Here is a 44677-nt window from a genome sequence, read left to right on the forward strand (position 1 = left end):
CCGGAAGCTAAGCCTTACAGCGCCGATGGTACTGCAGGGGGGACCCTGTGGGAGAGTAGGACGCCGCCGAACAAATCTTGGGAAAACCCCGCACCTATGGTGCGGGGTTTTTCGTTTTTCGGGCTCGTCTACGCTCGTACCCATGCGCTATGACCTCGTCATCTTCGACAACGACGGCGTCCTCGTCGACAGCGAGCCCATCTCCAACCGGCTGCTGGCCGCCTACCTCACCGAGCTCGGACACCCGACGACGTACGAGGACTCCATCCGCGACTACATGGGGTCCGCGATGCATCGAGTCCACGACCTCGTCCAGGAGCGCACGGGACGGCTGCTGCCGGCCGACTTCGACGACGTCTTCCACGGACGGGTCTTCGCCGCCTTCGAACGGGAGTTGAAGCCCGTGGCGGGGGTCGTGGACGTACTGGAGAAACTGTCCGCCGACGGGACCCCGTACTGCGTGGCGTCGTCCGGGAGTCATGAGCGTATCCGGGTGGGTCACCGCACGACGGGGCTGACCCGGTGGTTCGACGACGGGCGGATCTTCAGTTCCCAGGACGTCGGACGAGGGAAGCCGGCGCCGGATCTGTTTCTCCACGCCGCCGAGCGGATGGGGGTCGCGCCGGGCAACTGCGTTGTCGTGGAGGACAGTCCACTGGGTGTGCAGGCCGCCGTCGCCGCCGGGATGGACGTGTTCGGATTCACCGCGATGACGCCCGCGGCCAAGCTCGTGGGTGCCACACAACTCTTCTCCACCATGGGGGAGTTGGCCGACCTGCTGGTATGACCCGGGCCACCGGCCCGGCGCTGACATTTGTCATGCCGAGCTGCGGACGATCGTTCCTACCGGCGGACCCGCCCCGGCGGCGAAGCTGAGGGTATGACGACGAACACGGTTTCCCAGGGTGAGAGCAAGAAGCAGAACTTCCTGCCGCTGATCATCGACGTCGCGGTGCCGATCGGTTCCTACTACCTGTTCAAGGACGGGTTCGGGACGAGCACGCTGATGGCCCTCGGCCTCAGCAGCGTCGTGCCGGCCGTGCGGACCGTATGGGGCGTGGTCAAGGAGCGGACGCTCAACGCCTTCGCCGCGCTCATCCTCTTCGTGAACGTCGCCGGGCTGCTTCTCAGCTTCGTCGCCGGTGACCCGCGGCTGATGCTCGCCAAGGACAGTGGGATCAGCAGCGTGATCGGAATCGGGATCCTGGCCTCCGTGGTCATGGGGAAGCCGATGATGACGGCGGGCATGAAGCCCTGGCTGGTGAAGGGCGTTGCGGCCAGGGAGTCCGCCTGGGCGCGGCTGCAGGACCGGTCCTCCGCCTTCCGGCGGGCAGAGCGGGTGTTCTCGGTCGTGTGGGGCGTGGTGCTGCTCGCGGAGTGCGTGGTGCGGGTCGTGGGCGCCTACACGCTGCCGGTCGACACGATGGTCTGGATGGGCTCGGTCGTCCTCGCGGTCGCGATGACGCTCGGGTTCGTCCTCAGCGGTGCTCTCGCCGCCCGTCCGATGGCGCAGCTGCTGATCGCCGAGGTGAAGGCCCAGAGCGCTGACGAGCCCGCCCTGGCGCTCGCTTCCGCCCGGTAAAGCTGAACAAAATTCGTCTTCGACGGGATCTACCCACCGGTAGCCCGGGGTCCTACTCTCGCCGCCATGACAGATGTGCTGCGGCGCGGTAGGGCCTCGCTGGCGTTCGGCTTCTTCGCCCAGGGCGCCACCTTCGCCCTGCTGGTGACCCGTATCCCGGCCATCCAGGACCGGTACGGCGTCTCCGACGCGCTGCTCCCCGTCTTCCTCGCCGCCGTGCCGATCCTCGCCGGCGTCGGCAGCGTGACCACCGAGCAGCTGGTCAAGCGCGTGCGGCCCAGCAGGCTGCTGCGCTGGTCGCAGCCCGTCGTGCTGCTCACCCTCCTCGGCGTGGGTCTCGGCGGGAACATGGCCGCGCTGGCCGTGGCCCTGGCGGCGTTCGGGCTTTCCGTGGGCGCCCTGGACGCCTCGATGAACATGCTCGGGGTGAGCCTTCAGCGGACGTACGGGCGCAGCATCATGCTCGGTTTCCATGCCGCGTACAGCCTCGGCGGGATCGTCGGCGCCTCGCTCGCCTGGGTGGGCGCGCACGGACATCTGGCGCTGTGGGTGTCGTACCTGCCGGTGGTCGCGGTGCTGCTGCCGGCCACGCTCATCGGCAGCCGGTGGTACGTCGACGGGAGCGGGCCGGAGCCGGACGCGAAGGGCGCCGAGTCCGGCCCGCTGGCCTTCCGGCTGCTGCTGCCGCTCTGCCTGGTGATGACGTTCGCGTACATCGGGGACTCGACCGTCTCCAACTGGAGCGCCAAGTATCTGCAGGACACGCTGGGCAGCTCGGAGCAGCTGGCGACGGTCCCGTACAACGTCTACATGGTCACCACGCTGCTCGGGCGGTCCATCGGTGACTTCGGGGTGCGGCGGTTCGGGGCCGTGGCGGTCGTACGGCTCGGCGCGCTGGTGGCGGCGCTCGGGTTCGCGGTGGTGGCGGGGGCGCCCGGGGCGTGGGTCGGGATGCTGGGATTCACCCTGCTGGGCCTGGGGCTGTGCGTTCTCGTACCGCAGACCTTCGCGGCCGCCGGGCGGCTGTTCCCCGGGGCTTCGGACACGGCCGTCGCACGCCTCAATATCTTCAACTACGTGGGCTTTCTGATCGGTTCGCCCTTGGTGGGTGCGCTCGGGGACGCCTGGAGCTACCGGGGGGCCATGCTGGTGCCGATGGCGTTGGTGCTGGTGACACTGGTGTACGCCCGCTCGTTCGCGCCGGGAGCGGACCGATACGGTGACGGGCATGAGCGGCCGCGCACAGCTGATGTGGGACGAGGCAGTAACGGGCTATGACTTCGGTCCGGACCATCCGATGGACCCGGTCCGCCTGGCGCTGACCAGGAAACTCGTCGACGCGTTCGGGCTCGACCGGGCGGTCGAGGTGGTCGCGGCGAAGCCCGCGGGCGACTCGACGCTGCGGCTCGTGCACCGGGAGGACTACGTGGAGGCCGTCAAGGCCGCGTCCGCGCACCCGGCGTCGGCGGACGGATCGTACGGACTCGGGACCGTGGACGATCCGGCCTTCGCCGGGATGCACGAGGTGTCCGCGCTGATCGCCGGGCAGTCGGTCGGGGCGGCGGAGGCCGTGTGGCGCGGGGACGTCCTGCACGCCGTGAACTTCGCCGGCGGGCTGCACCATGCGATGCCGGGCGGTGCCTCCGGGTTCTGCATCTACAACGACGCCTCCCTCGCCATCGCCCGGCTGCTGGAGCTGGGCGCCGAGCGGATCGCCTATGTGGACGTGGACGTGCACCACGGGGACGGCGTGCAGGCGGCGTTCTGGGACGATCCGCGGGTCCTGACCATCTCGCTGCACGAGCATCCGCGCACTCTGTTCCCGCAGACCGGGTGGCCGGAGGAGACGGGCGCGCCGGACGCGGCGGGCAGCGCGGTGAACGTGGCGCTGCCCGCCGGCACCGGGGACGCGGGCTGGGTGCGTGCCTTCCACGCCGTGGTGCCGGAGCTGGTCGCCGACTTCCGTCCGCAGGTGCTGGTCTCCCAGCACGGTGCCGACACCCACTTCGAGGACCCGCTCGCCCATCTCGCCGTGTCGCTGGACGCGCAGCGTGCCGTGCAGGTGGCGTGTCACGACCTGGCGCACGAGTACGCCGACGGCCGCTGGGTGGCGCTGGGCGGCGGCGGATACGCGGTCGTGGAGGTGGTACCGCGGTCGTGGACGCACCTGGTCGCGATCGCGGCGGGGCGGCCGATCGAGCCGGTGACCGTGATCCCCGAGAGCTGGCGGCAGGAAGTGTTCGCGCGGACCCGGCAGTTGGCGCCGGGGCGGATGACGGACGGCCGGTGGCCCGTGTCGTACGCGGACTGGGACGCGGGATACGACCCGGCCGACCGGCTCGACCAGGCGGTGCTGGCGGCGCGGAAGGCGGTGTTCCCGCTGCGCGGGCTGCTGGCGTAGCCGGCTGCCGGGTGCCCGGCATGTGCGGCGAAGTGGCGTACCTGGACGCACGGTTACGCCGACTGTGGGGTGTTTCCCCTATTCCGGGCGCAGGGCGGGGGCGATTGGGCCAGCATCGCTGTCGTGTTGAGCACCGGTGCACTGCGTGCACATCTGCTGGCCGCCCGGCTGGCCGGGCCTGTGGCCACCTCGCGCGAGGAGAGCCTGCGCAGCTATCGGCTGTTCGCCGCCCGCGACCCTCGCGTGCTGATCGGCCTCGATCCCGAATGGACATGGGGTCATCGGGATCTGATCGAGCTGATGGCGGACAAGTGCGGGGGCTCGGCCGATCCCCAGCGGATCTCCGGGCACGATGTGATCGACCCGCAGCGCACGCTGGAGGGTCTCGAGGCCTTCGCCCAGCGGATCGGCCAGGCTGCGCAGGACGGGGCGACGGTCCTTCTCGGCACCGGTCACCCGCACCGGTTGCTCGGCTTCTACGCCGAACTCGCGGACGCCTTGTCGACGGCGGGATGTACTGTCCTCACCCCGGCGCAGGGTCGTCGTGTCGACATAACGACCCGGTTCGGTCTACGCACGTACGACCTTGATTACGTACGGGGAGTGGGTTTCGTAAGGAACCCGGAGCCCGGAGGGGCCGGTTGTGAGCCCGGCGCACACACGCATTCGCCGCTGCCGGTGCGCACCGTGCTGGCCGCGGCCGCCGAGTCCGGCGGGCCGCTGCCGCAACTCGTCATCGGGGATCATGGCTGGGTCTGCGGAGCAGGTCAACTGGGCTTCGACGCGATCGGCCTGGCCGACACAGACGATCCCGCTCTCTTCGTTGGTGAGGCCGAGGGGCGCGTGTCAGTCGTCGTTCCCCTCGATGACGCTGTGCGGTCTCATTACTACCGACCGCTTACTCGCTATGTACTCAATCGAGCGTGTCTGTCACAGTAGGCCGCCGATGGCATCCCCTCTTCCCCACTTGCATCATCCGCACCTACATTGGGGAGTGAGCACGCAGCGACGAAGAGTCACCGGAAGGGGAAGCCGGCGGCCGTCGAGTGCGGAAGGTTCAGGTGTGTCATGGCTGCAGCTGACGAGAGGCCTCTGAACGAGGTTCAGTTCCTGACCGTGGCGGAAGTCGCCTCGGTGATGCGAGTGTCGAAGATGACCGTGTACCGGCTGGTGCACAGCGGTCATCTGCCGGCGATCCGGGTGGGGAGGTCCTTCCGGGTACCGGAGCAAGCGGTCCACGAGTACCTCCGCGAGAGCTATGTGGGGGTGGAGACGGCCTGACGGCTGCCCGATGGGGTCGGCCCGGCGAGGTCTCCGTACGGCCTCCCGGGTCACCTCGATTACGAGCTCAGCGCTCGGGCGGGTAGGCTAGGCCCCTCGTAGGTCGTGTGGGCCCATGGCGCCCAGCACCGAGTGAAGAAGTGAGCGAGGGTAGTCGTGGGCTCTGTTATCAAGAAGCGGCGTAAGCGGATGGCCAAGAAGAAGCACCGCAAGCTGCTCAAGCGCACCCGCGTACAGCGTCGCAACAAGAAGTAAGGAGCGGCCCCCGCGAGGGCGCCCTTGCTGCTGTGCGCCGGTGCGCGCGTCGGCCCCCCACTGCTGGTGGGGGGCCTTTGTCTTGCCTGGGGGGCGGCTTCCGCCGGAGCGCGGTGGGGGTCGTCTCCGGTCCGCCCGGCCGCGGCGATCCGTGCGGACGTCCGTCAGTCGTATGACTTGTTCTGATCGCACGTTCGTGCGTGTCGTCACTTCGTGCATCGGGTGGTCATCACAGCGCAACATCAACAGGCTAAGTTGGCGGAATACGGGGAACGCGGCAGGCTGTCGGGCAGAAGCGTGCCCCAGTGGACGCGACGGGAAGAGAGGCGCTGAACTTGGGCAAGGTCGTGCTTGTGACCGGGGTGGCCCGCCGACTCGGTGGCCGGTTCGTACGACGGATCCAGCGTGACCCGGAGGTCGACCGCGTCATCGCGGTGGACGCGGTCCCGCCTGAGCACCATCTGGGTAGTGCCGACTTCATTCGGGCCGATATCCGCCAGCCCACCATCGCCCGGGTGCTCGCCGAGTACTCCGTCGACACGGTCGTCCACATGGACGTGACCGGCACCCCGCTGGGCAGCGGCAGCCGGGCCACGGTCAAGGAGACCAACGTCATCGGCACCATGCAGCTGCTCGGGGCCTGCCAGAAGTCCCCGACGGTCAAGCGGCTGGTCGTGAAGTCCAGTACGAACGTGTACGGATCCGCGCCCCGCGACCCGGCCGTCTTCACCGAGACGACCCCGCCCAAGTCGCTGCCCAGCGGTGGCTTCGCCAAGGACACCGTCGAGGTCGAGGGGTATGTACGGGGCTTCGCCCGGCGCAGGCCCGATGTCGCGGTCTGTGTGCTGCGCTTCGCCAACATCCTGGGCCCGAACGCCGACTCGCCCCTCGCGTCGTACTTCTCGCTGCCCGTGCTGCCGACCGTCCTCGGCTACGACCCGCGGCTGCAGTTCGTGCACGAGGACGATGTGATCGAGGTGTTGAGGATCGGCTCGCACGAGCCGCAGCGGGGCACCCTCAACAGCGGCACGTTCAATGTGGCCGGGGACGGGGTGCTGCTGCTGTCGCAGTGTGCACGTCGCCTGGGGCGGCCCACCGCCCCGCTGCTGCTGCCCGCGGTCACCTGGGTAGGCTCCGCGATGCGTACTCTGGGTATGACGGACTTTTCTCCCGAGCAGATCCGGCTACTCACCCACGGGCGGGTGGTGGAGACGGAACAGATGCGTGTGACGCTCGGATACGAGCCGAAGTACACGACCGCGCAGACGTTCGCGGACTTCGCGCGCAGCCGCGGCCCCGGACTCCTGCCGCCGGAGGCCCTCGCGGGGGCCATCGACAGGATCGCCGCGCTGCCCGTCCTGGGCGGTGGGCACCCCCCGACGCAGAGCGCCAACTGAGGAGCGCATCAACAATGGCGGATGCCAAGGTCATTCCGTTCGACGACGACCGGTCCCGCGGGGCTGCCGCGCAGCGGCCGCAGCGGCGCCGGGGCGCGGGGAGCCGGAGGGGGAGCGAGCCCGCGGTGGTCCGTGAGGTGCAGCCCCTGTCGGACAGGGCGATCCCGCAGGATGATGTTCCCGTGACGCGCGAGGAAGAGCCGCCCGCAGTCGCCCAGGAAGGGAGCCTGGAGCGACGCATCGCCGGGGCTCTGGCCTTTCTGCGCCGCCGCCTGACCGGCGACTACGAGGTGGACGACTTCGGTTACGACGAGGAGCTCACCGACCAGGTCCTGATGTCGCTGCTGCGGCCGATGTACGAGAAGTACTTCCGGGTCGAGGTGAAGGGCGTCGAGAACATCCCGGACAAGGGCGGGGCGCTGATCGTCGCCAACCACTCGGGCACCCTGCCCCTGGACGGCCTGATGCTGCAGGTCGCCGTGCACGACAACCATCCGGCGGGCCGGCATCTGCGGCTTCTCGCGGCGGACTTGGTCTTCGTACTGCCGGTGATCAACGAACTGGCCCGCAAGGCCGGTCACACCCTGGCCTGTGCGGAGGACGCCGAGCGACTGCTCGAGCGCGGCGAGGTGGTCGGTGTGATGCCGGAGGGCTTCAAGGGCATCGGCAAGCCGTTCAGCGAGCGCTACAAGCTGCAGCGCTTCGGCCGTGGCGGCTTCGTCTCCACGGCGCTGCGCACCGGGACGCCGATCATTCCGTGCTCGATCGTCGGGGCGGAGGAGATCTACCCGATGATCGGCAACGCGAAGACCCTGGCCCGGGTGCTGGGCTTCCCGTACTTCCCGATCACTCCGACGTTCCCGTGGCTCGGTCCACTGGGGGCGATCCCGCTGCCGACGAAGTGGACGATCCAGTTCGGCGAGCCGATCCCCACGGACGGCTATCCGACGGAGGCCGCGGAGGACCCGATGCTGATGTTCAACCTGACGGACCAGGTCAGGGAGCAGATCCAGCACACGCTGTACAAGCTGCTGGTGCAGCGGCGTTCGGTGTTCTTCTGACCGCGGGATTCTCCCGCGTCTGGCACCTTCCCGCTGCTGCGGATACGACGACGGGGGCGCCCCTGCGACCAGGGGCGCCCCCGTTCTCGTCGGAGCCGCCGTGGCCCTACTTGTTCTTCTCGCTGTTGAGGCCCAGTCCCGGCAGCAACCCGCGAAGCAGCGGCGGCAGTGTCACATTTGTTTCGGACGGGCTCTTGCTCGACGACGGCGAACCGCTGCCGCTGTCCTTCGGCGGATCCAGCAGACCGCCCGTGTTGCCGCCGAGCAGCCCGTCGCTGCTGCTCTTGGACGAGGACGGCTGGGGCTTGCCGCTGTCGTCGCTGCTGGTCGCGGAGCCGCCGGTGGTGCTGGGGGCGGGTCCGTCCGAGCCGGTCGAGTCGGTGGCGCTCGGAGCGGAGCTCCGGTGCCGGCCGGTGCCGTCCGAGGACGGGGGATTCGGCAGGAGCGACTGCAGCGGGGCAACCTCCTGGTCCATGGCTTCGAAGACCGACGTCACCTGCTGACTGACGTCGCCGAGCTGGACGGGCAGCCGGTCGCGCAGGGCGCCCCAGGCCTCGCGGTGGGACTGGGTGAAGGCGGAGAGCGCCTGGATGGGGGCGAGCGAGCCGTTGCGCTCGTACACCTCGTGCAGCAGGCGGTGGCCTTCGGACGCGTCGTGCTGCATGCCGGACAGCGTGCGGCGGATCTCGCCGAGGGACTCGTGGTCGAGCCGGCCGCCACGGCCGCGCTCCATCAGCCGGCGGGCCTCGTTCAGCCGGTTGGAGGCCTGGTCGAGGTAGAGCCGCCCGCGGTCGTCGTCCCCCTCGGTCATGCCGAGTTTGACGTCCTCGATGCCGCGTTTGAGGCCGTAGAGCGAGTCACCGGGCAGTGCGTCGTTACTGGCAGCGGCCACTCCACCGAAGGAGGCCGCCGCCACGCCGACGCTGAGTCCGCCCGCGGCGAGGCCCTTGGTGAGCCGCGTCCGGGGACGCAACTTCCCCAGCGGGCTTGCCCGGTGCGCCCCCCGGGCCCGGTGGGAGTGCGCTCCTGTCTCCCGCCGTCCTTCCGCGGAAGCCGCGCCCCTCTTCCGACCGGGCACCGAAGGGTCCGCCGCCTCGCCTCCGGGAGCCGTGCCCTCCCGCAGCATGGCCTCCATCGCGGCCACAAGCCGCGCGCGGTGGACGACCTTCACCTCGGGATCGAGCGTCGGCCTCGGCAGCTCGTCGAGACGGATCGCGAGGCCCAACAGGTGGGCCTGCTCCGTCCGTTCCGCATCAGCCGGGGCCGGAGCCGATCCTCCGGACTGCTCGGCCGCCGTGCCCCGGTCGTCGGACTGGAACTCCAGGGCCTGGGCGAAGGCGTTCGCCCGCCGGTGCGCCGATACGTTCGCGATCACTGGCGGCACCTCCTCTCATCATGACGGTCGACTCCCCAGGGGATCCTGAGGGTTGCACGCCCTGTCCGCATCCACACGAACGAGTGGAGGGGGACGGTCAGGGGGTGACCACAGGGAGCCTGTATCCCGCACAACGAGCGGCCCGGCACTTGGGTTACGGACGATAGATGATCGGACCGCGAATCCAACATGCCCGCACGGAAAGTGAGTTGAAGGTGGCGGAACGTGTGCGGCCGGGCACGGTGGACATGGGTGGCGCCTGTGCCCGGCGGGGACGGAGGAGCGGCTCGATGTGGTCGGCGGGGTTCAGCGGGCGTCTTCGGGCAGGAGCCGGGCGAGGGTGCGGACGGCCCGGTACTGGAGGGTCTTGATCGCGCCCTCGTTCTTGCCCATCACGCGGGCGGTCTCGGCGACGGAGAGGCCCTGGAGGAAGCGGAGTGTCACGCACTCCTGCTGCTGGGGGTTGAGTCGCCGCACGGCGTCGAGCAGGGCAGCGTTCGAGAGGGATTCGAGGACGGCGTCCTCGGGTGACCGCTCGACCTCGTTGGCGTCGAGCATCTCCCCGGTGGTGACCTCGAGGCGGAACCGGCTCGACTTGAAGTGGTCCGCCACCAGGTTGCGGGCGATGGTGACGAGCCAGGCACCGAAGTCGCGCCCCTGCCAGGTGAAGGTGCCGATCCGGCGCAGGGCACGCAGAAAGGTCTCACTGGTGAGGTCCTCGGCGGTCGCTCTGCCGCCCACCCGGTAGTAGATGTAGCGATAGACGGTGTCGCTGTACTGGTCGTACAGGCGCCCGAACGCATCGGCCTCGCCGGCCTGGGCGCGCTCCACGAGGTCCATCATGCGTGCGCTGTCACTGTCCGCAGCCGGTCGGCGTGCGGTGGTGGCCGCCGAGCCGGAGCGGCCCCGTCGGCTGCCGACCGCGGCGCTGCCGTCGGCCAGTGCGTAGCACGGACCGATCGGCGCGGCGGTGGCGAAGGCGGGGACGGCATACGCGGTGGGGACGAAGCCGCGCAACAGGTCGAGGACCGTTGCGCGCAGCGTAGCCAGGCCCGAGGCGTCAACCCCGACGTGTGGGTACACGGGACTCCCAGAGGCAGAGCTTCCATCACGTGCAGTGCGGGACCGTTCACCCGTCGTAGCGACGGAGGGGTACCGGTTTGCGTCTGAGGAGAATAACGCTTAGTACAGGCAGCACTACACCCAGTTGCTCAAATCATCGATTACGTCGCTTCTGTAACCGATTGGTGCTCGCTCAAGTACCGCAGAGTGACCGATTGTTGACCGGTTCGGTCCGACTTCCGGCTCAGTACGGGGCGTGTTGTGGCCGGGTCGGTATGAGGGGGAGTGGTGGGGCCGGCGCGGGGGTAAGACGGTCGGAATGCGATCGCTTTCGGAGCGGCGTACAGAGGTGAACGCCACCGCCGGGGTGACGGTGGGGCCCGGCCCGGCGGCGGGGACGACCGCCAGTCACGCACAGTCACCAGGCATGGGTAGCGGCACCCGCCCATGACCCGTCGCCGTGAGATCGGCCGACGGCCGGCGCTCACTCCAACCAGTGAAACGTGCGACAGGTGAGCGAAGCCCTGGTCTCCGGCCCGTCCGGCCGCGAACGGGGACGCGGTGCCGAACCCGCCCCGCCGGACGGCCGGGCCGGTGGCATCCGGCCTGCCCTGGCGTCGGCCGGCGGCACCCCGCCCGTCCTGGTCGCGGACCGCCGGGACGGTGGCGCCCGGCCGCCCCGGTTTCAGCGGTCGCCGGGTGGGCGTCCGGGACCGTTGCCGGGCAGGCCCGGGCCGTGGTGGCCGTGGGTGCCCTTTCCGGCGTCGGTCGTGGAGGCGTTCAGCGGCGGCGGCGGTGCAGCGCGATGGCCGCTGCCGTGCCGCCCGCCACCGCGCCGAAGCCGGCCGCCGCCGGGAGGCCGACCTTCGCAGCCTTGCGGGCCGTGCGGTAGTCGCGCAGGCGCCAGTCGTAGGTGCGGGCGTGTTTGCGGAGCTTGGTGTCGGGGTTGATCGCGTACGGGTGGCCCACCAGCGAGAGCATCGGGATGTCGTTGTGCGAGTCGCTGTACGCGGCGCAGCGCGAGAGGTCCAGCCCCTCCGCCACCGCGAGCGCGCGCACCGCTTCGGCCTTCGCCGGTCCGTGCAGCGGCTCGCCGACCAGCCTGCCCGTGTAGACGCCGTCGACCGATTCCGCGACCGTGCCGAGAGCACCGGTCAGGCCGAGGCGGCGAGCGATCACCGTCGCGATCTCCACCGGGGCGGCCGTGACCAGCCACACCTTCTGGCCCGCGTCCAGGTGCGCCTGCGCCAGCGCCCGCGTACCCGGCCAGATCCGCTCGGCCATGTACTCGTCGTAGATCTCCTCGCCGATCGACATCAGTTCGGCGACGCGGTGGCCCTTGACGATCGAGAGGGCGGAGTCGCGGGCGTCCTGCATGTGCTCGGGGTCCTCGACCCCGGCCAGCCGGAACCACGCCTGCTGCCAGGCGAACTTCGCCAGGTCACGCGTCTCGAAGAACTTCCGCTTGTACAGGCCCCGCCCGAAGTGGAACAACGCGGCGCCCTGCATCACGGTGTTGTCCAGGTCGAAGAACGCCGCGGCCTTGTCGTCGCCGAGGACCGGGAAGTCCGGTTCCCGGTCCTCGGCGACGTCCTTGTCCTGTGCGGCGACGTCCTGCGAGGACTTGCGCGCGGCCTCCGCCGAGGCCTCGCCTGCCAAAACGCTCCTCGCCGTGGCGGAGCGCCTACGGGGAGTGAGCCATCCGAGAGCGGCCATGACGCGAGCATAGCCAGTCTGTTCAGTGGTTCCGGAGTCGTGAGGTTTGGAGGCTGTGAACTCTCCACGACCGTGTCGTTAAAGGATCGGTTGCATCGGCGTGGCGTCGAGGCGCCGGCCGGGTGCGTCGGGTTGTGGTGCTCCGGCTCCCTCTTCGTCCCGGCGGGGCGAGAATGGCCGACATGAGTCCCATCTTTCGGCGCAAGACCGATCAGGAACCCGGTGACCGGCTCGTCACTCTCATCCGCAAGCCGGGGTGCCATCTGTGCGACGACGCACAGACCGTCATCGAGAAGGTGTGCGGCGAGCTCGGCGTGCCCTGGGAGCAGAAGGACATCACTCAGGACGAGGAGCTCAACCGCCAGTACTGGGAGCAGATTCCGGTGGTGCTGATCGACGGCGCGCAGCACACCTTCTGGCGTGTGAACGAGGAGCGGCTGCGCAAGGCCCTGACCTAGGGCCGCCGGTGCCCGCGTGACCTGACCGACCAGTCCAACTGGCCGGGAAAGTCGCTTAGGATCGTCGGCGACTGGTCTCGGGGGGCGTGGATCGTAGAGGAGAGTGGGCGGTTTTGCCCCCAGAAGAAAAGGAACAGCGGCGCCCTCGCAGCGGTTCCCCATCCATGCGGCGGGGGTGCGTGACCCCGGTCACGTTGGCCGGGCAAATCGGACACAATCTTTGTGCACGCGTTCACAAAGACATAGCCTGCATTCGACGGGGCGGTCCAGGGACGTGTGACCGCCTGCAGCCCCGCTCTACCCGCAGGAGCACCGTGGCAACTGGCCGAACTCACCGACCGGCGACCCGCAGCCGAGGGATTCCCGAGGCCACCGTCGCCCGGCTTCCGCTGTACCTCCGAGCCCTGACCGCACTGTCGGAGCGCTCGGTACCCACGGTCTCCTCCGAGGAGCTGGCCGCGGCCGCGGGGGTCAACTCCGCGAAGCTGCGCAAGGACTTCTCCTACCTCGGTTCCTACGGGACCCGGGGCGTGGGTTACGACGTCGAGTATCTCGTGTACCAGATCTCCCGTGAGCTGGGGCTGACCCAGGACTGGCCGGTTGTGATCGTCGGTATCGGTAATCTCGGCGCGGCGCTGGCCAATTACGGCGGGTTCGCCTCCCGGGGCTTCCGGGTCGCCGCGCTCATCGACGCCGACCCGTCGATGGCCGGAAAGCCGGTCGCCGGCATCCCGGTGCAGCACACCGACGACCTGGAAAAGATCATCGAGGAGAACGGCGTCTCCATCGGCGTCATCGCCACCCCCGCGGGGGCCGCCCAGCAGGTCTGCGACCGTCTGGTGGCCGCGGGTGTGACCTCCATCCTGAACTTCGCGCCGACCGTGCTGTCCGTCCCGGACGGCGTCGACGTGCGCAAGGTCGATCTCTCCATCGAGCTGCAGATCCTCGCCTTCCACGAGCAGCGCAAGGCCGGCGAGGAGGCCCTTCCCGACGGCCTGTCGGCCACGGCCGCGGACTCCGCCGACCAGGGACCCGACGGGGACTTTCCCGCCGTGATGCCGGCATGAGTCTCCTCGTCGTCGGGCTGAGCCACCGCAGCGCTCCGGTCAGCGTCCTCGAGCGGGCCGCGCTGGCCTCGGACGCCCAGGCCAAGCTGCTCCAGGACACGGTCGCCGCCGAGCCGGCGGACGAGGCCGCGGTGCTCGCCACTTGCAACCGCATCGAGCTGTACGCCGACGTGGACAAGTTCCACGCCGGTGTCGCCGAGCTGTCCACCCTGCTCGCCCAGCACAGCGGGGTCGGTCTCGACGAGCTGACCCCCCACCTCTACGTGCACTACGAAGACCGGGCCGTCCACCACCTGTTCTCGGTGGCCTGCGGGCTGGACTCGATGGTTGTCGGCGAGGGCCAGATCCTCGGCCAGATCAAGGACTCCCTGGCCACCTCGCAGGAGCTGCACACCGCCGGACGGCTGCTGAACGACCTGTTCCAGCAGTCGCTGCGGGTCGGCAAGCGCGCCCACTCGGAGACCGGGATCGACCGCGCCGGTCAGTCGCTGGTGACCTTCGGCCTGGAGCAGCTCTCGTCCGGTGCGCCGGTCGAGACCTGGGCCGCGGGCAAGCGCGCCCTCGTGATCGGCGCGGGCTCGATGTCCTCGCTGGCCGCCGCGACCCTCGCACGCGCCGGGGTCGCCGAGATCGTGATCGCCAACCGCACGCTGGAGCGTGCCGAGCGTCTGGCGAAGATCCTGACGGAGGGCGACGACACGGACGTGTCGGCACGTGCGGTAGCGATGGACACGGTGCCGGACGAACTGACACGTGCCGATGTCGTGGTCTCCTGCACCGGCGCGACGGGTCTGGTCCTGACGGCCCAGGCGGTCGCTGAGGCGCTCGAGGGACGCGTGGACGGCCCCTCAGACCCTCTCGCCCCTGCCACCCCGGCACAGGGCGCCCAGGCCGCGCGTACGGCCGGGGCGTCGATGCCCGGCCAGGCCGCCGCACGGGACGAACTCACCCCCACCAGCCTGGGCACCGAGGACGGCTGCCCGCTCGACCTGTCCGCCGTGCAGGGCACTGCCGGCTTCTCGGTGCTCGGCGAGGCCGCCGTCGCCGGGATGCGAGCCGCCGAGCTGGAGCAGCACGCGGCCTGGGTCGACAAGGGCGACAAGGAGCGCAGCGGCCGTCCGGCCGGCAGCGCCGTGCTCGACCCGGAGACCGAGGCCGAGGTCATCACCGCGCTGGCCGCGACCGCGGCCACCGTCGGCCGGATCCCCGAGCGCCGCCGCCCCGAACCCGTCGTGCCGGCCCCCCGCCCCGCGCCCGTGCTGTCCATCCTCGACCTCGCGATGCCGCGGGACGTCGACGCGGCCGTGCACCGGCTGCCCGGGGTACGGCTGGTCGACATCGAGTCCCTGGCCGACGCCTCCGCCGACGCGCCGATGGCCGCCGACGTCGATCAGGTGCGGCGGATCGTCTCCGACGAGGTCACCGCGTTCGGCGCCGCCCAGCGCGCGGCGCACATCACGCCGACCGTGGTCGCGCTGCGCTCGATGGCCGCCGACGTGGTGGCGAACGAGATCGCGCGCCTGGAGGGGCGGCTGCCGGGCCTGGACGACAAGCACCGGGCCGAGATCACCCAGACCGTGCGGCGTGTCGTCGACAAGCTGCTGCACGCGCCGACCGTACGGGTCAAGCAGCTGGCCGCCGAGCCCGGCGGCGCCGGATACGCGGACGCGCTGCGCACCCTGTTCGACCTGGCCCCCGAGACGGTCGCCTCCGTCTCCCGGGCCGAGGACGCCGACAGCACCGAGAACACCGAGAACGCCAAGAACCGAGGGCGAGCATGAGTGAGCCACGTGAGCCGCAGGCGCACGCCACACACCGAGACGGGGCACTGAGGCTCGGGACCAGGCGCAGCAAACTCGCCATGGCCCAGTCCGGACAGGTCGCGGAGGCCGTGCGCCGGGTCACCGGACGGCCGGTGGAGCTCGTGGAGATCACGACGTACGGCGACACCTCCCGTGAGCACCTCGCTCAGATCGGCGGCACCGGTGTGTTCGTGACCGCGCTGCGCGACGCCCTGATCAGGGGCGAGGTCGACCTCGCGGTGCACTCCCTCAAGGACCTGCCGACCACGCAGCCGCAGGAGCTGGCGCTGGCCGCGGTGCCCGTACGCGAGGACCCGCGTGACGTGGTGGTGGCGCGCGACGCCCTGAAGTTCACGGACCTGCCCCGCGGCGCGCGCATCGGCACCGGTTCGCCGCGCCGTATGGCGCAGCTCAACGCGTACGCGCGCGGCCACGGCCTCGACATCGAGACGGTCCCGATCCGCGGCAACATCGACACGCGGATCGGATACGTCCGCAGCGGCGAGCTGGACGCCGTGGTCCTCGCCGCGGCCGGACTGAACCGCATCGGCCGGATCGACGAAGCGACCGACTTCTTGTCGGTCGACACGGTTTTGCCCGCCCCCGGCCAGGGGGCACTGGCGATCGAGTGCACCGCGGACAACGCGGACCTGATCGCGGCGCTCGCCGAGCTCGACGACCCGTTCACCCGGGCCGCCGTGACCGCCGAGCGGTCCCTGCTCGCCGCCCTGGAGGCCGGTTGCAGCGCCCCTGTGGGCGCGCTGGCCGACCTGTTGGCCGACGGGCAGATTGTCCAAGAAATGCGCCTGCGCGGCGTCGTCGGTACCCCCGACGGCCGGGCGCTGGTGCAGCTGTCCACCACCGGTCCCGTGCCCGAGACGCACGACCAGGCAATGGCGCTCGGTCGCGAACTCGCCGCCGAGATGCTCGCCAAGGGCGCGGCCGGTCTGATGGGGGAGCGAGCACATTGAGCCCCACCACCCTTCCCGCCGGCCTTGAACACGGGTACGTCACCTTCCTCGGTGCCGGACCCGGGGATCCGGGACTTCTCACCCTGCGCGCCGTGGAGGCGCTGGCGAACGCGGACGTGCTCGTCGGCGAGCACGAGGCGCTCGACGTCGTGCGCACGCATGCCAGAGCAGGCGTCGCCGTCGTGAACACGGACCCGGACCCCGCCACGGGTTCGTATCCGGGCACGGGCACGCCTCAGCTAGCGGTCGTTGACGGCGAGTCAACAGCCGCTGGTATCCCCGCGTTCAGGGATGCGGCACATCTTGTCATGGAGGCTGCGCGGGGCGGCAGGCGGGTCGTCCGTGCGGTGACCGGGGACCCCGGGATGGACGCGTACGCCACCGGAGAGATGCTGGCGTGCGCCGCCGCGGGCGTCCCATTCGAGGTCGTGCCCGGCGTCGCGACCGCCGTCGGCGTGCCCGCGTACGCGGGTGTGCCGCTGCGGGACGCGCAGGGCACCGACGTACGGTTCGTGGACGCGCGGACCGCCACGGACCGCTGCTGGACCGAGATCGGCGCCTCCGACGGCACCGTCGTGGTCTCCACGACGCTGGACTCGGTGGCCACCGCCGCGGGTGAGCTGGTGGCCGCGGGCCGTAAGCCGGACACGCCGCTGACGGTGACCGTCGCCGGTACGACGACCCGGCAGCGCACCTGGACCGCGACGCTCGGCTCGATCGCGCAGACGCTCAAGCAGGCGAAGGTCCTGCCGTCCCCCGAGGGCGGGCGTCCGGTGATAGCCGTGGTCGGTGAGCGTTCCTCCGCCGCCCAGCGCGACCAGCTGTCGTGGTTCGAGAACAAGCCACTGTTCGGCTGGAAGGTCCTCGTCCCGCGTACGAAGGAGCAGGCGGTCTCGCTCTCCGACCAGCTGCGGTCGTACGGGGCCGTGCCGCACGAGGTGCCGACGATCGCCGTCGAGCCGCCGCGCACGCCCCAGCAGATGGAGCGTGCGGTCAAGGGTCTGGTGACGGGCCGGTACGAGTGGATCGCGTTCACGTCGGTCAACGCGGTGAAGGCGGTCCGCGAGAAGTTCGAGGAGTACGGCCTCGACGCGCGCGCCTTCGCGGGCATCAAGGTGGCCGCGGTCGGCGAGCAGACGGCGAAGGCGCTGGTGGCCTTCGGCGTGAAGCCGGACCTGATCCCGAGCGGCGAGCAGTCCGCGGCCGGGCTGCTGGAGGACTGGCCGCCGTACGACCCGGTGTTCGACCCGATCGACCGTGTGTTCCTCCCGCGCGCCGACATCGCCACGGAGACCCTGGTGGCCGGGCTGATCGAGCTGGGCTGGGAGGTCGACGACGTCACCGCGTACCGGACGGTCCGCGCCTCGCCGCCGCCGGCCGAGACCCGCGAGGCGATCAAGGGCGGCGGCTTCGACGCGGTCCTGTTCACGTCTTCCTCGACGGTCCGGAACCTGGTGGGCATCGCGGGCAAGCCGCACAACGTGACGGTGATCGCCTGTATCGGCCCCGCCACGGCGAAGACGGCGGAGGAACACGGTCTGCGCGTGGACGTCATGGCTCCGGAGCCGTCCGTACACGCGCTGGCGGAGTCGCTCGCGGACTTCGGCCTGAGGCGGCGCAGCGCCGCCCACGAGGCCGGGGATCCGGTGACGCGGCCGAGCGAGCGGCGGCCGGGGGCGCGGCGGCGTCGTACGACGACCTGAGCCACTGCCGGGCCGAAAGCGACCGGACGCGAAAGAACCCCTCCGACCGTGACCTGCGGTCGGAGGGGTTCTTCGCGCTGGACCGGCGATCAGTCCTCGCAGCCGGGTGCCGGGCCGGCGCAGTTCGTGTCGTCATCGCTCTGCACGGTGCTGCCGACGAGGGCCAGGGCACCCGGAAACTGCGGGAGTTCCGCTCGATGGCTCGTGCCTCCGATACGTCCGCACCGGTCGACACCACGTCGGCAAAAGGACCCCTGGGCCGGGCGTAGCGTAGAGAGCATGACGAAGTACGGATCCTTCCCCGGTTCCCGTCCCCGGCGGCTGCGTGCCACACCCACCATGCGTCGTATGGTCGCCGAGACGCGGCTGCACCCGGCCGACTTCATCCTCCCGGCGTTCGTGCGGGAGGGCGTGAGTGAGCCGGTGCCGGTCGGGTCCATGCCCGGCGTCGTGCAGCACACCCGGGACAGCCTGAAGAAGGCCGCCGCGGAGGCGGTGGAGGCCGGGATCTCCGGGATCATGCTGTTCGGCGTGCCCGAGGAGTCGAGGAAGGACGCCGTCGGGACGACGGGCACCGACCCGGACGGGATTCTGCAGGTCGCCCTGCGCGATGTCCGGGCCGAGGTCGGCGACGACCTGCTCGTCATGTCCGACCTGTGCCTGGACGAGTTCACCGACCACGGGCACTGCGGTGTGCTCGACGCCGAGGGGCGCGTGGACAACGACGCCACCCTGGAGCGGTACGCCGAGATGGCGCAGGTGCAGGCCGACGCCGGTGCCCATGTGGTCGGGCCCAGCGGCATGATGGACGGCCAGATCGGCGTCATCCGGGACGCACTCGACCAGATCGGGCGCGAGGACGTCGCGATCCTCGCCTACACCGCCAAGTACTCCTCCGCCTTCTACGGGCCGTTCCGGGAGGCCGTCGCCTCGTCCCTGGAGGGCGACCGCAAGACGTACCAGCAGGACCCCGCCAACTGGCGCGAGTCCCTGCGGGAACTCGCCCTCGACCTGGAGGAGGGCGCCGACATGGTGATGGTCAAGCCGGCCGGGCCCTACCTCGACATCCTGGCGAGGGTCGCGGACGCGGTCGACGTGCCGGTGGCCGCGTACCAGATCTCCGGTGAGTACGCGATGATCGAGGCCGCGGCCGAGAAGGGCTGGATCGACCGCGACCGGGCGATCATCGAGTCCCTGACCGGCATCAAGCGGGCCGGTGCCCGCAACATCCTGACCTACTGGGCCACCGAGGTCGCCCGCACCCTGCGCTGACGCCCGCCGGTCAGTACGTCAGGGCCGCCTCCCGGTTCGAGAGCCAGTACGTGACCGTCACCTTGTCGTCGACGTGCACGCCCTCGCCCGGGAGCGCCGGGTGGGCGGTGTGGCCGTCGGGAAGGGCGACCGTGAGGGTCTTCACCGTGCGGCCGTGTCCGCCGGTGCCGTCCGCGGCCGACAGGAGCACGCCCGCGTAGGCCGATGCGCCGGGAGAGAGCGTGACGGCGGAGCGCGGTCGCGTCTCCCGTGCGGGCGGCGCCGAGGAGTCCGCTCCGCCGAAGCGGGCCTTCGGGTAGCCGGTCAGCGTGCAGTTCGTGGCGCCCGTGTGGGTGACCGTCAGAAGCAGATGGTCCGTGGGGCGGGAGACCGGGGCCGCCGTCGTCCTGGTGTGGCCGCCCGAGCAGGGGGCCGCCGTGCCGGGGCCCCCGGCGCCGCGGACCGGGCCGTCGGAGAGGGTCGACTCCGAGGACGGTCCCTCGTCCCGTACGCCCTCCCCGTTCTGGCAGGCCGTGAGTCCCAGGGCGGCGAACACGGCCGTGGCGGCGAGCAGACGAGTTCGGGAGGCACGGGCGGTACCGGTGGTGCGAGCAGACATGGGTCGGCCCTTCGACGTCAGGAACTGGGGGGTGGCGCGGCCGCTCGACCGGTCACCGGGAGCGGAAGCCTCGCTACCGGACAGCTTGACCGCTGCGGGAGCCCGGCCGCCACATCCGCCGCGGTTTTCGGGACGCCCGGATCACGATGTGCGCCCTGACGAGGGGAAACGCCGTCCGCCGGGAAACCGGGACGGGACGCGGGAGGCGTCCCGAGCCTCCGTCCCCGGTGGTCCGGGCACTTCCAACTCGCCACAGGAGTTAGGTTGTTGACCACACCTTTGGTTGCCCCTTCAATGACCGAGTCCTACGCCGACCACCAGGGAGACGTCCATGCCCGGCGATGCCCTCAGCCGTGACCCGGCCGAGCTGCGTAAGCGGATCGACACCACCAAGGCCCACCCGGCACGCGTCTACGACGTCTTCCTCGGGGGCAAGGACAACTACCCGGTGGACCGCGCGGCGGCCGCCGCCGCACTCGCCGCCAACCCGCGCGGCTACCTCGACGTCCGGCACAACCGTGACTTCCTGCGCCGCGCGGTGACCCGGCTCGCCGAGCAGGACGGCGTCCGGCAGTTCCTCGACATCGGCACCGGCCTGCCGACCGCGCAGAACGTCCACCAGATCGCCCAGCGGATCACCCCCGACTCCCGGGTCGTCTACGTGGACAACGACCCGGTCGTCCTCGCGCACGCCCGCGCCCTGCTCACCAGCGGGCCCGAGGGCCGTACGGACTACATCGACGCCGACCTCGCCGCACCCGCCGAGATCCTCGAACAGGCCGCGAAGACCCTGGACTTCGACCAGCCCGTCGCGCTGGTGCTGGTGGCGGTCCTGCACTTCGTCGAGGACGAGCAGGCCTACCCGATCGTGCGCGAACTGGTGGAGGCGCTGCCCTCCGGCAGCCGGCTCGTGCTCAGCCACCTCACCGAGGACCTCAACCCGGAGAACATCCGCGCGGTCCAGCGCACCTACACCGAGCGCGGCTTCACCTTCGTCCTGCGCTCCAAGGACGAGGTCGAGCGGTTCTTCACCGAGACCCCCGGCGTCACCCTGGACGAGCCGGGCGTCGTCCCGGTCCATCACTGGCACCAGGACGGCGCGGCGCCCCTGCCCGAGCATGTCGACCCGGCCCAGCTCGCCACCCTCGACGACATCGAGAAGGTCCGCTACCGCGACATCAGCGACGTCACCGACGCGGACATCAACGTGTACGCGGCCACCGCCCGGAAGGCCTAGCCGGGCCGGGCCCCGCTCACCCCTCCGTGCCGAACCACCTCTCGGCGAGCGCGTCCAGGTGTGGTTCGGCCGGAGACGGAAGCTCGTGCAGGTACAGCGGCATGTCGCTGTACACGTGCAGCAGCGTGTACGCGAGCAGCTGCCGGGGGTCGTACGGGGTACGGGGCGCGTCCGTAGGCCGCGTAGAAACGGCGGAACTGGCGCGGGTCGGCACGGGTGACGAACAGGCCCACGCTCGCGAAGTCGTAGGCCGGATCACCGATCATCGCCGGCTCGAAGTCGAACAGCTCGGTCAGCCTGCGGCCGTCGCGCATGTCGATGGTCAGGTGCTCGCGCATGAACTCGGTGTGCAGCAGCGCGAGTCCGGTGGTGGCGGGCAGCGGGACGGAGTCCAGGAACTCGGGGATCCGGTCGAGCCAGGGCTCGGTCACCCCGTTGGCCCGGTGGTGCTCGAGCGTCCCGGCGCGCCGGCGACGCAGGAACGAGGCCCAGTCCGTCGGTCCCACGACATCCGTCAGCGGCTTGAAGTCCATCGCGTGCAGCGAGGCCAGCGTCCGGGCCGACTCCGACACGATCCGGTCCTGCTCCACCGCCGTGAGCCTCGGCCAGGCCTCGGCGACACTCAGCCCGGGCAGCCGGGACATCAGCACGAACCGCCAGCCGTTGCCGTACTCGTCGGTTGCGTGCAACCGGGGTGTGGGAAGCGACAGTTGCCCCCAGAGGTGGGACAGTACCCGTGCCTCTCGGATGGCTTTCGTCGTCTCGAAGCGCGGATACAGCTTCAGGACCAGGTCGCCCCCGACCGCGTACACGGGCAGGGAACCTTCGTCGAAGCGCCGCACCGGCAGTCCGGCGAGCCCCAGTCGGTCGAGCAGGTCCAGGGCGGCCCGGCGCAGCACCGCCTCGTCCGAGAGCATCGCGTCCAACTCGTCGATCGTGTCCACGCCCGGCAGCATGGGCCGCAGGCTAGGGCCCAGTGACGGTCGTCCGCAGGGCGGAACAGGGTTGTTGTGTGAGGCAGTTGTGTCCCGGAAGTGCCTGAAAGAGCTGTTTTCGAGCGGTGTACCCAAGGGGCCCCGGGCCGCGCGGGCGGACTGACGGCTTCCGGGGGTCCTTCGACGTCGAGGGGATCGCCGCGACGCACCGCGGCCGCCGGGACGCCGTGCTCGACGGCCTCCCGGCAGGCCTGACCGGAACGCTTCGTCGCCTACAGCCCGGAGGGGGTGCGGCGGGGCAGGCGGCTCAGTCCCACCAGAAGGACCAGATCCGCCGGCCTACGATCTCGTGCGCTGCGTATTCCTGGAGCGTCTCGTGATGTCCCTGGGCGATGTTGTCCGGGCAGAAGGCGAAGTGCTCGGCGGCCACCGCCTCGGCTTCGGCCTGCGTGGTCGGCGGAGCGGCGACGGACAGGACGAGCTGGTCGAAGGTGAGCGCGACGACCCGTATGCCGAAGCGGTCCTCCCAGGAGCGGAGCACGGAACAGATGCGAGCCGTGTCGTTCTCGTGGTTCAGGGGCCCGCTCCAGCCGATCGCCGCGGGTATGTCGGCCGAGCGACGGGCCGGAACCAGGGCGAGGCGCGCCTCCTTGAACCAGGAACCCTCGTCCAGAAGGGAGTCCGCGACCTCCGCCGCGCGTGCGTCGGGGTCGGCCTCCAGCCGGGGCGCGGCGGCGAGACCGGGCCACTCCGGGCCGAAGGGGGCGAGCATCTCGTCGAATTCGCCGTCGGTGTCGTCGTCGCCCCAGAAGTCGGCCAGCACCTCCTCGGCGTCATGATCCCCGGGGTACGACATCTCGCCCGGCATCAACTCCCATTCCTCGGGACCGCCCTGGGTGCCGCCGACGTCGACGAGCACCGGGAGGAGCCCCGCCCGCGCCCCGGGTGAGCCCAGCCGGGCCCAGTTGCCGGAGGACGCGGTGCGTCCGGCATGCCACAGCAGCGGCTCGTGCCACGGACCCTCGTCCGTGGCGTTGATCAGTCTCCCGGGCGGGAGTTCAAGCCCGAGCGCGCGCCCGCTCGGATCGGCCGCCAGTTGGGGCAGCGGATTGGGAAGTGTCGCCATGCCAGTGACTGTAGGGCCAGCCTCTGACAACGCCCCTAGCGGGCCGCGTAGTCGGTGAACGCTGCCCAGGCCTCAGGGGAGACGGTGAAGATGGGCCCGGCGGGGTTCTTGGAGTCGCGGATGTGAACGGTGTGCGGGCAGGCGGCGACTTCTACGCACTGGCCGCTTTCGCTGCCGCTGTAGCTGGACTTCTGCCAGGTGTAGGCGACTTCAAGGCATTCGCCGCCTTCGCTGCCGCTGTAGGTGGACTTGAACCACTGAAGCGTGGTGCTCATTGCTCTCCTAGCAGTCGGTCCAGCAGGCGCTTCGACTCCTGGGGGGTGAGGGCCTGTGCTCGCAGCATCGCATACTTGCGCGCCAGGATGGACACCTCGCCCGGGTCTGAGACCCACTGGCTGCCGCGCTGCCCCTCGATGTAGGCCAGGTGCTGGTGGTCGGGGGTTTCCAGGAGAACGAAGGGGCCGTCGAGCCCCGCATGCGATGGACTGACCAGTGGCAGGAACTGCATGGACAGGCCGGGAAGTTCAGCGTATTCACGCAGGTGTCGAAGTTGCTCGCGGTGCACCTCTGGGCCACCGATCGCCAGGCGCAACACCGGTTCCCAGACGACGAAGCTCACCGTCGGCGGAACCTTGCGATGTAGTACGTCCCGGCGGCCCACGCGGGCTGAGGTCCTGGTCACGATCTCATCCTCGTCATACGCAGGGACACGTTCGCGCAGAACTGCACGTGCGTACGCCTCGGTCTGCAGAAGTCCGGGCAGGGCCTGGTTGGCGTACAGGGAGAGAGTGATGGCCTCCCGCTCGTGTTCTACGTACAGCTCGGCCCACATCGGAAACTGGTCGATCTCCGGCAGGTTCTCCACACCGACCGATAACAGCCCTTTCGTCCCCAGGAGTTCATCCAGCAACGCCGCCAGGTCCGGCTTCAGCGGACGCCTCCCCTGTTCGATCGAGGCGATCGTCTCCTCGTCGAGCATCAGCCGTTCCCCGAGGGCCCGTTGCGTCAGGCCCGCCGCACGGCGTGCGGTGCCCAGCTGGACCCCCAGCATCTTCATGGCCGAGAGGTTCTTCTTCCGTGGAAGCTTCCTGGAGTTCATGCTGGACCAACTCCCCACGCCCGCCCGTACGCGACCCCGAACGAACCCGTACAAAAAATCTGTACGGGCTCACTCAGTGATCCACGGTAGTCACTCTCCGCGACACTCGTCCTGTGAACGAGACGATCCAACTCCCGCCCCTGCGCGAGAGGTTCTTCCGGCGCGAACGCCGAGCCGTCCCCGCCGCCCGGCGGTTCGCCCAGGAGACGCTGGCGGGCTGGGGCCTCGCCGAAGCGGGGCGCAGCGAGGACGTGCTGCTGTGCGTGAGCGAGCTGGCGACCAACGCGCTGCTGCACGGGGTGCCGCCCGGCCGCCACTTCCGCCTCTTCCTGCGGTACGACGGTGCCTTGCTGCGGGTGGAGGTGCACGACAGGGGGGGTGGCGTCCCGCACCTCGTCGACAAGGCCGACGACGGTGACGAGGGCGGGCGCGGGCTGCTGCTGGTCTCCGCGCTCGCCGACAAGTGGGGTGTCGGCGAGCGGGAGCTCGGCAAGGTGGTGTGGTGCGAGTTCGCTTCCGCACCACCTGGGGACCTCACCAGGTGAGGGCGTCGGTCGCGCTGGACTGCCAGTAGGTCGCGGTCAGCTTGCTGTCGTGGCACACGCCTTTGGCGGGCAGCTTCACGGTGGCCGTGGGGCCCGCGTCGCTGCGCGGGTGCGCCCCTGGAAGATGACGGTCAGTTGGTGGCCCGTGGTTCCGTTCTCTCCGCTGCCGTCGGCGGCGGAGAGACGCACGCCCGCGTAGCCGGACCCGCGTCACGCAACGGGATCAGAGCCGCTCGGGCGTCCTGATGCCCAGCAGCGTCATGCCCGCGTGCAGGGTGCGGGCCGTGACGTCGCACAGGAAGAGTCGGTTCTCCACCTGCTCCGGCGTCTCGGCCTTCAGGACCGGGCACTTGTCGTAGAAGGACGTGTACAGCGACGCCAACTGGTACAGGTACGCGGTCATCTTGTGTGGGGCGTACTCCCGCGCGGCCTCGGCCACGTTCTCCGCGAACTGGTCGGCGTGCAGGCCCAGGGCGCGCTCGGCCTCGGTCAGTTCGAGCTCGGGGTGCGCGGCCGGGCGTACCTCGCCGGCCTTCCGCAGGATCGACTGGATACGGGCGTAGGCGTATTGGAGGTAGACGGACGTGTCGCCGTTCAGCGACACCATCTGGTCGAGGTCGAACTTGTAGTCACGGCTCGCCGACGTCGACAGGTCCGCGTACTTCACCGCGCCGATACCCACCTGGGCCCCGCGCTCGGCGATCTCCTCCTCGGACAGGTCCTGTGCCTTCTCCCGAACGACCGCGGAGGCGCGGTCGATCGCCTCGTCCAGCAGGTCGACCAGGCGGACCGTCTCGCCCTCGCGGGTCTTGAACGGCTTGCCGTCCTTACCGAGGACCGTGCCGAAGGCGAGCTGGTACGCCTTCACGTCGTCGCTCAGCCAGCCGGCCCGCCGTGCGGTCTCGAAGACCATCTTGAAGTGCAGCGACTGACGGGCGTCCACGACGTAGATGATCGAGTTCGCCTTCAGGTTGAAGACACGGTCGCGGATCGCGGACAGGTCCGTGGCCGCGTAGCCGTAGCCGCCGTCCGACTTCTGGACGATGAGCGGGACCGGATTGCCGTCAGGGCCCTTGACGTCGTCGAAGAAGACGCACAGCGCACCCTCGGAGCGGACCGCGACACCGGAGTCCTCCAGGAGGCGGCACGTCTCCGCGAGCATGTCGTTGTAGCCCGACTCGCCGACGATGTCGGGGTCCCGGATCTCCATGTCCAGCTTCTCGAAGACCGAGAAGAAGTAGATCTTCGACTCGTCGACGAACTTCTGCCACATGGCGACGGTGTGCGGGTCCCCGGCCTGGAGGTCGACCACCCGGCGGCGGGCACGCGTCTTGAACTCCTCGTCGGAGTCGAAGAGCCTGCGGGCCGCCTTGTAGAGCCGGTCGAGGTTCGACATCGCCTCTTCGCCGGTGACCTCGGCGGCCCTGTGGTCCAGCTCGTGCGGGTGCTCGTCCAGGTACTGGATGAGCATGCCGAACTGGGTGCCCCAGTCGCCGATGTGATGGCGGCGGATCACCGTCTCACCGGTGAACTCCAGGAGCTTGAGCACGGAGTCGCCGATCACCGCCGAGCGCAGATGGCCGACGTGCATCTCCTTGGCCACGTTCGGCTGGGCGTAGTCGATGACCGTGGTGCCCGGGTTCTCCGCGTACGGCACGCCGAGGCGGCCCTCGGTGTCGGCGGCGCGGGCGGCGAGGTTCTCGGTGATCGCCTTGTCGGTGACCGTGATGTTGAGGAAGCCGGGGCCGGAGACCTCGACGTCCTTGATCACGTCACCGGTGACGACCTTGTCCACGACCTGGGTCGCCAGCTCGCGCGGGTTCGCCTTCGCCTTCTTCGCGAGCGCCAGGATCCCGTTGGCCTGGAAGTCCGCCCGGTCGCTTCGTCGCAGCAGCGGGTCCGCGTCGGCGGCCTCAGGCAGGGTGGCCGAGAGGGCGTTCGCGAGGCGCTGGTGGACGGAAGCGGTGAGGGACGTGACCGAGGCCATGGATGTGGGTGCCGTTCTCCTCGTGCGAATAGTTCAGACGCAGCCAGTATCCCATGCGGGGTAAAGCGATTTTTCCGTTCGCCGACTGAACTGCGACCCGCGTCCCCTCGTCCCTGAGGGTGCGGCACGGGCGTGAAAAGGCGTTTTCGCGGATGTGGCTCTGCCTGGGACAATGGAGAGGTCAGCCGTCTGACCGTGCCGGCTGCTTCGAGAAAGAAGGACGTGCCGATCGTGGCTCAGAGCACCGAGACCACCGACTGGGTCTCCCGTTTCGCGGATGAGGTCATCGAGGAGTCGGAGCGTCGGGCCCCGGGCAAACCGGTCGTCGTCGCGTCCGGGCTGTCGCCTTCGGGCCCCATCCACCTGGGGAATCTCCGGGAGGTCATGACGCCGCACCTCGTCGCCGACGAGATCCGGCGGCGCGGGTACACGGTGCGCCACGTGCTGTCCTGGGACGACTACGACCGGTACCGGAAGGTCCCGTTCGGCGTACCGGGCGTGGACGACTCCTGGGCCGAGCACATCGGCAAGCCGCTGACCTCCGTGCCGGCCCCGAAGGGCTCCGCTCACCCGAACTGGGCCGAGCACTTCAAGGCCACGATGGTCGAGTCGCTGGCCGAGCTGGGCGTCGAGTACGACGGGATCAGCCAGACGGAGCAGTACACCTCGGGCACCTACCGCGAGCAGGTCCTGTTCGCGATGAAGCACCGCGCGGAGATCGACGCGGTCCTCGCCCAGTACCGGACCAAGCCGAAGGCCGCCGCGAAGAAGCAGCAGCAGAAGCCCGTCGACGAGGCCGAGCTGGAGGCCGAGGAGGGCTCCGGCGCCGCCGCCGAGGACGACGGCAGCTCCGGCTCCGCCGGGTACTTCCCGTACAAGCCCTACTGCGGCCGGTGCGGCAAGGACTTCACCACCGTGACGGCGTACGACGACGACACCACCGAGTTGACGTACACCTGCTCGGCCTGTGGGTTCGCCGAGACGGTGCGGCTGAGCGAGTTCAACCGCGGCAAGCTGGTCTGGAAGGTCGACTGGCCGATGCGGTGGGCCTACGAGGGCGTCGTCTTCGAGCCCTCCGGTGTCGACCACTCCTCCCCGGGCTCCAGCTTCCAGGTCGGCGGGCAGATCGTCGGGATCTTCGGCGGCAAGCAGCCCATCGGTCCCATGTACGCCTTCGTGGGCATCAGCGGCATGGCCAAGATGTCCAGCAGCAAGGGCGGGGTCCCCACCCCGGCCGACGCGTTGCAGATCATGGAACCGCAGCTGCTGCGCTGGCTCTACGCCCGTCGCAGGCCCAACCAGTCCTTCAAGATCGCCTTCGACCAGGAGATCCAGCGGCTCTACGACGAGTGGGACAAGCTGGCCGGCAAGGTCGCCGACGACTCGGCGCTGCCAGGCGACGTCGCCGGGTACACGCGGGCGACCGGCACGGCCGCAGGCCCGCTGCCCGCCACCCAGCGCCCGCTGCCCTACCGCACGCTGGCGTCCGTCGCCGACATCACCGCCGGCCACCAGGACCAGGCACTGCGCATCCTGTCCGACCTCGACCCGGCCAACCCGCTGACCTCGCTCGACGTGGTCCGGCCGCGGTACGACAAGGCCGAGGCCTGGATCAACACGCAGGTGCCCGAGGACCAGCGCACCATCGTCCGCGGCGAGCCGGACACCGACCTGCTGAAGTCCCTCGACGAGCAGGCGCAGCAGTCGCTGCGGCTGCTGCTCGACGGTCTGGAGGAGCACTGGTCGCTGGACGGGCTCACCCACCTCGTCTACGGCGTGCCCAAGGTGCAGGCCGGGTTCTCGCCCGACGCCACCCCCAAGGAGCTGCCGCCGGAGATCAAGACCGCCCAGCGGTCGTTCTTCGCGCTCCTGTACCACCTGCTCGTCGGCCGTGACACCGGCCCGCGGCTGCCCACCCTGCTGCTCGCGGTGGGGCAGGACCGGGTGCGCACGCTGCTCGGCGCGTAGTACCAGGTACGCGGAGGGGCGCCCGGTGAACACCGGGCGCCCCTCCGCGTCTTCACGCTGTGCGATGCCGCCGGGTCAGGCGATGTGGTCCTCCTCCAGCTCCGCGGTGAAGCGGTTGGAGAAGCGGTTCACCATGCGCTTGGCGGCGGCGTCGGTGAGGGAGATGCCGTACGTGGCCTCGACGCTGTCACCGAACTCGCGCGGTGTGGGCAGACTGCCGTTGATGGACTGACGGAAGACCGAGTAGTAGTCCTCCTCGTCGGGTTCCGTGCCGCCCCCCTCGCCGAGCTGGCGGGTGCGGTTCGGGCCCGCCGGGATCGGGAAGCTGCCCGTCTCCTCACCGGAGGATTCCTCGGGCTGCTCCGGGTTCGGGGCCTGGTACGGCTCCGGGGCCGGGCCCTGGTACTGCTGCGCGTTCTGGGCCTGGTACTGCTCCGACTGCTGGTTCTCGTACCACTGCCACTGGTCTTCCTCAGGACCGTAGGAAGGCTCCGGCTCGTACGTCGGGTCGTAGGTGCCCTGGTACTGGATCTCCTGCTGGGCGTTGAACCACGGGCTCTGGTCGCCCTCCGGTGCGGAACCCGGCTGCCCGGGGGCCGCGTCGGCCTCGAGCTGGGGGCGCTGCCCGGCGGGAGGCGCCGCCTTCTGCGGGACGGAAGCCGCCGCGGCGGCGCCGGTGCCCCCGGCCGCTTCCAGCTGCGGCGCCGGAGGTATCAGGGCCGGTTCTATGCCGGCCGCGGCCAGGCCGGCCGGGGCGGTGTCCACCAGGGGGACGCCGTACTTCGCCAGCCTCAGGGGCATCAGCGACTCCACCGGGGCCTTGCGGCGCCAGGCGCGGCCGAAACGGGAACGCAGGCGGGCCTGATAGACGAGACGTTCCTGCTCAAGCTTGATGACCTGGTCGTAGGAGCGCAGCTCCCACAGCTTCATGCGGCGCCAGAGCAGGAAGGTGGGTATGGGGGAGAGCAGCCAGCGGGTCATGCGGACGCCCTCCATGTGCTTGTCCGCAGTGATGTCTGCGATCCGGCCGATGGCGTGGCGGGCCGCCTCCACGGCGACCACGAACAGCACCGGGATGACCGCGTGCATGCCCACGCCCAGCGGGTCCGGCCAGGCCGCCGCGCCGTTGAACGCGATCGTCGCCGCCGTCAGCAGCCACGCCGTCTGGCGCAGGAGGGGGAAGGGTATGCGGATCCAGGTCAGCAGCAGATCCAGCGCCAGCAGGACGCAGATACCCGCGTCGATGCCGATCGGGAACACATAACTGAAGTCGCCGAACCCCTTCTTGATGGCCAGCGCGCGGACGGCCGCGTACGAACCCGCGAAGCCGATCCCGGCGATGATGACGGCACCGGAGACGACCACGCTGACGAGAATCCGGTGTGTCCGTGTCAGCTGCAGTGGCGCGGCCACCTGTACTCCCCTCCCATAGCGTGTGGTTGCGCGCAACAGGGTGGCACACGTGCGGGGCCGACGGGTGACCGGAGTGGGACGAGCCCGGTCCGCGCGGGACCGGGCTCCGGCAACTGTCCTGGTGGCGCCAAGGATTCAGCGGCAGACGAGTTCGTACTTAACGATCCGGTCAGCCCTTCGTGGCGGCCGAAGCCGACGGGGAGGCGCTCTTGGACGCACCCGGCGACGCCGGCTTCGACGGCGAGGCGTTCTTGGACGCTCCCTGCGACGGGGAGATGTCCGCCTTGCCGCCGTCCTTGTTCGCCGCCGTCACCGCGGCCACGGCCTCCTTGGCCGCGCTCTCGGCCGCCTTCGCCAGGTCGTCGGCGTCCGGCGTCTTGTCGCCCGCCAGGCCCGCTCCGTTGTAGTCGAGGGTGACGACGACGTTCTCCACGCGCGCCACGACCGTCTGCTGCTTGAAGGATCCTTCCTTCTTCTTCAGGTCGTAGCGCACCGCGGTGGTCTCGTCGCCCACCCCGGCGACCGGCTGCGCCTTGGTGTTCTTCGCGCCCTCGACGGACTGGGCGTCGTGCACCTGCTTGGTGAAGTAGTCCTTGGCGAGCTTGTCGCCCTCGCCGCGCGTGGCGTTCGACTCGAAGCGCAGCAGGGAGACGTTGAGCCAGCGGAACTGGGAGCCCTTGACGCCGTTGTTCTCCAGGCTGCTCCAGGAGCAGCTGGAACGCGACGCCGAGTCGTCCGTCGTGCCCTTCTTGCCGGACTTGGCCCCCTTGGGTACCAAGTCGCCCAGGGTCTTCTGGGACAGGACGCCGCAGGGCTCGGGCAGCGTAGAGTACGCGGCCGGCTGGACGGCGTTCGCCGAGGCGCTCTGCGAGGGCCGCGCGCTCGAGGTCTGCTGCTGCTTGGCGTCGCCGCCGGAGGCGGAACCGGAGTCCGAGGAGGAGCAGCCGGCGGCGACGAGCACCGCCGGAACGGCGGCCGCGCAGACGAGGAGTCGGCGAAGGCGGGGGCCCCGGCGGTTCGGCCGGCCCTTGCCCTGATCGTGCTGATCTCTCCCCCACTGCCCAAACGGCGTGGGAGGTGCCCCCTTGTCTCGCTGTGCAGGTCGGTGCATGGTTCCTTCACTCATGACGCTCGTGGATCGTGCGGTCGGATCGGGTCCGAGGGGCCACGGTACGCGGTGGGAACGCATGCGGTGCGAGGTTCGGCATCCTTCACGGGGCCGGCCCGGGGGCTCGTCAGCCGAGCGAACCGGCCAGCTGCTGAGCCAGTTTCCTGGCCTTGTCCTGCATGTCCTTGCTGTCCGGGGCCTGTGTGGTGGTGGCCGGCTGCTCGTCGTACTCGATGGTCACAATCACGTTGGACGTGCGGAACACCACAGTCACGGTGCGCTGCTCGGCGGTGCTCAGCTGGTCGTCGAGGAACGCCTCGTCGCCGAGGCCGTCGAGCGTGCGCGGCTCCAGGCCGGTCGGGGTATCGGTGGCGGACGGGCTCGCGGAGTCCGAGGCGGAGTCCGAGCCGGAAGCCGACGCGGAGGGCGAGGGGGGCGCGCTCGCCGTCGTGGTGCCACTGGCCGAGGAGGACGCGCCGGTCGCGGAAGCGGAAGGCGGCTCGGGAAGGTTCGCGGCCTTCTCCTTGGTGGCGTACACCTCTTGGGCCCGGCTGTCGTCGGAGACCGTGTTGTCGTACGACACCACGCGCTCGAGGTCGACGAACAGGTGGTCCGTGGCGCCGGGCGACTCGGCCTTCCAGCGGCAGCCGGAGCGCCGGTCGTTGTTGTACGTGGCCGCGGCCTCGCCCGCGTAGGCCCTGTCGCGCTGCTCCTGGTCCGCTATCTGCTTGATGCCGGGCAGCAGCGAGTCGAGGGTGTCGTGGCTCACCGCGCCGCAGGCGTCGGAGAGCGTGCGGTACTTGCCGGGCTGGGCGGCCGGAGCGCTCGTGGTGGCGCTGCCGGCCTTGGAGTCCTCCGCCGAGCCGCCGCTGCCGGAACTGCCGGTGCAGGCGGCCAGCAGAGCCGCGAGGAGTACGACGGCGCCCGGTACGTACGCCTTCCGCTGCACGGTGAGGCTCCTCTCGACGGTTCCACGGGGCCTGTGTCCGCTGGTTATTCGGTTGCCGCGTGAGGCTGGCCCCTGGAGACAATGTCTATCGCACGCACGGCCGTGGACGCCGGTCCGTTGTCCCTTACGTCGACCTTGACGCCGGTTTTGCGATTAACGACTTGTGGCACGTTTCCGGGGGAATGAGGAAGAAATGTCGTACATAGAAGTGCCGGGGGCCCAGGTCCCGATCCGGCTGTGGACGGACCCCGCGACGGTCGAGGGGGCCGCGATGCAGCAGCTGCAGAACGTGGCGACGCTGCCGTGGATCAAGGGCCTCGCGGTCATGCCGGACGTCCATTACGGCAAGGGCGCGACGGTCGGCTCGGTCATCGCCATGCGGGACGCGGTGTGTCCGGCGGCGGTGGGCGTGGACATCGGCTGTGGGATGTCGGCGGTGAAGACATCCCTGACGGCGAACGACCTTCCGGGCGACCTGTCGCGGCTGCGCTCGAAGATCGAGCAGGCGATCCCGGTCGGCCGGGGGATGCACGACGAGCCCGTCGACCCCGGGCGGTTCCACGGTATGACCACCTCCGGGTGGGACGACTTCTGGGGCCGGTTCGGCGGGGTCGCCGAGGCGGTGAAGTTCCGCGAGGAGCGCGCCACCAAGCAGATGGGCACGCTCGGTTCGGGCAACCACTTCGTCGAGGTGTGCACGGACACGACCGGTGCCGTGTGGCTGATGCTCCACTCCGGTTCCCGCAACATCGGCAAGGAACTGGCCGAGCACCACATCGGCGTGGCCCAGAAGCTCCCGCACAACCAGGACCTCGTCGACCGCGACCTCGCCGTCTTTGTGGCGGACACCCCGCAGATGGCGGCGTACCGCAACGACCTGTACTGGGCGCAGGAGTACGCGAAGTACAACCGCTCGCTGATGATGGCGCTCCTGAAGGACGTGGTCCGCAAGGAGTTCAAGAAGGCGAAGCCGACCTTCGAGCAGGAGATCTCCTGCCACCACAACTACGTGGCGGAGGAGCGGTACGAGGGCATGGACCTGCTCGTGACCCGCAAGGGCGCGATCCGGGCGGGCTCCGGTGACTTCGGGATCATCCCGGGGTCGATGGGCACGGGCTCCTACATCGTGAAGGGCCTCGGCAACGAGAAGTCGTTCAACTCGGCGTCGCACGGCGCGGGTCGGAGCATGAGCCGCAACGCGGCCAAGCGCCGCTTCACGGCGCAGGACCTGGAGGAGCAGACGCGGGGCGTGGAGTGCCGTAAGGATTCCGGAGTCGTGGACGAGATCCCCGGCGCCTACAAGCCCATCGAGCAGGTCATCGAGCAGCAGAGCGACCTGGTGCAGGTCGTGGCGAAGCTGAAGCAGGTCGTCTGCGTGAAGGGCTGACGCGGCGAGGTGCTGGCGCACGGGGCCCCCGGCAGATGCCGGGGGCCTTGCTCGCGCCGGCCCCCGCGGCCGTCCGCCCGTTGATTCACTTCGCGTGCCTCACCGCGTAGATCATCACGAACGCCACGATGTGGATGCCGAAGAGGAAGTACGCGAGGTAGTACCAGACAAAGCGCTGGCGTTTCTTCTCCAGGGACAGGCGCTCCTCATCCCCGGTGCCCGCGGGTTCGTCGGCCGGCGCCGGTTCGGGCATCACAGCTCCCGGTGGACCTTGGTGTTCGACGCCTGGGCACGCGGACGGACCACCAGGAGGTCTACGTTGACGTGGCTGGGGCGGGTGACCGCCCAGGTGATCGTGTCGGCCACGTCGTCGGCGGTGAGCGGCTCGGCGACGCCCTGGTACACCTTCGCCGCCTTCTCCGTGTCGCCGCCGAAGCGGGTCAGCGCGAACTCCTCCGTCCGCACCATGCCGGGCGCGACCTCGATCACCCGGACCGGGGTGCCCACGATCTCCAGCCGGAGGGTCTCGGCGAGGACGTGCTCGGCGTGCTTGGCGGCGACATAACCGGCGCCGCCCTCGTACGTGCCGTGGCCGGCGGTGGAGGACAGGACCACCACCGTGCCGTCGCCGCTCGCCGTCAGCGCGGGGAGCAGGGCCTGGGTGACGTTCAGGGTGCCGAGCACGTTCGTCTCGTACATCCGGCGCCAGTCCTCGGGGTCGCCGGTGGCGACCGGGTCGGCGCCGAGCGCGCCGCCCGCGTTGTTCACCAGGACGCCGATCGTCCTGAAGGCCGTCGCGAACTCGTCGACCGCCGCACGGTCCGTGACGTCCAGCGCGTACGCCGTCGCCGAGTGGCCGGCCGCGGTGAGCTCCTCCGCGAGCGCCTCGATGCGGTCCTTGCGCCGGGCGGTGACGACGACGCGGTAGCCCGCCTCGGCGAGCTGCCGGGCCGTCGCGGCCCCGATGCCGCTGCTCGCCCCGGTGATGACGGCGATGCGGGAGGCGGCGGCAGGTGCGGCGGCGGTCATGGGGCGACTCCTCGGGCTGCGGGCTCGGTCCGGCGGTCGCGCGTACGGTCGTACGGGCCACCTCCGCCCAGGATAGGTGGCGGGGCCAGGCGGCCGACGGGAGTGCCCGTGCCTGAGTGGTGTCCGGCCGGCTGCCGCACGGAGGTCAGTGGTCTCGCGGCGCCCACATGATCACTGCCATCCCGGCGAGGCAGATCAGCGCGCCGGTCACATCCCAGCGGTCCGGCCGGTAGCCGTCCGCGACCATGCCCCAGGCCAGGGAGCCGGCCACGAAGATGCCGCCGTACGCGGCGAGGATGCGGCCGAAGTGGGCGTCCGGCTGGAAGGTGGCGACGAAGCCGTAGACACCGAGGGCCCATGACGCCCGCGCCGATCCACACCCAGCCGCGATGTTCGCGCACGCCCTGCCACACGAGCCAGGCGCCGCCGATCTGAGGATGAGCATGCCGCCACCCTCGCACGAGGCGCCCGGCACCCGGATCGAGGTCCCGCCTCGTCCGGCCGCGCGCGGGTCACCTGCCCGGCGGCGCCTGCCGTGCCGCACAAGTGGGATACATGCGGTGATGTCTGGGTCGATGCGGAGGAACCGACGATGAGGAAGTGGATGTCCGGCGCGCTGGGCGCGGCCGTGGTGGTGGGTGCGGCCGTTCCCGCCGCGGCCGTGGGTGCCGAGGCCGGCCTCACCTATCACGGGTATGTAGACATGGGCCTCGGCGAGGTCAATGTGCGCCTGACCCCGACGAACCGCGGGGCCTCCAGCATCGAGGACGCCACCGTGCGGCTCCACTGGTCCAAGCCGCTGACGGACCAGCAGCAGCTGGCCGAGGGCTGTGCCCGGTACGACGCGAGCACGGTGCTGTGCCGCACGGGGGCGATCGCCGCGAACGGCGAGGGCAAGGAGATCCATCTGCGGTTGCGCCTCGCGGACACGACGACCGACGAGGTGCGGCTGGACATCGACTCCGTGTGGTGTGGCGGCGCGGTGGACCGCGACCCGAGCAGCGGCCGCCAGCAGGTTGTGGCGCTGGGCACGGGGGACCGGTACGCCTTCTGAGCGGTCAGGAGCCCGCCCGGCTCCCCTCGTCGTACAGCTCCCGCGCCTCGTGGACCTCCTCGATATGGGCCTCCGCCCAGCCCTTCACGGCGGACAGCAGGTCGCTGAGGCTGCGGCCGAGCGGGGTGAGTTCGTAGTCCACGCGCACCGGCACGGACGGGGTGACGGTCCGGCTCACGATGCCGTCGCGCTCCAGTGAACGCAGCGTCTGCGTCAGCATCTTGGGGCTCACCCCCGCGATCTTGCGGCCCAGGTCGCTGTAGCGCATCGAACCGGCGGACAGCGCGCTGACGACCAGGCCGACCCACTTGTCGCTGATGCTGCCGAGGAGCTGGTGCGTCGGGCAGCTCTTGATGAACGCGTCGTACTCGATCCGCGCCTGCTCGCGCCGCTGCCCCGCGGTCATGGTGGCCATGCGTGCACCTCCCGGTGAGGTACGCACCTTCAGGTGCCTACTTTCTTTCAGATAGTAGCTGTTCCTAGGGTTGTGACAGCAGCGTAGATACCGGAACTTTCTGCGCATATCCCCTACGTAATCCTGGAGAATAGTCATGCGTGCTGCTGTGGTGACGACGTTCGGCGGGCCCGAGGCCGTGGAGATCGTGGAGGTGGAGACGCCGGAGCCGACCGCGCGTCAGGTGCGGATCAAGGTCGCGGCGGCCGCGCTGAACCCGGTGGACGCCGGGGTGCGCGAGGGGGCCTTCGGCGCTGCCGACGGGCGGATCGGCCTCGGCTGGGATGTCGCCGGGACCGTCGACGCGACGGGCGAGGGCACGGCCTGGAACGTCGGTGACGAGGTGGTGGCCCTTCAGTACGGGATGGTGAAGCCGCTGGGCACGCACGCGGACTACGTCGTCGTGGACGCGGACGCGGTGGCGAAGGCCCCGGCGACGGTGGACTCCGTCCTCGCCGCGACGCTGCCGCTGAACGCGCTGACCGCCGCTCAGGCGCTGGACCTGCTGGACCTGGGCCCGGGACGGTCGCTGCTGGTGACCGGTGCGGCGGGCGCGGTCGGCGGGTACGCCGTCCAGCTCGCAGTCCGCCGGGGGATCGAGGTGACCGCGCTCGCCCGTGAGAGCGACGAGCGGTTCGTGCGGTCGCTGGGGGCGGGACGGCTGGTGACCGGGGGTGCCGACGCGGGGAGCTTCGACGCGGTGCTGGACGCGGCGGTTCTCGGGGAGACGGCGCTGGAGTGGGTGCGGGACGGCGGGGCGTACATGGGGGTCATTCCGCATGCTCAGCCGGGTCCCGTGCGAGGCATCGAGACGGCCGCCATCCAGGTGGGCGCCGACGGGGCCCGGCTCGCGGAGCTGGTCGGGCTGGTCGACGAAGGAGCGCTGACGCTGCGGCTGGCCGCGACGTTCTCGCTGGCAGACGCCGCCAAGGCACATGCGTGGCTGGCCGAGGGCGGGGTGCGGGGACGGGTCGTGCTCGTTCCCTAGCGCGGGTGCGGTGCGGCCGGTCGCGCCCGCGCGGCGAAGCCGCTCAGAGATCCGGCACCGCGTCCCTCATGGGGCGCGGTGCTGCACGTATGCCGTCGGCGGCACCCCGACCGTCGCCGTGAAGTCCCTGACCAGATGGGCCTGGTCCGCGTAGCCGAGCTCGGCCGCCAGGCCCGCCCAGTCCACCGCCCGCTCGGTCTCCGCGCGCTCCAGGGCCTCATGGATGCGGTAGCGCAGGACGACCCACTTGGGACCCACGCCCACATAGGCCGCGAACAGGCGCTGCAGGAACCGTACGGACACGCCCTCCGTCCGTGCGAAGTCGGCGACGCGACGGATCGTGCGGTCGGTGCGGATGCGGTCGACGAGGGTCATCGCCAGGTCGGCCTGCGGGTCCGGGTGCGGGCCGAGCCCCAGCAGGAAGGCGTCCAGGGCCGCCACGCGCTCGTGCGCGTCGCCGGGAGTGACGATGCTCACGGGGTCGGCGCCGGGGAGGACGTCGGCCACCGGAACGCGGCGGCCGGTCCAGTCCGCCACGGGACGGCCGGGCGCGAAGGGGCGGAAGCCGCCGGGACGGAACTGGATCCCGCACACCCGGCCCCGGCCCCGGAGCTTCTGCGTGAACAGCTCCAGCCCGATGCCCGCCACCTCGCCCCAGGGGGCCTGGTCGCCGTACTGCTGGAAGACCACGTTCACCGATGGGTGCGGTACGACATGGGACGCGTACGGCTCCGGGAGGTCCCAGTCGATCAGCCAGTAGTGCTCGAGGTACGGGCGCAGGGGTTCGGCCGGTTCGAAGCGCCGGAAGGCCACGCGCGAGAAGAGCTCCGCGGCGTCGACGATGCCTCGTGTGTCACGGCGAGGGGCGGCCATGCCCGGATCCTACGAGCGGGCAGTGACAGCGGGCACGGACAGTGGGCGGAATACGCGGACGGGCCACTTCGTTCTGTGGGTATAGTTGAATCGTAAACAACATGGAGGGTGTGAGCGGGCATGCAGTTCGGGATCTTCAGCGTCGGAGACGTCACCATGGACCCGACGACGGGACGGACGCCGACCGAGCGCGAGCGGATCAAGGCCATGGTCGCCATCGCGCTCAAGGCCGAGGAGGTCGGCCTCGACGTCTTCGCGACGGGTGAGCACCACAACCCGCCCTTCGTACCGTCCTCGCCGACCACGATGCTCGGCTACATAGCGGCCAAGACGGAGAAGCTCGTCCTGTCCACCTCCACCACCCTCATCACCACCAACGACCCGGTGAAGATCGCCGAGGACTTCGCGATGCTCCAGCAGCTCGCGGACGGCCGGGTGGACGTGATGATGGGGCGCGGCAACACCGGCCCGGTCTACCCCTGGTTCGGGCAGGACATCCGCCAGGGCATCAACCTCGCCATCGAGAACTACGCGCTGCTGCACCGGCTGTGGCGCGAGGACGTGGTGGACTGGGAAGGCCGCTTCCGCACCCCGTTGCAGAGCTTCACCTCCACGCCGCGCCCGCTGGACGACGTGCCGCCGTTCGTCTGGCACGGCTCCATCCGCTCGCCGGAGATCGCCGAGCAGGCCGCGTACTACGGTGACGGCTTCTTCCACAACAACATCTTCTGGCCCGCAGACCACACCAAGCGGATGGTCGAGCTGTACCGGGAGCGCTACGCGCACTACGGGCACGGCACGCCCGAGCAGGCGATCGTCGGCCTGGGCGGACAGGTGTTCATGCGGAAGAACTCCCAGGACGCGGTACGCGAGTTCCGGCCGTACTTCGACAACGCGCCGGTGTACGGGCACGGCCCGTCCCTGGAGGACTTCACCGACCAGACCCCGCTGACCGTCGGCTCCCCGCAGCAGGTCATCGAGAAGACGCTGTCCTTCCGCGACTACGCCGGCGACTACCAGCGCCAGCTGTTCCTGATGGACCACGCGGGGCTGCCGCTGAAGACCGTCCTCGAGCAGCTCGACATGCTCGGCGAGGAGGTCGTGCCGGTGCTGCGCAAGGAGTTCGCGAAGGACCGCCCGGCGAACGTGCCGGACGCGCCGACGCACCAGTCGCTGCTCGCCGCCAAGCAGTCCGAGCAGTCGGAGCAGGCCCCGGAAGGGGCTGAGGAGGTGACCGCCGTATGAAACTCGTCGTCGTCTCGGCGGGGCTGAGCGTCCCGTCCTCCACCCGGCTGCTCGCCGACCGGCTGGCCGCCGCCGTGGACCGGCGCACCCCCGCCGACCTCCGGGTCGTCGAACTGCGCGACCTCGCCGTGGAGATCGCGCACAACTTCACCAACGGCTTCCCCGGACACGCGCTCGAGGAGGCGCTCGACGCGGTGACGCAGGCCGACGGGCTGATCGTCGTCACGCCGGTGTTCTCCGCGTCGTACAGCGGCCTGTTCAAGTCGTTCTTCGACGTGCTGGACAAGGACGCCCTGGTGGGCAAGCCGGTCCTGATCGCGGCGACCGGTGGCACCGCCCGGCACTCCCTCGTCCTGGACTACGCCCTGCGCCCGCTCTTCACCTACCTGCGGGCCGTGGTCGCCCCGACCGGGGTCTACGCGGCGTCGGAGGACTGGGGCGCCGAGGGTCTCGCCGAGCGGATCGACCGGGCGGCGCAGGAGCTGGCCGATCTGATGGCCGCGGGGTCCCTTCGGCAGACCGGCACCGGAGCGGAGTGCGCCTGGTCCGTGCCGGAGCCCGCTCATCCGGTGGCCGCTCCCGTCGTGTCCCTGCCCGGGCCGGCCGCGGGCGACCGGGCGAGCGGCACGGACGGGGACCGCGCGTCCGCGGCGGAGGCCGGCGCGACGCACGCGCACGGCTTCCGGGTGATCCCCTTCGAGGAGCAGCTCGCCGCGCTGCGGAAATAGGCGCCGCCTGGTCCCGTACGGGCGCAGCGCCGGGCGGCGGTTCGCGATGACCTGTCTTCGGACATGGGTCGGGGTGGGCCGCCGCCGTCCTGCGTCCGGCCCACCCCTAGCCGCACCGGCCGGTCCCCGACCGGGGGGCTCCGGGCCCGGCCGGGCGGGTCTTCTCACCCGGCACGCCCTGGGATGGCGGGCCGGGCGAACCTCTCGGGCGGCGGGTCCGGCAGCGTGTGCGCGGCGCGGACCCGTTCGCCGTTCCACGGCTTCGGTGTCGTCGTCTTCAGGTGTTAGTCCGTCGTGGCGGCCCGGAGAGACGGCGGGACCGGAGGGCGGTCGGTACCACCCGGCGACGCGCCCCAACTTGTCGGCCGGTGCCTTCGACCGCTCCGTCACAGCCCGCCTGCATGGCTCCGCCCCGGCGCACCCACTCGGAGAACGCGCCGACGTGACGTACCCAACACACTGGCCCGACCAGGTAAGTCACCGCGCGCGCAGCGGTGAGAGGCGGGTAAGAAGCCCGCCCCCCGTCCGCCTCAGCCGGTGGTGCACCACTGTGACCTTGGCAGACTGGTGGGGTGACCCAGACAGTGCTGCTCGCCGAGGACGACCGTGCCATCCGCCATGCCCTGGAACGAGCACTGACGCTGGAGGGTTACCAGGTGACCGCTGTGGCTGACGGGGTCGAGGCCCTCGCACAGGCCCACCGCACCCAGCCCGACGTGCTCGTTCTCGATGTGATGATGCCCGGCATCGACGGCTTGCAGGTGTGCCGAGTGCTGCGCGCCGAGGGCGACCGCACCCCGATCCTGATGCTCACCGCATTGGTGGAGACCGCCAACCGGATCGCCGGCCTGGACGCGGGTGCCGACGACTACGTCGTCAAACCGTTCGACGTCGAGGAGGTCTTCGCCCGGCTGCGTGCCCTGCTGCGGCGCACCAACGGCTCCGCTCCCGACCTGCCGAAGGAGGAGGAGAAGATCCCGACCGGCCAGGTGTCCGTCGCCGGGCTGCGCATGGATGTACAGGCGCGCCGCGCCTGGCGCGGTGAGCGCGAGCTGGAGCTCACGAGGACCGAGTTCGATCTGCTGGAGCTGCTGGCCCGCAACGCGGGCATCGTCCTCGACCACGCCACCATCTACGACCGCATCTGGGGCTACGACTTCGGCCCCGGATCCAAGAACCTCGCCGTCTACGTGGGCTATCTACGACGCAAGCTGGACGAGCCGGGGGCCCCGGCGCTCATCCACACGGTGCGCGGCGTGGGGTATGTGCTGAGGGAGGACTAGTGTCTCCACCAGTGGATTCCGGCGCCGAGGCGGACGCCGGAGTGGGAATGCGGCTGTGGCGGAGGCTGCCGAGAGGGCTGCGCCGTCGGCTGCGGCTGCGGTCCAGGCTGCGGCGGATCTCCTCGCTGCGGACCACCTTCACGGTGTCGTTCGCGGCGGTGGCCGCCGGCGTCACCGTCCTCGTCGGCTTTCTGAGCTACGACGCCGCGGCCCGGCTGGTCCGCGTCGACCAGCAGACCGTCTTCGCCCAGGTCGTCGCCGACCTGCGGGACCAGGTCCGCCAGAAGCAGCTGATGCCGGACGACTTCGCCATCTCCGACAAGGACCACGACACCCCGCGCGACGACATCATCCGGCCCAGCCGCACGGTCGTGCAGGTGCTCGGTCCGGGCGGCGCGGTCGTCGACCACTCCAATCCGGCGCTGCCCGTGGGCGGCGACGACCGCAGGATCGCCGAGAGCAGCACCGCGGCCAGGCTCCTGGAGCACAAGAGCGTCGACGTCGACGGCGATGTCTACCGGGTCGCGACCGTCGCGCTCGGGCACGGTCAGGGCGCCGTGCAGGTCGCCCAGGAGCTCAGCAGCACCGAGGACCTGCTGCGCAGCCTGCAGCAGCGGACGGCCCTGCTGATGGGCGCGGTGGTGATAGCGGCCGGGTTGTTCGGCTGGTGGCTGGCGCGGCGCATCACCGGGCGGCTGGTGCGGCTGGCCGGTGCCGCCGAGGACGTGGCGCGCACCCGGAGGGTCGGTATCCAGGTCCCGGTCACCGGGAACGACGAGGTGGGCCGCCTCGGACGCTCCTTCGATCGCATGCTGGGGCGGCTGGCCCAGTCCGAGGAGGACCAGCGGCGCCTGGTGCAGGACGCGGGCCATGAACTGCGTACGCCGCTGACGTCCCTTCGGACGAACATCTCGCTGCTGCGCCGCATCGACGAACTGCCGCCCGCCGCGCGCGAGGAACTCGTCGCCGACCTCGCCCAGGAGTCCCGTGAACTCACCGACCTGGTCAACGAGCTGGTCGACCTGGCGGCCGGGCAGTCGGACACGGAGCCGTTGCAGCGGGTGAGGCTCGCCGACATCGCCGAGGACGCGGCGACGATCGTGCGCCGCCGCACGGGCCGCGAGATCGCCGTCCGTGTCACCGGTGACACGACGGTCGACGGACGGGTCTCGGCGTTGCAGCGCGCGGTGTCCAACCTGCTGGAGAACGCGGCCAAGTTCGACCGTGACGGAAAGTCGCCGATCGAGATCGTCGTCACCGGTCCCGAGCACCCGTTCCAGCTGGAGGACTCCGACGCACCGCGAACCGGCCTGCCGCTGGGCAGCGTGCGCGTGGAGGTGCTCGACCGCGGACCCGGCGTCGAGGAGAGCGACCTCATGCGCATCTTCGACCGCTTCTACCGTGCCGCCGACGCCAGGAGCCTGCCCGGCTCGGGGCTCGGCCTCTCGATTGTGCAGGACGTGGCCACGTCGCACGGGGGAGCGGCGTTCGCGTACCGGCGTCCGGGCGGAGGGTCGGTCATCGGGTTCACGATCGGCGGTGGCGCGCGAGCGGGGCGCCAATGACAGGGCGGGCGGGGGACGTCGCCACGCACCTCGTGTGGGCCGCGCAGGGCCGGCCCGACCGAGTGCGGCGGCACGGTTCCGCCCTCGCCGTCGCCGCCCCGGGGCTGTCCGGACGGGACCGGATCGCCGTCTCCGGGGAGGCCGACGACGCCGTACGTCTCGTACGCGATCTGCTCGCCGAGCTGGGGCCTGGCTTCCGGCCCTTCGGGGAGGCCGACCTGATCGCCACACTCGCGCGGCGGATCCCCGGGCTCGCATCGACCGAACCCTTCTACTGGATGGAGACCGCGGCCCCGGGTGGCGCGTCCGGCGTCTTTGGAGTGCGGTGGCTGGACGCGGCCGAGGAGCGGATGTCGGAATCCCTCTTCGAGCGCTGGTTCCCCCGGTCCCACGCCCGGCCGGGACGCTCGGGGGTGAGCCGCTGGGCCGGAGTGCACGGCGCGAGCGGGCTGCTCGCCGTCGCCGCCGACGCCTGGTCCGCCGCCGGATGCGGCTTCGTCGCCGGGGTGGTCACCGCCCCCGAGGCCCGGGGGCGCGGCCTCGGCACCGCCGTGTGCCGGTTCGTGGTCGACGCCCTCGTCCGGGAGCACGGCCGCGCGGCCCTCATGGTGGACGCGGGCAACGCGCCCGCCGTCGCCGCCTACGAGCGCGTCGGCATGACGAAGCGGCTGTTCGACGCGGCTGCCGTGGTGGCCTGAACTCAGCCCACGTGCACGCGCGGCCGCCGCTCCCGGTCGTGCTCCGCCTCCCGCAGCACCTCCCGGGTCACGGGTGCCACCTCTCCCTGACCGAAGAGGAAGAAGCGCAGGAAGTTGGCGAACGGGGTCCCCTCGGTCCACTCGAAGTACATGTGCGGGATGCAGCCGGTCATGTCCCGGGCGTGCAGCAGCAGAGCCGCGAGAGCGTTGGGGATGGAGGACGACTCCAGGGTGAGCACGCGGTAGCGGCCATGCATGACCTCGCCGCGGACGTTCAGACCGGCCTCGAACTCCGAGGGGTCGCCGACCGTCACCTCCACGAAGACGAAGTCCTCCTGCGGGGGCAGGTCGTTGTCGTTCCGGATCTGCTCGATCTTGTCGCGGTACTCGGCGACGTCCCGGTTGTTCGGCTCGTTGGCGATGAACCGGATCTTGCGGCTGGCGATGTCCCGGACGAAGCGCTCGGCCAGGGTGTCCAGGGTCACGCTGGTCACCCGCAGTTCGAAGGCGCGGGCGAGGCGGGAGAGCAGCGAGAGCAGGATGATCCCGGCGATGAAACAGGCGCCGATCTTCACACCGTCGGGCCGCTCGATCACGTTGGCGACCGTCGTGTACAGGAACACCGTGGCGATCACCGCGAACACGATGGTCCAGTTGCGCTGTGCGGCCTTGCGGGCGGCGATGGTCACCGCGATCGCCGCGGAGCTGATCAGGACCAGCACACCGGTGGCGTAGGCGCCGCCCTGGGCGTCCACATTGGCGTCGAAGATCCAGGTGACCAGGAAGGCGACCAGCGTGAAGACGAGGACCATGGGCCGCACGGCACGCGCCCAGTGCGGGGCCATGCCGTAGCGGGGCAGGTAGCGGGGCATCAGGTTGAGCAGTCCGGCCATCGCGGAGGCCCCCGCGAACCACAGGATCGCGATGGTGGAGACGTCGTAGACCGTGCCGAAGGCGTTGCCCAGGTATTCGTGCGCCAGGTAGGCCAGCGCGCGGCCGTTGGCC

General features: G+C 70.5%; 42 protein-coding genes, 1 rRNA gene and 2 pseudogenes. 27 read left to right on the plus strand and 18 right to left on the minus strand.

Annotated features, from left to right (window positions below; all coding sequences use genetic code 11):
• The 10 genes from rrf to ACWDA7_RS26860 all read left to right on the plus strand — a co-directional run.
• Nucleotides 1-72, plus strand: a 5S ribosomal RNA gene (gene rrf / locus ACWDA7_RS26815); the annotation flags it as partial.
• Nucleotides 73-142: 70 nt separating this feature from the next.
• Nucleotides 143-787 carry an HAD family hydrolase gene (locus ACWDA7_RS26820; RefSeq protein WP_450606983.1) on the plus strand — a complete coding sequence of 215 codons (645 nt, stop codon included), beginning with the start codon at nucleotides 143-145 and terminating at the stop codon, nucleotides 785-787.
• A 93-nt stretch (nucleotides 788-880) separates the two neighbouring features.
• Complete coding sequence (locus tag ACWDA7_RS26825; RefSeq protein WP_450606985.1) at nucleotides 881-1582, plus strand: VC0807 family protein; 702 nt, start codon at nucleotides 881-883, stop codon at nucleotides 1580-1582.
• A 66-nt stretch (nucleotides 1583-1648) separates the two neighbouring features.
• On the plus strand, nucleotides 1649-2860 hold the full coding sequence (locus ACWDA7_RS26830) for an MFS transporter (RefSeq protein ID WP_450606987.1): 1212 nt from the start codon (nucleotides 1649-1651) through the stop codon (nucleotides 2858-2860).
• The gene (locus tag ACWDA7_RS26835) at nucleotides 2811-3983 is read left to right on the plus strand and encodes an acetoin utilization protein AcuC (RefSeq protein ID WP_359405427.1); all 1173 of its coding nucleotides are present in this window, start codon (nucleotides 2811-2813) and stop codon (nucleotides 3981-3983) included. The genes ACWDA7_RS26830 and ACWDA7_RS26835 overlap by 50 nt, the downstream gene beginning before the upstream one ends.
• Nucleotides 3984-4106: 123 nt before the next feature.
• A complete protein-coding gene (locus tag ACWDA7_RS26840; RefSeq protein WP_450606989.1) occupies nucleotides 4107-4922 on the plus strand; it encodes a phosphatase in 816 nt (271 codons plus the stop codon).
• A 129-nt stretch (nucleotides 4923-5051) separates the two neighbouring features.
• The gene (locus tag ACWDA7_RS26845; RefSeq protein WP_166661820.1) at nucleotides 5052-5264 is read left to right on the plus strand and encodes a helix-turn-helix domain-containing protein; all 213 of its coding nucleotides are present in this window, start codon (nucleotides 5052-5054) and stop codon (nucleotides 5262-5264) included.
• A gap of 156 nt (nucleotides 5265-5420) precedes the next feature.
• Nucleotides 5421-5519 carry a 30S ribosomal protein bS22 gene (locus ACWDA7_RS26850; RefSeq protein WP_003948845.1) on the plus strand — a complete coding sequence of 33 codons (99 nt, stop codon included), beginning with the start codon at nucleotides 5421-5423 and terminating at the stop codon, nucleotides 5517-5519.
• Between the two features lie 335 nt (nucleotides 5520-5854).
• Nucleotides 5855-6916 (plus strand): NAD-dependent epimerase/dehydratase family protein, encoded by a 1062-nt coding sequence (locus tag ACWDA7_RS26855; protein WP_450606991.1) that lies wholly within the window; start codon nucleotides 5855-5857, stop codon nucleotides 6914-6916.
• A 14-nt stretch (nucleotides 6917-6930) separates the two neighbouring features.
• Nucleotides 6931-7977 carry a lysophospholipid acyltransferase family protein gene (locus tag ACWDA7_RS26860; protein ID WP_450606993.1) on the plus strand — a complete coding sequence of 349 codons (1047 nt, stop codon included), beginning with the start codon at nucleotides 6931-6933 and terminating at the stop codon, nucleotides 7975-7977.
• Nucleotides 7978-8083: 106 nt separating this feature from the next.
• Here ACWDA7_RS26860 and ACWDA7_RS26865 read toward each other — a convergent pair whose 3' ends face one another.
• From ACWDA7_RS26865 to ACWDA7_RS26875, 3 genes are all read right to left on the minus strand, one after another.
• Nucleotides 8084-9352, minus strand: coding sequence for a DUF5667 domain-containing protein (locus tag ACWDA7_RS26865; protein WP_450606995.1), 1269 nt, complete (start codon nucleotides 9350-9352; stop codon nucleotides 8084-8086).
• A gap of 306 nt (nucleotides 9353-9658) precedes the next feature.
• Nucleotides 9659-10435, minus strand: a complete 777-nt coding sequence (locus ACWDA7_RS26870) for an ECF subfamily RNA polymerase sigma factor, BldN family (protein WP_450606997.1) — start codon at nucleotides 10433-10435, stop codon at nucleotides 9659-9661.
• 759 nt (nucleotides 10436-11194) lie between these two features.
• The gene (locus tag ACWDA7_RS26875) at nucleotides 11195-12130 is read right to left on the minus strand and encodes an HAD family hydrolase (protein ID WP_450606999.1); all 936 of its coding nucleotides are present in this window, start codon (nucleotides 12128-12130) and stop codon (nucleotides 11195-11197) included.
• A 173-nt stretch (nucleotides 12131-12303) separates the two neighbouring features.
• On the opposite strand from ACWDA7_RS26875, the gene ACWDA7_RS26880 reads away from it, so the two are divergent.
• The 6 genes from ACWDA7_RS26880 (at nucleotide 12304) to hemB (ending at nucleotide 19403) form a co-directional block, all read left to right on the plus strand.
• Complete coding sequence (locus ACWDA7_RS26880; protein ID WP_450607001.1) at nucleotides 12304-12588, plus strand: glutaredoxin family protein; 285 nt, start codon at nucleotides 12304-12306, stop codon at nucleotides 12586-12588.
• Nucleotides 12589-12902: 314 nt separating this feature from the next.
• Nucleotides 12903-13655, plus strand: coding sequence for a redox-sensing transcriptional repressor Rex (locus ACWDA7_RS26885; protein ID WP_450607003.1), 753 nt, complete (start codon nucleotides 12903-12905; stop codon nucleotides 13653-13655).
• The gene (locus tag ACWDA7_RS26890) at nucleotides 13652-15436 is read left to right on the plus strand and encodes a glutamyl-tRNA reductase (protein ID WP_450607005.1); all 1785 of its coding nucleotides are present in this window, start codon (nucleotides 13652-13654) and stop codon (nucleotides 15434-15436) included. Before ACWDA7_RS26885 ends, ACWDA7_RS26890 begins: the two co-directional genes overlap by 4 nt.
• Entirely contained in the window at nucleotides 15433-16428 is a 996-nt protein-coding gene (gene hemC, locus ACWDA7_RS26895; protein WP_450607007.1) for a hydroxymethylbilane synthase, read from the plus strand. Before ACWDA7_RS26890 ends, hemC begins: the two co-directional genes overlap by 4 nt.
• Nucleotides 16425-18131 carry a uroporphyrinogen-III synthase gene (locus ACWDA7_RS26900; protein ID WP_450607009.1) on the plus strand — a complete coding sequence of 569 codons (1707 nt, stop codon included), beginning with the start codon at nucleotides 16425-16427 and terminating at the stop codon, nucleotides 18129-18131. Before hemC ends, ACWDA7_RS26900 begins: the two co-directional genes overlap by 4 nt.
• Before the next feature lie 279 nt (nucleotides 18132-18410).
• Nucleotides 18411-19403, plus strand: coding sequence for a porphobilinogen synthase (hemB, locus tag ACWDA7_RS26905; RefSeq protein ID WP_450607011.1), 993 nt, complete (start codon nucleotides 18411-18413; stop codon nucleotides 19401-19403).
• 10 nt (nucleotides 19404-19413) lie between these two features.
• Here the strand turns inward: hemB and ACWDA7_RS26910 are convergent, their stop codons facing one another.
• Nucleotides 19414-20001, minus strand: a complete 588-nt coding sequence (locus tag ACWDA7_RS26910; RefSeq protein WP_450607013.1) for a DUF4232 domain-containing protein — start codon at nucleotides 19999-20001, stop codon at nucleotides 19414-19416.
• Between the two features lie 331 nt (nucleotides 20002-20332).
• On the opposite strand from ACWDA7_RS26910, the gene ACWDA7_RS26915 reads away from it, so the two are divergent.
• Nucleotides 20333-21238 (plus strand): SAM-dependent methyltransferase, encoded by a 906-nt coding sequence (locus ACWDA7_RS26915; RefSeq protein WP_450607015.1) that lies wholly within the window; start codon nucleotides 20333-20335, stop codon nucleotides 21236-21238.
• On the opposite strand, the gene ACWDA7_RS26920 is transcribed toward ACWDA7_RS26915, so the two are convergent.
• From ACWDA7_RS26920 to ACWDA7_RS26935, 4 genes are all read right to left on the minus strand, one after another.
• A complete protein-coding gene (locus tag ACWDA7_RS26920) occupies nucleotides 21235-22182 on the minus strand; it encodes a phosphotransferase family protein (RefSeq protein ID WP_450607017.1) in 948 nt (315 codons plus the stop codon). The genes ACWDA7_RS26915 and ACWDA7_RS26920 overlap by 4 nt on opposite strands.
• A gap of 298 nt (nucleotides 22183-22480) precedes the next feature.
• A complete protein-coding gene (locus ACWDA7_RS26925; protein WP_450607019.1) occupies nucleotides 22481-23299 on the minus strand; it encodes a DUF4253 domain-containing protein in 819 nt (272 codons plus the stop codon).
• 35 nt (nucleotides 23300-23334) lie between these two features.
• Entirely contained in the window at nucleotides 23335-23574 is a 240-nt protein-coding gene (locus ACWDA7_RS26930; RefSeq protein ID WP_450607021.1) for a DUF397 domain-containing protein, read from the minus strand.
• On the minus strand, nucleotides 23571-24398 hold the full coding sequence (locus ACWDA7_RS26935) for a helix-turn-helix domain-containing protein (protein WP_450607023.1): 828 nt from the start codon (nucleotides 24396-24398) through the stop codon (nucleotides 23571-23573). Before ACWDA7_RS26935 ends, ACWDA7_RS26930 begins: the two co-directional genes overlap by 4 nt.
• 113 nt (nucleotides 24399-24511) lie before the next feature.
• On the opposite strand from ACWDA7_RS26935, the gene ACWDA7_RS26940 reads away from it, so the two are divergent.
• Complete coding sequence (locus ACWDA7_RS26940) at nucleotides 24512-24943, plus strand: ATP-binding protein (RefSeq protein WP_450607025.1); 432 nt, start codon at nucleotides 24512-24514, stop codon at nucleotides 24941-24943.
• 223 nt (nucleotides 24944-25166) lie between these two features.
• On the opposite strand, the gene argS is transcribed toward ACWDA7_RS26940, so the two are convergent.
• Nucleotides 25167-26930: an arginine--tRNA ligase gene (gene argS / locus ACWDA7_RS26945; RefSeq protein WP_450607026.1), complete on the minus strand. Its 1764-nt coding sequence runs from the start codon at nucleotides 26928-26930 to the stop codon at nucleotides 25167-25169.
• 222 nt (nucleotides 26931-27152) lie between these two features.
• Between argS and lysS the strand changes: the two genes are divergently transcribed.
• Nucleotides 27153-28898: a lysine--tRNA ligase gene (gene lysS / locus ACWDA7_RS26950; protein ID WP_450607028.1), complete on the plus strand. Its 1746-nt coding sequence runs from the start codon at nucleotides 27153-27155 to the stop codon at nucleotides 28896-28898.
• A 75-nt stretch (nucleotides 28899-28973) separates the two neighbouring features.
• Here the strand turns inward: lysS and ACWDA7_RS26955 are convergent, their stop codons facing one another.
• The 3 genes from ACWDA7_RS26955 to ACWDA7_RS26965 form a co-directional block, all read right to left on the minus strand.
• A complete protein-coding gene (locus ACWDA7_RS26955; protein ID WP_450607030.1) occupies nucleotides 28974-30311 on the minus strand; it encodes a DUF2637 domain-containing protein in 1338 nt (445 codons plus the stop codon).
• A 169-nt stretch (nucleotides 30312-30480) separates the two neighbouring features.
• Nucleotides 30481-31437 (minus strand): DUF3558 family protein, encoded by a 957-nt coding sequence (locus tag ACWDA7_RS26960; RefSeq protein ID WP_450607032.1) that lies wholly within the window; start codon nucleotides 31435-31437, stop codon nucleotides 30481-30483.
• 109 nt (nucleotides 31438-31546) lie between these two features.
• Nucleotides 31547-32368, minus strand: coding sequence for a DUF3558 domain-containing protein (locus ACWDA7_RS26965; RefSeq protein WP_450607034.1), 822 nt, complete (start codon nucleotides 32366-32368; stop codon nucleotides 31547-31549).
• A gap of 193 nt (nucleotides 32369-32561) precedes the next feature.
• On the opposite strand from ACWDA7_RS26965, the gene ACWDA7_RS26970 reads away from it, so the two are divergent.
• Nucleotides 32562-33755 carry an RtcB family protein gene (locus ACWDA7_RS26970; RefSeq protein ID WP_450607036.1) on the plus strand — a complete coding sequence of 398 codons (1194 nt, stop codon included), beginning with the start codon at nucleotides 32562-32564 and terminating at the stop codon, nucleotides 33753-33755.
• Nucleotides 33756-33840: 85 nt separating this feature from the next.
• Here the strand turns inward: ACWDA7_RS26970 and ACWDA7_RS26975 are convergent, their stop codons facing one another.
• The 3 genes and pseudogenes from ACWDA7_RS26975 to ACWDA7_RS26985 all read right to left on the minus strand — a co-directional run bounded on the left by ACWDA7_RS26975 (nucleotide 33841) and on the right by ACWDA7_RS26985 (nucleotide 35245).
• Complete coding sequence (locus ACWDA7_RS26975; protein WP_359405345.1) at nucleotides 33841-34008, minus strand: hypothetical protein; 168 nt, start codon at nucleotides 34006-34008, stop codon at nucleotides 33841-33843.
• Complete coding sequence (locus ACWDA7_RS26980; RefSeq protein WP_360990215.1) at nucleotides 34008-34784, minus strand: SDR family NAD(P)-dependent oxidoreductase; 777 nt, start codon at nucleotides 34782-34784, stop codon at nucleotides 34008-34010. The genes ACWDA7_RS26975 and ACWDA7_RS26980 overlap by 1 nt, the downstream gene beginning before the upstream one ends.
• Before the next feature lie 145 nt (nucleotides 34785-34929).
• Nucleotides 34930-35245 (minus strand): annotated as a pseudogene (locus tag ACWDA7_RS26985) (YnfA family protein).
• A gap of 131 nt (nucleotides 35246-35376) precedes the next feature.
• Here ACWDA7_RS26985 and ACWDA7_RS26990 point away from each other — a divergent pair.
• Nucleotides 35377-35838, plus strand: a complete 462-nt coding sequence (locus tag ACWDA7_RS26990; RefSeq protein WP_450607038.1) for a hypothetical protein — start codon at nucleotides 35377-35379, stop codon at nucleotides 35836-35838.
• Nucleotides 35839-35842: 4 nt separating this feature from the next.
• Here the strand turns inward: ACWDA7_RS26990 and ACWDA7_RS26995 are convergent, their stop codons facing one another.
• Entirely contained in the window at nucleotides 35843-36253 is a 411-nt protein-coding gene (locus tag ACWDA7_RS26995; RefSeq protein ID WP_450607040.1) for a winged helix-turn-helix transcriptional regulator, read from the minus strand.
• A 136-nt stretch (nucleotides 36254-36389) separates the two neighbouring features.
• Between ACWDA7_RS26995 and ACWDA7_RS27000 the strand changes: the two genes are divergently transcribed.
• Nucleotides 36390-37280: an NADP-dependent oxidoreductase gene (locus ACWDA7_RS27000; RefSeq protein ID WP_450607042.1), complete on the plus strand. Its 891-nt coding sequence runs from the start codon at nucleotides 36390-36392 to the stop codon at nucleotides 37278-37280.
• A 66-nt stretch (nucleotides 37281-37346) separates the two neighbouring features.
• Here ACWDA7_RS27000 and ACWDA7_RS27005 read toward each other — a convergent pair whose 3' ends face one another.
• Nucleotides 37347-38153: a DUF6597 domain-containing transcriptional factor gene (locus ACWDA7_RS27005; RefSeq protein ID WP_450607044.1), complete on the minus strand. Its 807-nt coding sequence runs from the start codon at nucleotides 38151-38153 to the stop codon at nucleotides 37347-37349.
• A 120-nt stretch (nucleotides 38154-38273) separates the two neighbouring features.
• On the opposite strand from ACWDA7_RS27005, the gene ACWDA7_RS27010 reads away from it, so the two are divergent.
• The 5 genes from ACWDA7_RS27010 to ACWDA7_RS27030 all read left to right on the plus strand — a co-directional run bounded on the left by ACWDA7_RS27010 (nucleotide 38274) and on the right by ACWDA7_RS27030 (nucleotide 43672).
• Complete coding sequence (locus ACWDA7_RS27010; RefSeq protein WP_450607046.1) at nucleotides 38274-39398, plus strand: LLM class flavin-dependent oxidoreductase; 1125 nt, start codon at nucleotides 38274-38276, stop codon at nucleotides 39396-39398.
• The gene (locus ACWDA7_RS27015; protein WP_450607048.1) at nucleotides 39395-40126 is read left to right on the plus strand and encodes an FMN reductase; all 732 of its coding nucleotides are present in this window, start codon (nucleotides 39395-39397) and stop codon (nucleotides 40124-40126) included. Before ACWDA7_RS27010 ends, ACWDA7_RS27015 begins: the two co-directional genes overlap by 4 nt.
• Nucleotides 40127-40698: 572 nt before the next feature.
• The gene (locus ACWDA7_RS27020) at nucleotides 40699-41409 is read left to right on the plus strand and encodes a response regulator transcription factor (protein WP_450607050.1); all 711 of its coding nucleotides are present in this window, start codon (nucleotides 40699-40701) and stop codon (nucleotides 41407-41409) included.
• Between the two features lie 47 nt (nucleotides 41410-41456).
• Nucleotides 41457-42974 (plus strand): HAMP domain-containing sensor histidine kinase, encoded by a 1518-nt coding sequence (locus ACWDA7_RS27025; RefSeq protein ID WP_450607054.1) that lies wholly within the window; start codon nucleotides 41457-41459, stop codon nucleotides 42972-42974.
• Nucleotides 42971-43672 carry a GNAT family N-acetyltransferase gene (locus ACWDA7_RS27030; protein WP_450607052.1) on the plus strand — a complete coding sequence of 234 codons (702 nt, stop codon included), beginning with the start codon at nucleotides 42971-42973 and terminating at the stop codon, nucleotides 43670-43672. Before ACWDA7_RS27025 ends, ACWDA7_RS27030 begins: the two co-directional genes overlap by 4 nt.
• Before the next feature lie 2 nt (nucleotides 43673-43674).
• Here the strand turns inward: ACWDA7_RS27030 and ACWDA7_RS27035 are convergent.
• Nucleotides 43675-44677: pseudogene (locus ACWDA7_RS27035) on the minus strand (amino acid transporter); the annotation flags it as partial.

Source organism: Streptomyces sp. NPDC001156, assembly GCF_053598275.1.

What these genes read in the sequence shown, in the direction of transcription:
- ACWDA7_RS26820 (WP_450606983.1), top strand. Translation starts at nt 143, where the DNA reads ATGCGCTATGACCTCGTCATCTTCGACAACGACGGCGTCCTCGTCGAC.
- ACWDA7_RS26825 (WP_450606985.1), top strand. Translation starts at nt 881, where the DNA reads ATGACGACGAACACGGTTTCCCAGGGTGAGAGCAAGAAGCAGAACTTC.
- ACWDA7_RS26830 (WP_450606987.1), top strand. Translation starts at nt 1,649, where the DNA reads ATGACAGATGTGCTGCGGCGCGGTAGGGCCTCGCTGGCGTTCGGCTTC.
- ACWDA7_RS26835 (WP_359405427.1), top strand. Translation starts at nt 2,811, where the DNA reads ATGAGCGGCCGCGCACAGCTGATGTGGGACGAGGCAGTAACGGGCTAT.
- ACWDA7_RS26845 (WP_166661820.1), top strand. Translation starts at nt 5,052, where the DNA reads ATGGCTGCAGCTGACGAGAGGCCTCTGAACGAGGTTCAGTTCCTGACC.
- ACWDA7_RS26860 (WP_450606993.1), top strand. Translation starts at nt 6,931, where the DNA reads ATGGCGGATGCCAAGGTCATTCCGTTCGACGACGACCGGTCCCGCGGG.
- ACWDA7_RS26875 (WP_450606999.1), bottom strand. Translation starts at nt 12,130, where the DNA reads ATGGCCGCTCTCGGATGGCTCACTCCCCGTAGGCGCTCCGCCACGGCG.
- ACWDA7_RS26880 (WP_450607001.1), top strand. Translation starts at nt 12,304, where the DNA reads ATGGCCGACATGAGTCCCATCTTTCGGCGCAAGACCGATCAGGAACCC.
- ACWDA7_RS26890 (WP_450607005.1), top strand. Translation starts at nt 13,652, where the DNA reads ATGAGTCTCCTCGTCGTCGGGCTGAGCCACCGCAGCGCTCCGGTCAGC.
- hemC (WP_450607007.1), top strand. Translation starts at nt 15,433, where the DNA reads ATGAGTGAGCCACGTGAGCCGCAGGCGCACGCCACACACCGAGACGGG.
- hemB (WP_450607011.1), top strand. Translation starts at nt 18,411, where the DNA reads ATGACGAAGTACGGATCCTTCCCCGGTTCCCGTCCCCGGCGGCTGCGT.
- ACWDA7_RS26910 (WP_450607013.1), bottom strand. Translation starts at nt 20,001, where the DNA reads ATGTCTGCTCGCACCACCGGTACCGCCCGTGCCTCCCGAACTCGTCTG.
- ACWDA7_RS26915 (WP_450607015.1), top strand. Translation starts at nt 20,333, where the DNA reads ATGCCCGGCGATGCCCTCAGCCGTGACCCGGCCGAGCTGCGTAAGCGG.
- ACWDA7_RS26925 (WP_450607019.1), bottom strand. Translation starts at nt 23,299, where the DNA reads ATGGCGACACTTCCCAATCCGCTGCCCCAACTGGCGGCCGATCCGAGC.
- ACWDA7_RS26930 (WP_450607021.1), bottom strand. Translation starts at nt 23,574, where the DNA reads ATGAGCACCACGCTTCAGTGGTTCAAGTCCACCTACAGCGGCAGCGAA.
- ACWDA7_RS26935 (WP_450607023.1), bottom strand. Translation starts at nt 24,398, where the DNA reads ATGAACTCCAGGAAGCTTCCACGGAAGAAGAACCTCTCGGCCATGAAG.
- argS (WP_450607026.1), bottom strand. Translation starts at nt 26,930, where the DNA reads ATGGCCTCGGTCACGTCCCTCACCGCTTCCGTCCACCAGCGCCTCGCG.
- ACWDA7_RS26960 (WP_450607032.1), bottom strand. Translation starts at nt 31,437, where the DNA reads ATGAGTGAAGGAACCATGCACCGACCTGCACAGCGAGACAAGGGGGCA.
- ACWDA7_RS26970 (WP_450607036.1), top strand. Translation starts at nt 32,562, where the DNA reads ATGTCGTACATAGAAGTGCCGGGGGCCCAGGTCCCGATCCGGCTGTGG.
- ACWDA7_RS26975 (WP_359405345.1), bottom strand. Translation starts at nt 34,008, where the DNA reads ATGCCCGAACCGGCGCCGGCCGACGAACCCGCGGGCACCGGGGATGAG.
- ACWDA7_RS26980 (WP_360990215.1), bottom strand. Translation starts at nt 34,784, where the DNA reads ATGACCGCCGCCGCACCTGCCGCCGCCTCCCGCATCGCCGTCATCACC.
- ACWDA7_RS26990 (WP_450607038.1), top strand. Translation starts at nt 35,377, where the DNA reads ATGAGGAAGTGGATGTCCGGCGCGCTGGGCGCGGCCGTGGTGGTGGGT.
- ACWDA7_RS26995 (WP_450607040.1), bottom strand. Translation starts at nt 36,253, where the DNA reads ATGGCCACCATGACCGCGGGGCAGCGGCGCGAGCAGGCGCGGATCGAG.
- ACWDA7_RS27000 (WP_450607042.1), top strand. Translation starts at nt 36,390, where the DNA reads ATGCGTGCTGCTGTGGTGACGACGTTCGGCGGGCCCGAGGCCGTGGAG.
- ACWDA7_RS27005 (WP_450607044.1), bottom strand. Translation starts at nt 38,153, where the DNA reads ATGGCCGCCCCTCGCCGTGACACACGAGGCATCGTCGACGCCGCGGAG.
- ACWDA7_RS27010 (WP_450607046.1), top strand. Translation starts at nt 38,274, where the DNA reads ATGCAGTTCGGGATCTTCAGCGTCGGAGACGTCACCATGGACCCGACG.
- ACWDA7_RS27015 (WP_450607048.1), top strand. Translation starts at nt 39,395, where the DNA reads ATGAAACTCGTCGTCGTCTCGGCGGGGCTGAGCGTCCCGTCCTCCACC.
- ACWDA7_RS27025 (WP_450607054.1), top strand. Translation starts at nt 41,457, where the DNA reads ATGCGGCTGTGGCGGAGGCTGCCGAGAGGGCTGCGCCGTCGGCTGCGG.
- ACWDA7_RS27030 (WP_450607052.1), top strand. Translation starts at nt 42,971, where the DNA reads ATGACAGGGCGGGCGGGGGACGTCGCCACGCACCTCGTGTGGGCCGCG.